Annotated in this window: 52 protein-coding genes and 2 rRNA genes (1 of these 54 cut by a window edge); 18 read left to right on the top strand and 36 right to left on the bottom strand. The window is 73.9% G+C overall.

Features of this window, described 5'->3' with window-relative positions; translation table 11 throughout:
- The 4 genes from BMW27_RS07775 to BMW27_RS07760 form a co-directional block, all read right to left on the bottom strand.
- A protein-coding gene (locus BMW27_RS07775) for a vitamin B12-dependent ribonucleotide reductase (RefSeq protein WP_091441926.1) crosses the window boundary here: on the bottom strand, positions 1-1,347 show its 5' end (the start). 1,509 nt of this gene lie to the left of the window's left edge; only the first 1,347 of its 2,856 coding nucleotides appear in the window; its start codon is at positions 1,345-1,347; its stop codon lies off the left edge, out of view.
- Positions 1,348-1,426: 79 nt separating this feature from the next.
- Positions 1,427-1,966: a transcriptional regulator NrdR gene (gene nrdR, locus BMW27_RS07770; RefSeq protein WP_091441923.1), complete on the bottom strand. Its 540-nt coding sequence runs from the start codon at positions 1,964-1,966 to the stop codon at positions 1,427-1,429.
- A gap of 433 nt (positions 1,967-2,399) precedes the next feature.
- Positions 2,400-3,044 (bottom strand): hypothetical protein, encoded by a 645-nt coding sequence (locus BMW27_RS07765; RefSeq protein ID WP_139206851.1) that lies wholly within the window; start codon positions 3,042-3,044, stop codon positions 2,400-2,402.
- Between the two features lie 130 nt (positions 3,045-3,174).
- A complete protein-coding gene (locus BMW27_RS07760; protein ID WP_139206850.1) occupies positions 3,175-3,816 on the bottom strand; it encodes a LysM peptidoglycan-binding domain-containing protein in 642 nt (213 codons plus the stop codon).
- Positions 3,817-4,221: 405 nt separating this feature from the next.
- Between BMW27_RS07760 and lexA the strand changes: the two genes are divergently transcribed.
- A complete protein-coding gene (gene lexA, locus BMW27_RS07755; protein ID WP_245743369.1) occupies positions 4,222-4,902 on the top strand; it encodes a transcriptional repressor LexA in 681 nt (226 codons plus the stop codon).
- A gap of 76 nt (positions 4,903-4,978) precedes the next feature.
- Here the strand turns inward: lexA and BMW27_RS07750 are convergent, their stop codons facing one another.
- From BMW27_RS07750 to hflX, 3 genes are read right to left on the bottom strand one after another with little or no spacing between them, the layout of a single operon-like run.
- Positions 4,979-6,034: a hypothetical protein gene (locus BMW27_RS07750; RefSeq protein ID WP_217638078.1), complete on the bottom strand. Its 1,056-nt coding sequence runs from the start codon at positions 6,032-6,034 to the stop codon at positions 4,979-4,981.
- On the bottom strand, positions 6,006-6,740 hold the full coding sequence (locus BMW27_RS07745; RefSeq protein ID WP_245743368.1) for a phosphatase PAP2 family protein: 735 nt from the start codon (positions 6,738-6,740) through the stop codon (positions 6,006-6,008). The genes BMW27_RS07750 and BMW27_RS07745 overlap by 29 nt, the downstream gene beginning before the upstream one ends.
- Positions 6,741-6,797: 57 nt before the next feature.
- Positions 6,798-8,288, bottom strand: coding sequence for a GTPase HflX (gene hflX / locus BMW27_RS07740; RefSeq protein WP_091443024.1), 1,491 nt, complete (start codon positions 8,286-8,288; stop codon positions 6,798-6,800).
- Positions 8,289-8,438: 150 nt separating this feature from the next.
- Here hflX and BMW27_RS23280 point away from each other — a divergent pair, with 150 nt between their 5' ends.
- A complete protein-coding gene (locus tag BMW27_RS23280; RefSeq protein WP_091441912.1) occupies positions 8,439-8,648 on the top strand; it encodes a hypothetical protein in 210 nt (69 codons plus the stop codon).
- A 90-nt stretch (positions 8,649-8,738) separates the two neighbouring features.
- Here the strand turns inward: BMW27_RS23280 and dapF are convergent, their stop codons facing one another.
- Genes dapF through BMW27_RS07720 form a run of 3 tightly spaced genes read right to left on the bottom strand, consistent with a single transcriptional unit; the run spans position 8,739 to position 11,238 of the window.
- A complete protein-coding gene (gene dapF / locus BMW27_RS07730; protein WP_245743367.1) occupies positions 8,739-9,608 on the bottom strand; it encodes a diaminopimelate epimerase in 870 nt (289 codons plus the stop codon).
- Positions 9,605-10,528 carry a tRNA (adenosine(37)-N6)-dimethylallyltransferase MiaA gene (gene miaA / locus BMW27_RS07725; RefSeq protein WP_091441909.1) on the bottom strand — a complete coding sequence of 308 codons (924 nt, stop codon included), beginning with the start codon at positions 10,526-10,528 and terminating at the stop codon, positions 9,605-9,607. The genes dapF and miaA overlap by 4 nt, the downstream gene beginning before the upstream one ends.
- Positions 10,525-11,238 carry a class III extradiol ring-cleavage dioxygenase family protein gene (locus tag BMW27_RS07720; protein ID WP_091441906.1) on the bottom strand — a complete coding sequence of 238 codons (714 nt, stop codon included), beginning with the start codon at positions 11,236-11,238 and terminating at the stop codon, positions 10,525-10,527. Before BMW27_RS07720 ends, miaA begins: the two co-directional genes overlap by 4 nt.
- Before the next feature lie 40 nt (positions 11,239-11,278).
- Here BMW27_RS07720 and BMW27_RS07715 point away from each other — a divergent pair, with 40 nt between their 5' ends.
- A complete protein-coding gene (locus tag BMW27_RS07715) occupies positions 11,279-12,862 on the top strand; it encodes a DUF349 domain-containing protein (RefSeq protein WP_091441903.1) in 1,584 nt (527 codons plus the stop codon).
- Positions 12,863-12,931: 69 nt separating this feature from the next.
- On the opposite strand, the gene miaB is transcribed toward BMW27_RS07715, so the two are convergent.
- Complete coding sequence (gene miaB / locus BMW27_RS07710; RefSeq protein WP_091441900.1) at positions 12,932-14,383, bottom strand: tRNA (N6-isopentenyl adenosine(37)-C2)-methylthiotransferase MiaB; 1,452 nt, start codon at positions 14,381-14,383, stop codon at positions 12,932-12,934.
- Positions 14,384-14,503: 120 nt separating this feature from the next.
- On the opposite strand from miaB, the gene BMW27_RS07705 reads away from it, so the two are divergent.
- The 6 genes from BMW27_RS07705 to ctaD all read left to right on the top strand — a co-directional run bounded on the left by BMW27_RS07705 (position 14,504) and on the right by ctaD (position 20,181).
- On the top strand, positions 14,504-15,259 hold the full coding sequence (locus tag BMW27_RS07705; RefSeq protein WP_425431650.1) for an amino acid ABC transporter ATP-binding protein: 756 nt from the start codon (positions 14,504-14,506) through the stop codon (positions 15,257-15,259).
- Between the two features lie 21 nt (positions 15,260-15,280).
- Positions 15,281-16,171, top strand: coding sequence for a glutamate ABC transporter substrate-binding protein (locus BMW27_RS07700; RefSeq protein WP_091441895.1), 891 nt, complete (start codon positions 15,281-15,283; stop codon positions 16,169-16,171).
- Between the two features lie 80 nt (positions 16,172-16,251).
- A complete protein-coding gene (locus BMW27_RS07695) occupies positions 16,252-16,899 on the top strand; it encodes an amino acid ABC transporter permease (protein ID WP_091441892.1) in 648 nt (215 codons plus the stop codon).
- The gene (locus BMW27_RS07690; protein ID WP_091441890.1) at positions 16,896-17,801 is read left to right on the top strand and encodes an amino acid ABC transporter permease; all 906 of its coding nucleotides are present in this window, start codon (positions 16,896-16,898) and stop codon (positions 17,799-17,801) included. Before BMW27_RS07695 ends, BMW27_RS07690 begins: the two co-directional genes overlap by 4 nt.
- Positions 17,802-17,876: 75 nt before the next feature.
- Positions 17,877-18,320: a hypothetical protein gene (locus BMW27_RS07685; RefSeq protein WP_091441887.1), complete on the top strand. Its 444-nt coding sequence runs from the start codon at positions 17,877-17,879 to the stop codon at positions 18,318-18,320.
- 100 nt (positions 18,321-18,420) lie between these two features.
- The gene (ctaD, locus tag BMW27_RS07680) at positions 18,421-20,181 is read left to right on the top strand and encodes an aa3-type cytochrome oxidase subunit I (RefSeq protein WP_091441884.1); all 1,761 of its coding nucleotides are present in this window, start codon (positions 18,421-18,423) and stop codon (positions 20,179-20,181) included.
- A gap of 224 nt (positions 20,182-20,405) precedes the next feature.
- Here ctaD and BMW27_RS07675 read toward each other — a convergent pair whose 3' ends face one another.
- From BMW27_RS07675 to BMW27_RS07655, 5 genes are all read right to left on the bottom strand, one after another.
- Positions 20,406-21,074, bottom strand: coding sequence for a regulatory protein RecX (locus BMW27_RS07675; protein WP_091441881.1), 669 nt, complete (start codon positions 21,072-21,074; stop codon positions 20,406-20,408).
- 2 nt (positions 21,075-21,076) lie between these two features.
- Positions 21,077-22,111: a recombinase RecA gene (gene recA, locus BMW27_RS07670; RefSeq protein WP_091441877.1), complete on the bottom strand. Its 1,035-nt coding sequence runs from the start codon at positions 22,109-22,111 to the stop codon at positions 21,077-21,079.
- Between the two features lie 185 nt (positions 22,112-22,296).
- Positions 22,297-22,491 carry a DUF3046 domain-containing protein gene (locus BMW27_RS07665; protein WP_217638076.1) on the bottom strand — a complete coding sequence of 65 codons (195 nt, stop codon included), beginning with the start codon at positions 22,489-22,491 and terminating at the stop codon, positions 22,297-22,299.
- Between the two features lie 156 nt (positions 22,492-22,647).
- Positions 22,648-23,916, bottom strand: coding sequence for an MFS transporter (locus BMW27_RS07660; RefSeq protein WP_091441870.1), 1,269 nt, complete (start codon positions 23,914-23,916; stop codon positions 22,648-22,650).
- 12 nt (positions 23,917-23,928) lie between these two features.
- A complete protein-coding gene (locus tag BMW27_RS07655; RefSeq protein ID WP_091443017.1) occupies positions 23,929-25,074 on the bottom strand; it encodes an acyl-CoA dehydrogenase family protein in 1,146 nt (381 codons plus the stop codon).
- An 88-nt stretch (positions 25,075-25,162) separates the two neighbouring features.
- Between BMW27_RS07655 and BMW27_RS07650 the strand changes: the two genes are divergently transcribed.
- Positions 25,163-29,770, top strand: a complete 4,608-nt coding sequence (locus tag BMW27_RS07650; RefSeq protein ID WP_091441866.1) for an ATP-dependent helicase — start codon at positions 25,163-25,165, stop codon at positions 29,768-29,770.
- Positions 29,771-29,921: 151 nt separating this feature from the next.
- Here BMW27_RS07650 and BMW27_RS07645 read toward each other — a convergent pair whose 3' ends face one another.
- Entirely contained in the window at positions 29,922-30,518 is a 597-nt protein-coding gene (locus tag BMW27_RS07645) for an antibiotic biosynthesis monooxygenase (RefSeq protein WP_091441862.1), read from the bottom strand.
- 146 nt (positions 30,519-30,664) lie between these two features.
- Between BMW27_RS07645 and BMW27_RS07640 the strand changes: the two genes are divergently transcribed.
- On the top strand, positions 30,665-31,519 hold the full coding sequence (locus tag BMW27_RS07640; RefSeq protein ID WP_091441859.1) for a DNA-formamidopyrimidine glycosylase family protein: 855 nt from the start codon (positions 30,665-30,667) through the stop codon (positions 31,517-31,519).
- Positions 31,520-31,715: 196 nt separating this feature from the next.
- Here BMW27_RS07640 and BMW27_RS07635 read toward each other — a convergent pair whose 3' ends face one another.
- Positions 31,716-32,549 (bottom strand): PspA/IM30 family protein, encoded by an 834-nt coding sequence (locus BMW27_RS07635; RefSeq protein WP_091441858.1) that lies wholly within the window; start codon positions 32,547-32,549, stop codon positions 31,716-31,718.
- A gap of 148 nt (positions 32,550-32,697) precedes the next feature.
- On the opposite strand from BMW27_RS07635, the gene BMW27_RS07630 reads away from it, so the two are divergent.
- Both BMW27_RS07630 and BMW27_RS07625 read left to right on the top strand, forming a co-directional pair.
- Positions 32,698-33,714, top strand: a complete 1,017-nt coding sequence (locus BMW27_RS07630; RefSeq protein ID WP_091441855.1) for a carbohydrate kinase family protein — start codon at positions 32,698-32,700, stop codon at positions 33,712-33,714.
- Positions 33,711-34,181 (top strand): GNAT family N-acetyltransferase, encoded by a 471-nt coding sequence (locus BMW27_RS07625; protein ID WP_175486417.1) that lies wholly within the window; start codon positions 33,711-33,713, stop codon positions 34,179-34,181. Before BMW27_RS07630 ends, BMW27_RS07625 begins: the two co-directional genes overlap by 4 nt.
- Here BMW27_RS07625 and BMW27_RS07620 read toward each other — a convergent pair.
- The 11 genes from BMW27_RS07620 to BMW27_RS07570 form a co-directional block, all read right to left on the bottom strand.
- Complete coding sequence (locus tag BMW27_RS07620) at positions 34,178-35,833, bottom strand: glycoside hydrolase family 13 protein (RefSeq protein ID WP_091441848.1); 1,656 nt, start codon at positions 35,831-35,833, stop codon at positions 34,178-34,180. The genes BMW27_RS07625 and BMW27_RS07620 overlap by 4 nt on opposite strands.
- Positions 35,834-35,914: 81 nt before the next feature.
- Positions 35,915-37,192 carry an ABC transporter ATP-binding protein gene (locus BMW27_RS07615; RefSeq protein WP_091441846.1) on the bottom strand — a complete coding sequence of 426 codons (1,278 nt, stop codon included), beginning with the start codon at positions 37,190-37,192 and terminating at the stop codon, positions 35,915-35,917.
- A 38-nt stretch (positions 37,193-37,230) separates the two neighbouring features.
- Entirely contained in the window at positions 37,231-38,064 is an 834-nt protein-coding gene (locus BMW27_RS07610) for a carbohydrate ABC transporter permease (RefSeq protein WP_091441843.1), read from the bottom strand.
- Entirely contained in the window at positions 38,064-39,026 is a 963-nt protein-coding gene (locus tag BMW27_RS07605; RefSeq protein ID WP_091441839.1) for a carbohydrate ABC transporter permease, read from the bottom strand. The genes BMW27_RS07610 and BMW27_RS07605 overlap by 1 nt, the downstream gene beginning before the upstream one ends.
- The gene (locus tag BMW27_RS07600; protein ID WP_091441836.1) at positions 39,023-40,369 is read right to left on the bottom strand and encodes an extracellular solute-binding protein; all 1,347 of its coding nucleotides are present in this window, start codon (positions 40,367-40,369) and stop codon (positions 39,023-39,025) included. Before BMW27_RS07600 ends, BMW27_RS07605 begins: the two co-directional genes overlap by 4 nt.
- Before the next feature lie 169 nt (positions 40,370-40,538).
- Complete coding sequence (locus BMW27_RS07595) at positions 40,539-41,774, bottom strand: DUF4032 domain-containing protein (protein ID WP_091441833.1); 1,236 nt, start codon at positions 41,772-41,774, stop codon at positions 40,539-40,541.
- A 121-nt stretch (positions 41,775-41,895) separates the two neighbouring features.
- Positions 41,896-42,486, bottom strand: coding sequence for a TetR/AcrR family transcriptional regulator (locus tag BMW27_RS07590; RefSeq protein ID WP_091441829.1), 591 nt, complete (start codon positions 42,484-42,486; stop codon positions 41,896-41,898).
- An 85-nt stretch (positions 42,487-42,571) separates the two neighbouring features.
- Positions 42,572-42,976 carry a helix-turn-helix domain-containing protein gene (locus BMW27_RS07585; RefSeq protein ID WP_091441826.1) on the bottom strand — a complete coding sequence of 135 codons (405 nt, stop codon included), beginning with the start codon at positions 42,974-42,976 and terminating at the stop codon, positions 42,572-42,574.
- A gap of 310 nt (positions 42,977-43,286) precedes the next feature.
- A complete protein-coding gene (pgsA, locus tag BMW27_RS07580) occupies positions 43,287-43,949 on the bottom strand; it encodes a CDP-diacylglycerol--glycerol-3-phosphate 3-phosphatidyltransferase (RefSeq protein WP_091441823.1) in 663 nt (220 codons plus the stop codon).
- Positions 43,946-45,373 (bottom strand): 30S ribosomal protein S12 methylthiotransferase RimO, encoded by a 1,428-nt coding sequence (rimO, locus tag BMW27_RS07575; protein ID WP_091441819.1) that lies wholly within the window; start codon positions 45,371-45,373, stop codon positions 43,946-43,948. Before rimO ends, pgsA begins: the two co-directional genes overlap by 4 nt.
- Positions 45,374-45,435: 62 nt before the next feature.
- Positions 45,436-47,967 (bottom strand): DNA translocase FtsK, encoded by a 2,532-nt coding sequence (locus tag BMW27_RS07570; RefSeq protein ID WP_091441816.1) that lies wholly within the window; start codon positions 47,965-47,967, stop codon positions 45,436-45,438.
- 211 nt (positions 47,968-48,178) lie between these two features.
- On the opposite strand from BMW27_RS07570, the gene BMW27_RS07565 reads away from it, so the two are divergent.
- On the top strand, positions 48,179-48,715 hold the full coding sequence (locus tag BMW27_RS07565) for a sigma-70 family RNA polymerase sigma factor (protein WP_091441814.1): 537 nt from the start codon (positions 48,179-48,181) through the stop codon (positions 48,713-48,715).
- Positions 48,712-49,377, top strand: coding sequence for an anti-sigma factor family protein (locus BMW27_RS07560; protein WP_091441811.1), 666 nt, complete (start codon positions 48,712-48,714; stop codon positions 49,375-49,377). The genes BMW27_RS07565 and BMW27_RS07560 overlap by 4 nt, the downstream gene beginning before the upstream one ends.
- Before the next feature lie 103 nt (positions 49,378-49,480).
- On the opposite strand, the gene BMW27_RS07555 is transcribed toward BMW27_RS07560, so the two are convergent.
- Genes BMW27_RS07555 through BMW27_RS07540 form a run of 4 tightly spaced genes read right to left on the bottom strand, consistent with a single transcriptional unit; the run spans position 49,481 to position 53,452 of the window.
- Entirely contained in the window at positions 49,481-51,181 is a 1,701-nt protein-coding gene (locus tag BMW27_RS07555) for a ribonuclease J (RefSeq protein ID WP_091441808.1), read from the bottom strand.
- Between the two features lie 10 nt (positions 51,182-51,191).
- A complete protein-coding gene (dapA, locus tag BMW27_RS07550; RefSeq protein ID WP_091441805.1) occupies positions 51,192-52,088 on the bottom strand; it encodes a 4-hydroxy-tetrahydrodipicolinate synthase in 897 nt (298 codons plus the stop codon).
- Positions 52,089-52,097: 9 nt separating this feature from the next.
- Positions 52,098-52,628, bottom strand: a complete 531-nt coding sequence (locus BMW27_RS07545) for a dihydrofolate reductase (RefSeq protein ID WP_091441803.1) — start codon at positions 52,626-52,628, stop codon at positions 52,098-52,100.
- A gap of 5 nt (positions 52,629-52,633) precedes the next feature.
- Positions 52,634-53,452, bottom strand: coding sequence for a thymidylate synthase (locus tag BMW27_RS07540; RefSeq protein ID WP_175486416.1), 819 nt, complete (start codon positions 53,450-53,452; stop codon positions 52,634-52,636).
- Positions 53,453-53,541: 89 nt separating this feature from the next.
- Between BMW27_RS07540 and BMW27_RS07535 the strand changes: the two genes are divergently transcribed.
- Positions 53,542-53,949 (top strand): DUF1232 domain-containing protein, encoded by a 408-nt coding sequence (locus tag BMW27_RS07535; RefSeq protein ID WP_245743366.1) that lies wholly within the window; start codon positions 53,542-53,544, stop codon positions 53,947-53,949.
- Between the two features lie 6 nt (positions 53,950-53,955).
- Here the strand turns inward: BMW27_RS07535 and BMW27_RS07530 are convergent, their stop codons facing one another.
- Positions 53,956-55,167, bottom strand: a complete 1,212-nt coding sequence (locus tag BMW27_RS07530; RefSeq protein WP_091441799.1) for a winged helix-turn-helix domain-containing protein — start codon at positions 55,165-55,167, stop codon at positions 53,956-53,958.
- Positions 55,168-55,236: 69 nt separating this feature from the next.
- Here BMW27_RS07530 and BMW27_RS07525 point away from each other — a divergent pair, with 69 nt between their 5' ends.
- Complete coding sequence (locus BMW27_RS07525) at positions 55,237-55,824, top strand: GNAT family N-acetyltransferase (protein ID WP_091441797.1); 588 nt, start codon at positions 55,237-55,239, stop codon at positions 55,822-55,824.
- Positions 55,821-56,486, top strand: coding sequence for a DUF2461 domain-containing protein (locus tag BMW27_RS07520; RefSeq protein WP_091441795.1), 666 nt, complete (start codon positions 55,821-55,823; stop codon positions 56,484-56,486). The genes BMW27_RS07525 and BMW27_RS07520 overlap by 4 nt, the downstream gene beginning before the upstream one ends.
- A 106-nt stretch (positions 56,487-56,592) precedes the next feature.
- Here BMW27_RS07520 and rrf read toward each other — a convergent pair.
- Together rrf and BMW27_RS07510 are read right to left on the bottom strand one after the other, a co-directional pair.
- A 5S ribosomal RNA gene (rrf, locus tag BMW27_RS07515) occupies positions 56,593-56,709 on the bottom strand.
- 125 nt (positions 56,710-56,834) lie between these two features.
- Positions 56,835-56,932: ribosomal RNA gene (locus BMW27_RS07510) — 23S ribosomal RNA — on the bottom strand; the annotation flags it as partial.

Raw genomic sequence — 56,932 nt, 5'->3', positions numbered from 1 at the left:
GGCCATGAGCAGCGCGCCGAGGTTCGCGTAGCCGATGCCCAGCTGCCGGTAGGCGCGGGTGGTCTCACCGATCGGGTCGGTCGGGAAGTCGGCGAAGCAGATCGAGATGTCCATCGCGGTGATGACCAGCTCGACGGCCTTGACGAAGTTCCGGCTGTCGAACGTGCCGTCGTCCTGGAGGAACTTCATGAGGTTCAGCGACGCCAGGTTGCACGAGCTGTTGTCCAGGCTCATGTACTCCGAGCAGGGGTTGGACGCGTTGATCCGCCCGGTCTCGGGGTTGGTGTGCCAGTCGTTGATCGTGTCGTCGTACTGGATGCCCGGGTCGGCGCACTCCCAGGCGGCCTGGGTGACCTTGCGGAACAGGTCCTTGGCGTCGACGGTCTCGATCACCGTGCCGTCGAGGCGGCCGCGCAGGCCGAACTCGGTGCCGTCCTCCACCGCGCGCATGAACTCGTCGGAGACCCGGACGGAGTTGTTGGCGTTCTGGTACTGGACGCTGGTGATGTCCCTGCCGCCGAGGTCCATGTCGTACCCGGCGTCGCGCAGCGCGCGGATCTTGTCCTCCTCGCGCGCCTTGGTCTCGATGAACTCCTCGATGTCGGGGTGGTCGATGTCGAGGACGACCATCTTGGCCGCGCGACGGGTGGCCCCACCGGACTTGATGGTGCCGGCGGAGGCGTCGGCGCCGCGCATGAAGCTGACCGGGCCGGAAGCGGTGCCGCCGGACGAGAGCAGCTCCTTGGAGGAGCGGATGCGGGAGAGGTTCAGGCCGGCGCCGGAGCCGCCCTTGAAGATCAGCCCCTCCTCCCGGTACCAGTTGAGGATCGAGTCCATCGTGTCGTCGACCGCGAGGATGAAGCAGGCGCTGACCTGCTGGGGTGCGCTGGTGCCGACGTTGAACCACACGGGGCTGTTGAAGCTGAAGTACTGGTGCAGCAGCATCCAGGTCAGCTCGTGCTCGAAGACCTCGGCGTCGCCCTCGGAGGCGAAGTAGCCGTGCTCGCGGCCGGCGGCACCGTAGGTGAGCACCACCCGGTCGATGAGCTGGCGCAGGCTGGTCTCGCGCTGCGGGGTGCCGACGGCACCGCGGAAGTACTTCGTGGTGACGATGTTGGTGGCGTTGATGCTCCACTCGGCGGGGAACTCCACGCCGCGCTGCTCGAAGTTGATCGAGCCGTCCCGCCAGTTCGTCATGACGACGTCCCGACGCTCCCAGGTCACCTCGTCGTACGGGTGCACCCCGGCGGTGGTGAAGACGCGCTTGACCTTCAGGCCCTTCCCCCTGGTCGGCGCCTTGGCGGCGCGACGCGTACGGCCCGACAAGCGATCCTCGGTCTCGGTCACGGAGCTCTCCCTGTGTTGTGGGCTTGCGGCGGCTGGGGAAGAGAGCCGCCCTCTTCTTATCCGGTGGTGCTGACAGTTCTCAGGTGGCGGCGGACGCGGCCTGACCGCGCCCCCCACCCCGCCGGCGGACCGGCGGGTCCTGCATGCCGGGCAGGGGCGGGGTGCCGGCAGCGACGTGCCGGGCCCGCAGCTCGGTGATCTCCTTCTCGAAGTCCTCGAGCGAGGTGAACGCGCGGTAGACGCTGGCGAAGCGCAGGTACGCGACCTCGTCCAGCTCCCGCAGCGGTCGCAGGATGGCCAGCCCCACCTCGTTGCTGGGGACCTCCGCTGCACCGGTGGCCCGGATGGCGTCCTCCACCTGCTGGGCCAGCTTCTGCAGCTGGTCCTCGTCGACCGGCCGCCCCTGGCACGCCCGGCGGACGCCGGCCACCACCTTGCTGCGGTTGAACGGCTCGCTCACGCCGCTGCGCTTGACGACGGCGAGGACGGCCTCCTCCACCGTGGTGAAGCGACGCCCGCACCCGGGGCACGACCGGCGGCGACGGGTGGTCGCCCCCTCGTCGGCCTCGCGCGAGTCGATGACGCGGCTGTCGGGGTTGTGGCAGAAGGGGCAGCGCACGGCCTCTCGCCTCCCCTCCGGGCACGCCCGCCGCGAGATCCGCCCGGGCGTCGCGTGGATCGCCGGAGCGGCCGGTGCGACGGAGCCGGGAGGCCGGCTGTGGACCTCCCTGGGGACATCCGGTGGACGTCGTGGGGAGGACCTGAGGATCGGCCTGTGGACGGCTTACAGCGGTGCAACTACTAGATGTAGGGGAACCCTAGGCCGGGCTCTACTAGATCTGCAAGCTGAAGCTGTGGCGCGTCGTCCGTCGAGGTGACTCCGTGACCACCGGCGCGCAGTCGTCACACCAGCCCCGCGACACGCCGCGGAAGGCGCCGCAGCGGTCGCGCGGCGCGGTGCAGGGGTGTATCGCGGAGCGCGACGAGGACGGCGGCCCACGTGCAGGGCCCGGCCCCGAGCCGGCGAGCGGTGGAGGGCAGCGGGTCCTTCCTCAGGCGCGGAGGGCCGCGTCGGGGCGCGCCAGGCGGGGACGGGGCGCGCGGTCACCGAGCCGCATGGGCCGGGTGAGGCAGTCGGCCTCCGTCGCGCGCGGCATGAGCACCGTCGCGTCGGTGGGCTCCGCGTGCGGCGCCTCCGCGGGCGCGTCGGCCGCGCGGTGGCGGCCGGCCACGGCCGAGGCCCGGTGGCGGCCGACCGGCTGGCCGCCGCCGTCGACGGCGGGCAGCTCGGCGGTCACGTCGCCGCCGTGACGACGGCGCCGGCGCACCGGAGCCGGCGCGGGGAGGACCCCGGCCACCCGCTGCTCACGGGCCGCGGCCTCGCTCAGGGACAGCAGCGGGGCGGCTGCGGCCCCCGGGAGCAGCTCCTCCGCCGGACCCGCGAAGGGGTCGGCACCGGCGTCCGGGACCAACGCCGGAGCCGGGTAGACCTCCGGCAGCCGGACCCCGGCGAGGTCGGTCCAGGTCTCGCGGTCCGCGCCGTCGACGGTCACCCGCACCCAGACCTCGCAGGCACCTCCGCCGTCGTGCCGCCAGCCCAGCAGCGACCCCGGCCACCAGGCGCCCTCGAGGTGCACCTCGACGCTCTGCGACTGCTGCGTGAAGACGGCGGCCCGGCTGCCTGGCATCGCTGACACGACTCCGACCGTAGAACCGCGGCTGGCCACAGAGCGTCAACGACTCGGCACGACGGGTTGACGAACATCGGCGCCGCGACTTGTCGCTCCTCGACCTGGGGCGATGCCGCACGAGCCCGGCACGGACCCGTCAGGGCAGCTCGAGCACCTGCCCCGGCACGACGACGGAGCCCTCGAGGTCGTTGAGCTCCTCGATGGCGTCGACCACGACGCGCACGTCCTGGCCGTCCCCGGCGACCTCCCCCGCGATCGACCAGACCGTGTCGCCCGGCTGGACCTCTACGCTGCTCTCGCCGGCCAGGTGCAGCCCTCCGTCGGCCCCGTCGGCCAGCGGGGCGATCGACGCCCCGAGGGCGACGGCGCCACCCAGCGCGAGCGCGGCGACGAACCGGCGCCCGCGGCGGGTCAGCCGCACGGAGGCCGGCGCCGGTGCGCACCCGCCGCGGACGGCGCCTGCGGCCGGTGCGGACCGCAGCGGCCGACCACCCGGGCGCGCCGGGTCACGACGGGTGCGGGGTGCCTCGGTGACCGGACCGGCACCGCGCGGCTCGCGCCCGACAGGGCAGTCGGGGACCGGCCGCAGGTGCCCGGCCACCCGGGGACCGGAGCCCGGCAGGACGGACCGCGTCGCCTGGCCTGCCGCACCGGGCAACCCGGCCGTCGCCGGCCCGGACGCCGGGGCACCGCCGCCGGTCCCCGACCCGAGCAACGGCCGCCACGGGACCCGCACCGCCGCGTCGAACTCCAGCACGGCCTGCCGCACGCTCGCCATGACCACTCCTCCTCGCCACCGGGCCGGATCGAACAAGTGTTCGATCGGATGACGGTGCGATGTCTACCGCATCCAGCCGACGGGGTCGACCCGACACCTCCCGGCCGTTTCGAACACACGTTTGAAGTCCCGGCGCCGAGGCGCTACCGTCCGGAGCAGCACCCGTCCGCCGTCGCCTCGGGGCGCCGGCGGGACCGGGCCGGGCGCGTTCCGTCGAGGGCCACGCCCGGCCGCGGCGCCTCCGGCGGGCGCAGGACACGAGGGCCGTGGCGACACGGCCGGCGAGGGGGAGACGTGGCGGGCACGAGCGGGACGTCGGGCAGCGGGGTCCGGGGCGGCGGCAGCTCGTCGCGGCGCACGTCCGGGAGCCGGGCCGGCGCGCCGGAGCCGGCCGAGGCGGCGTCCGTGCGCACCTTCCCCGACCGCGGCGAGGCCGGCGACGGGCTCACCCAGCGGCAGCGGCGGGTCCTCGAGGTGATCCGTGACTCCATCGAGCGGCGCGGCTACCCGCCCTCGGTGCGTGAGATCGGCGAGGCCGTCGGGCTGTCGTCGGCCTCCTCGGTGGCCCACCAGCTCAGCGTGCTGCAGAAGAAGGGCTGGCTGCGCCGCGACCCGAACCGGCCCCGCGCGCTCGACGTGCGCCTGCCCGGTGACAGCGCCGGCGCCTCGGCGCCCACGGGGGTCGCCCCGGTCGGCGCCGAGGAGACCCCCGCGCCCACCTACGTGCCGCTCGTCGGCCGGATCGCCGCGGGTGGTCCGGTGCTGGCCGAGCAGGCCGTGGAGGACGTCTTCCCGCTCCCACGCGAACTGGTCGGCGAGGGGACGCTGTTCATGCTCAAGGTCACGGGTGACTCGATGGTCGAGGCAGCCATCTGCGACGGCGACTGGGTCGTCGTGCGGCAGCAGCCGACCGCGGAGAACGGCGAGATCGTCGCCGCCATGATCGACGGTGAGGCGACGGTGAAGACCTACAAGCGGCGCGACGGGCACGTGTGGCTGCTGCCGCACAACCCGGCGTATGAGCCCATCCCCGGTGACGACGCGACCGTGCTGGGCCGCGTCGTCACGGTGCTGCGCCGGGTCTGACGAAGGCCCCGTACTCCCCACCCCTCGCACGCTCGGGGCGGCTCGGGGACGGGGCCGACGGGCCGCCGGCGCGGCGTCAGTCGCGCCGGCGGACGAGCTTGCCGCCGAGCCAGACCACCACCCCGGCCACGGCGGCGGCGGCCACCGCGGCCGCGACCGGGGGCGGCCCGTCGTCGGCGGAGAGCAGGCCGGGGAGCGAGCCGTCCGCCGGCGCCGCCCCCGTGGCAGGGGCCGGCGCGGCCGGCAGCGGGACCACGGTGACGTCGCTGGGCAGCCCCTCCCCCGCGACGACGAGCCCGGAGGAGTCGCCGGTGAAGCTCACCGCCTCACCCTGGGCCGCCTCGGGCAGGGCCACCCGGCGGGGCTCGCCCGCCAGCGCCGCCGCGACGTCCGACCCGGTCAGCGGCCAGACGTAGGCGTCGGTGTAGGTGCGCAGGGCCACCCACCGCTCGTCGGGCGACACGGCGCCCCCGGTGACCATGAGCTGCCCGGCGCGGCCGACGGGTCCACCCGGCGTCCCGGTGAGCACGAGGTCGACGCTCCCCACCTCCGTGAGCCCGACCGTGCCGTCCTCGACCAGCGGCGACACCGGCCGGTAGACCGCGCTGGCCCCCAGCACCTCCTTGGTCACCAGGTGGGGCGTTCCGTCAGGGGCGAGCAGCAGCGCCTCGACGTCCCGCGGGCCGTCGGGGTAGGCCAGCCGGAAGACCGAGCTGCTGCCGTCGGCGTGCAGGGCCAGCAGTGCCACCGTCGGCCGGGTCCCGGTGTTGTCGCCGGTGTCGGCCAGCCAGACCGTCCCGTCGACGGCCAGCGCCAGGTCCTCCGGGTCGTAGGGGTCGACCGGCGCGGAGTGGACCGTGACCACCGCGCAGGTGCTGTCGAGCACGAACACGTCGAGCGAGTCGCCGCCGTCGTTGTGCACCAGCATCCGGTTCCCGACCTCGACCAGCCCGGAGACCTCGGGCAGCCGCGGGTCGGTGAGCTGGCAGCGCGTCTGCGGCGCGGCGGAGTCGGCCGCCTGGGCGGACGCCGGCGCGGCGGCGCCGAGGACGAGCGTCAGCGCGAGACCCGTCCCCGCCGCCAGACGTCGCCCCCCGACGCCGCTACGCGGACGACCGGCCTGCTCGGGCACCCAGCCAGCGTGACACCACGACGTCGTCCAGGACGTGAACCACGCCCAGCAGCAGGATGCCGACGGCCGCCCCGACGACCGCGTCGGTGACCCAGTGGAAGTCCAGGGAGACCATGGCGATGCCGGTCGCCACCGGGCCGGTGACGCTCAGCACCCAGGTCGTGCGCTGCAGCCAGGACGCCAGCCGGTACTGCACGACCTGCCAGCGGGCGACCCCCCACATGAGGACGGCGTTGGCGACGTGCCCGGAGGGGTAGGAGGCGCCGTCGCGGTGGAAGAAGGACCCGGGGTAGGCCGGGGCGGTGCGCCCGGTCCCGTACTTGAACGAGTAGACGACGACGGTCAGCAGCACCAGCGCGAGGAGCACCCGCAGCAGCGGAACGACCGTGCGGAACCGCCACCCGAGGTAGCCGACCAGACCGGCGAGCACGACCAGGATGAAGCCGCGCCCGCCGAGCTGGGTCACCGCCCACACCGGCCAGTAAGCGCCCGAGCCATCGAGCTCCCAGGCACTGACCACCTCGGAGACCCGCAGGTCCATCCGCTCGAGCACGCCCCGGGAGAGCAGGTCGACGGTCACCGCGACCGTGACGACCCCCGCCAGCAGCAGCAGCCACCGCGGCGGGCGGCCCACGGAGACCTCCGGGCCGGCGGCGGCGTCCGCGGGAGTCGCCCCGGGACGCCGCCGTACCGCGCCGCTGGTCACGCGGTCACGGTACCGGGCCGTGACCTGGGCGTGACCTCGCTCGATCGAGCGAGCACGTCAGGCGACCGGCGCCGCGAACCCCCCGAGCGCGGCAGCCAGCGCGCCGTCCACCCGCGCGCTGAGCCGGGTGCCGCCGGCCTCGTGGGTCTCCTTCAGCACCTCGCCGTCCCGGTGGACCCGGGCGACCAGGTCGCCGCGGTCGTAGGGCACCAGCACGTCGACCTCGACGTCGGGGTGCGGGAGCCGGGCTGCGACGATCTCGCGGAGCTGCTCGATCCCGGCGCCCGTGCGCGCCGACACCCAGACCGCGCCCGGAAGGGCCCGGCGCAGGGTGAGGACGTCCTCCTCGCTCATCGCGTCGACCTTGTTGACCACGATGAGCTCCGGCACCGCCGCCGCGTCGATCTCCCGGAGGACGACGTGCACGGCGTCGATCTGGCCCAGCGGGTCGGGGTCGGAGCCGTCGACGACGTGCAGCAGCATGTCAGCGGCGGCCACCTCCTCCAGCGTGGAGCGGAAGGCGTCGACGAGCTGGTGCGGCAGGTGCCGCACGAAGCCGACGGTGTCGGTGAGCGTGTACTCGCGGCCGTCCGGCGACTGCGCTCGGCGCACGGTCGGGTCCAGCGTCGCGAACAGCGCGTTCTCGACCAGCACGCCGGCGCCGGTGAGCCGGTTGAGCAGACTGGACTTGCCGGCGTTGGTGTACCCGGCGATCGCCACGCTCGGGACGGCGTTGCGCCCGCGGGCCGAGCGCTGGGTGGCCCGGGCCGTGGCCATGCCGGCGATCTCGCGGCGCAGCTTGCTGACCCGCGCCCGGATCCGCCGTCGATCGGTCTCGATCTTGGTCTCACCAGGACCGCGGGTGCCGATGCCGCCACCGCCGGCGACGCGACCACCGGCCTGCCGGGACAGCGACTCACCCCAGCCGCGCAGCCGCGGCAGCATGTACTGCATCTGCGCCAGCTCGACCTGCGCCTTGCCCTCCCGGCTCGACGCGTGCTGGGCGAAGATGTCGAGGATCAACGCGGTCCGGTCGACCACCTTGACCTTGAGGATCTTCTCCAGCGCGTTGAGCTGGCCGGGCGTCAGCTCACCGTCGCAGATCACGGTGTCGGCGCCGGCGGCCGCGACGATGTCGCGGATCTCGACGGCCTTGCCCGACCCGACGTAGGTGCCGGCGTCGGGCTTGTCGCGCCGCTGGCTGACCGCCTCCAGCACCTGAGAGCCCGCGGTCTCGGCCAGCGCGGCCAGCTCGGCGAGCGAGCGGTCGGCGTCGGCCTGCGTGCCCTCGGTCCAGACACCCACCAGCACGACGCGCTCCAGGCGCAGCTGGCGGTACTCGACCTCGGTGACGTCGGCGAGCTCGGTGGACAGGCCGGCGACGCGGCGCAGCGCACCGCGGGCCTCGAGCGCGTACGAGCCGGTCGTCTCGTCCGGCTCGTTCCACCCCTCGTCGGAGCTGGGCGCCTCCTCCACGGGTGCGGGCGCGGACCGGAGGGCGCGCTCCTCGGCGTCGTCGAGCACGGCGCGGTTCTGTGCTGTCGTCATCGTCTCCAGCGTGGCAGACCCCAGCACCTGGGGCATCCGAGTTGTCATCGGCCGGTACAACACCGCGAACGCCGCGGACCATCCCGAACGCGTGGCCGGGTCGTCACCGGGTAGGTCCGGACGACGACCGACCACACGAGGAGGCTCGAGATGAGCGAGACGGGCAGCAGCGCGGCGGGGGCGAACGAGGAGCTCGACGACCCCGGCCGGGACCCCGTGGGCCTCGACCCGCCGCGCAACCCACTCGGCGGCGGCCCCGACCAGGACAGCGGCCGCGGCCGCCCCTCCGGAAGCCCGGGCACCGCCGGCGAGTCACTCATGCCCGAGGCGCCCGAGGACACCGAGACGCCGAAGACCTGAACGAGGGCCCCCTGCTCCCCACCACTCGCAGGCTCGTGGCGGGCCCCTGCAGGGGGCCGGGGCGGCGGGCCCCTGGGAGCCGTCGGCGGGTCAGCTACCGAGCCACTCGGGGGTGAGCTCGCCGGTCGCCACCACGACCGCGGGGCCGGAGAGCACCGTCGTCCGCTCGTCGACCGTCACGCCCAGCCGGCCGCCGGGGACGTCGACGGTGACGGTGCCGGTCGCCGCGCCGGCGGCCTCCAGGGCCGCCCAGGCCGCCGCGCAGGCACCGGTGCCGCACGAGCGGGTCTCCCCCACGCCGCGCTCGGACACCCGCAGCCGCACGTGCCTGCCCGGGTCCAGGACGTTGACGAACTCCACGTTCACGCCGTCCGGGAACAGCCGGGCGTCGACCGCCGGCGCGGTGCCGAGGTCGAGGGTGTCGACGTCGACGTCGGTGAGCACGGCCAGGTGCGGGTTGCCCATGGAGACCGCGCGGCCGGGGAACGAGGCGCCGTCGAGGTGGGCGGTGCCGGCGCCGAACGGCCGGGCCGGGCCCATGTCCACCCAGTAGCCGCCGTCGGCCGCCGCGCCCACCCGCCGGGGACCGCCGCGGGTGCCGACCCAGATCCCGTCGGCGCAGGCGGCCCGCTCGACGAGCCCCTCGGTGACCAGCACGTGCAGGAACAGGCGGATCCCGTTGCCGCACATCTCGGCCGTGGAGCCGTCGGCGTTGCGGTGGTCCATGAACCACTCGCACCACCCCAGTGCCTCGCCGAGGACGGCGGGAGCGTCGGGCACGTGCACGCTGCGCACGACGCGCAGCACGCCGTCCCCGCCCAGGCCGGCACGTCGCTCGCACAGCCGCCGGACCATCTCCGCGTCCAGCCGGCTCTCCGGCCAACCGGTGCCGTCGGGGTCGGGCAGGACGACGAAGTCGTTCTCCGTGCCGTGGCCGATCAGCACCCGGTGCGCGCTCACCGTTCCAGCGTACGAGCGGTGATCACCCCGAGGGCGGCCTCCACCAGGTCCGGCCGGGCGGCGTCGAGCCAGGTGGTCGCCGGGTCGCGGCGGAACCACGAGCGCTGCCGTCGGACGAACCGACGGGTGGTGCCCACCGTGCGCTCCCGGGCCTCGGCGGGCGTCAGCGTGCCGTCGAGCTGGGCCAGCACCTGGGCGTAGCCCAGCGCCCGGGAGGCCGTGGGCCCCTCGCGCAGGCCGTCGGCGGCCAGCGCCTCCACCTCGGCGACGAAGCCCGCGGCCCACATCCGGTCGACCCGGACGGCGACCCGCTCGTCGAGCTCGGCCGGTGCGCGGTCCAGACCGACGGTCACCGCCGGGTAGTGCGGCCGCGGCTCAGGCAGCGTCGCCCGGAACGGGCCGCCGGTGATCTCGACGACCTCCAGGGCCCGCACGATGCGCCGCCCGTTCGAGGGGAGGACGGCGGCCCCGGCGGCGGGGTCGAGCGTGGCCAGCCGTGCGTGCAGTACCGCCGGGCCGACCTCGGCGAGCTCGGCCTCCAGCCGGGCGCGCACCGCGGGGTCGGTGCCGGGGAAGTCCAGCTCGTCGAGGACCGCGCGCACGTAGAGCCCGGAGCCGCCGACCAGCAGCGGCACCACCCCGGCCGCGCGCAGCCGGTCGACCTCGGCGCGGGCCAGCCGCCGGTACTCGGCCACCGACGCCGCCTCGCGCACGTGCCAGAGGTCGAGCAGGTGGTGCCGCACGCCGTCCCGCTCGGCGACGTCGGGCTTGGCGGTGCCGATGTCCATGCCGCGGTACAGCTGCATCGAGTCGGCGTTCACCACCTCGCCGCCCAGCCGGCGTGCCAGGGCGACCCCGAGGGCGGTCTTGCCGGTGGCGGTGGGGCCGACCAGCGCGACCACCGGCGGCGGACCGCTCACCGCACGCTCCAGTCGGCCACCAGGTAACCGACGCCGAAGGGCGCCTCGTGCGCGTGCAGCCGGCCGGTGACCTCCCGGCCGGTCAGCGCGGCCCCGACCGCCCGCCAGGTGGGCACGCCGGCGGCGAGCAGCCGGGCGCCCTCCGCGGGGTCGAGCGCGGCCAGGGCGCCGGGGTCGCCTGCGGCGAGCGCGGTGGCGACGGCGTCGTCGAAGGGCTCGGCGGCCTCGTCGAGGTGGCCGGGCGCCTTGAGCGAGCGCCGCGCCGAGCCGTCCCCCATGGCGAGGACGGCGACCGGGCCGGGGAGCCCGTCCAGCGCGCCGGCGAGGTCGTCGGGGCCGACACCAAGGCGGACGCCGGCGTACCCGGCCCCGTCGAGCAGCCACGCGCCGAGCGTGTGGGCCAGCGGCATGCGGCGCCCACCGGACCGGGCCCGTCCTGCGAAGGGCACCTCCAGGTCGACGCCGAGACCGCGGAGGTCTCCGCCGTCACCGTCCCCGAAGCGCCCGCAGGCCGCCTCTCCGCCGACCACCACGACCACCTCCGGCCCGGTGGCCAGCACCGCGTCGACCGCGGTCGCGCACGCGGCGCGCAGGGTCGCGGTGTCCGCCGCCGCCCGCCCGGCCACGGCCGGCACCAGCAGCGGTGGGCAGGGGCAGAAGGCGACGGCCGACGGGGTCGCGCGGGACCGAGCGGCCGGGGCTGAGCTCACGGCAGCAGTCTCCCGGATGCGTCGTGGGACACTCCGACACGTGTCGAGCACGGAGAACGCCGGAAACCCCTCGCAGCAGCTGCCCCAGCCCGAGACGGCCGGATCCGAGGCGGTCGCCCCCGAGGCGGGGACGGCGGCGGCGCCCAGCCCCGGCGACGCCGCCCTCGCCGACCCGGCCACGGGGGCCGCCACCGAGCAGGCCCCGTCGCAGGCCGCGCCGGAGCCGCCCGCGTCCGAGGCCTCCGCTCCGGGGACGCCCGCACCCGAGGCCCCCGGTCCCGAGACCGCCACTGCCGAGAGCGCCACGCTTGATGGCGCCACGCCTGAGACCGCAACGCCTGAGACCGCCGCTCCGGCGACGCCCGCACCGCAGCACCCCGTCCCGCACCCGCCCGCCGAGGCGGCCCCGGCGTCCGACCCCGCCCAGTGGGGCCGGGTGGACGAGGACGGGACGGTCTACGTGCGCACCGCCGAGGGCGAGCGCGCGGTCGGCTCGTGGCAGGCGGGCGACCCGGCCTCGGGGCTGGCCCACTACGCCCGCCGCTACGACGACCTGGCCACCGAGGTCGCCCTGCTCGAGGCGCGGCTGCGGGCGCACACCGGCAACCCCAGCGAGATCAAGGCCAAGGCGCAGGCGCTCGCCGAGTCCATCCCCACCGCCACCGCCGTCGGCGACCTCGACGGGCTGGCTGCGCGCGCCCGGGCGATGGTGGAGACCGCGGACTCGGCGGCCGCCGAGTCCCGGGCGGAGAAGGCCGCCGCACGGGCCGCGCAGGTCGCCCGCAAGGAGGCGCTGGCCGCCGAGGCCGAGCAGATCGCCGCCGAGTCCACCTCGTGGAAGGCCGCCGGCGACCGGCTCAAGGCCATCGTCGAGGAGTGGAAGACCATCCGCGGCATCGACCGCAAGACCGACGAGGCGCTGTGGAGCCGCTTCGCCGCCGCCCGGGACGCCTTCGGCCGCCGCCGGGGCGCGCACTTCGCCGCCCTCGACGCCCAGCGCGGCGAGGCCCGCGCAGCCAAGCAGGAGCTCATCACCGAGGCCCAGCGGCTCTCCACGTCGACCGAGTGGGGCCCCACGAGCGCCGCCATGCGCTCGCTGATGGACCGGTGGAAGGCCGTGCCGCGCACCGGTCGCGACGGCGACGACGACCTGTGGAAGCAGTTCCGCGCCGCGCAGGACGTCTTCTTCAGCGCCCGCGCCGAGTCCGACAAGGCCCGCAACGCCGAGCAGCTTGCGAACCAGCAGGCCAAGGAGGAGATCCTCGCCGAGGCGGAGAAGCTCGACCCGTCCAGCGACCTGCGCGGAGCCCAGAACGTGCTGCGCAAGCTGCAGGAGCGCTACGACGCCATCGGCCACGTCCCGCGCGGCGCCATGCGTCAGCTGGAGGACCGGATGCAGGCCGTCGAGCAGCGCATCCGCGGCGCCGTCGACACCTCCCGCCCGCGGGTGGCCCCGGAGAACCCGATGGTCACCTCGATGCGCCAGGCGGTGACCAAGGCCGAGGAGCAGCTCGCCAAGGCCGAGGCCGCCGGCGACGGCCGCCGGATCGAGGAGGCCCGGGCGAACCTGGCCACCCGCCGGGAGTGGCTGGCCGAGGCCGAGAAGAGCGCCAACCGCCGCTGAAGGAGGACCCCGTCCTGCCCACCCTTCACGAGCTCAGGGCGGGACCCGGGACGGGGCCACCCACGACCGTCACGTCGGGGCGCCGATGCGCGGCATCCCGAGCAGGACGCCGGGGGTGGTCGGGCGGGCGCCCGTCCCGGCGGCGTCGCCGGCCCGGGTGCGCCGGTGCGACAGCAGCGGTCCGTCGGCGACCAGGTGGTGCGGCGCCGCCTGGGTCACCACGGTCTCGACCACGTCACCGGGCCGGACGCCGTCCGCCGCCGTGAAGTGCACCAGCCGCCCGTCGCGGGCGCGGCCCGAGAGCCGGCCGCGCTGGGCGTCCTTGCTGCCCTCCCCCGCCGCGACCAGCAGCTCGACGGTCCGCCCGACCTGGGCCCGGTTCTCCGCCCAGCTGATCTCGTCCTGCAGCGCGGTCAGCCGCAGGTAGCGCTCCTGCACGACCTCCTTGGGCAGCTGGCCCCCCATCTCCGCGGCCGGCGTCCCGGGCCGCTTGGAGTACTGGAAGGTGAAGGCGCTGGAGAAGCGGGCCTGCCGGACCACGTCGAGGGTCTGCTCGAAGTCGGCCTCGGTCTCGCCGGGGAAGCCCACGATGACGTCGGTGGTGATCGCGGCGTCCGGCATCGCGGCCCGCACCCGCTCGATGATCCCCAGGTACCGGTCCTGCCGGTAGCCGCGGCGCATCCGGCGGAGGACGTCGTCCGAGCCGGACTGCAGCGGCATGTGCAACTGGTGGCAGACCGCGGGGGTCTCGGCCATCGCGGTGATGACGTCGTCGGTGAACTCCCGCGGGTGCGGGCTGGTGAACCGCACCCGCTCCAGCCCGTCGATCCGGCCGGTCGCACGCAGCAGGTCGGCGAAGGCGCCCCGGTCGCGGAACTCGACGCCGTAGGCGTTCACGTTCTGGCCGAGGAGGGTCACCTCGAGGACGCCCTGGTCGACCAGCGCCTGCACCTCGGCCAGGATCTCGCCGGGCCGGCGGTCCCGCTCCTTGCCGCGGAGCGCCGGGACGATGCAGAACGTGCAGGTGTTGTTGCAGCCGACGCTGATGGACACCCAGCCGGAGTAGGCGGAGTCCCGCTTGGCCGGCAGCGTCGACGGGAAGACCTCGAGGGCCTCGGCGATCTCCACCTGCGCCTCGGCGTTGTGCCGCGCGCGCTCCAGCAGCGCCGGCAGCGAGCCGACGTTGTGCGTGCCGAAGACGACGTCCACCCAGGGGGCCCGCCGGACGATCTCGCCCCGGTCCTTCTGCGCCAGGCAGCCGCCGACGGCGATCTGCATGCCCGGACGGCCGTCCTTGACCGGGCGGAGGTGGCCGAGGTTGCCGTAGAGGCGGTTGTCGGCGTTCTCCCGCACCGCGCAGGTGTTGAGGACGACGACGTCGGCGTCCTCCCCCTCGGGGGCGGCGGTGTAGCCGGCGGCCTCCAGCAGCCCCGAGAGGCGCTCGGAGTCGTGCACGTTCATCTGGCAGCCGTAGGTGCGGACCCGGTAGGTCCGCCCGGCAGCCTGCAGGTCGGTCGTCATGACGGAACGAGGGTACGGCGACCCGATCGGGCGTCCCCCGCCTCACCCGGCCGGGCTTCGTTACGCCTTCGTGATCGCGGGAGACGGATGACGTCGTCCGCCGCATCTAGGGTTCCCCGGGTGACCAGCCGTACCGCCGGAGAGCCTCTCGTCCGCCTGTCCGGGGTCGACAAGTGGTTCGGTGAGCTGCACGTCCTGCAGGACATCGACCTGTCGATCGACCGCGGCGAGGTGGTCGTCGTCATCGGCCCGTCCGGGTCGGGCAAGTCGACGCTGTGCCGCACGATCAACCGGCTGGAGCCCATCGACTCCGGCGAGATCACCATCGACGGCCAGCGCCTGCCCGAGGAGGGCAAGGAGCTCGCCCGGCTGCGGGCCGACGTCGGCATGGTCTTCCAGAGCTTCAACCTCTTCGCCCACAAGACGATCCTCGAGAACGTCACCCTCGGCCCGATCAAGGTGCGCAAGCAGAGCAAGGCCGAGGCCGAGCGGCGCGCCCGCGAGCTGCTGGACCGGGTCGGGGTCGGCGTGCAGGCGAACAAGTACCCGGCGCAGCTCTCGGGCGGCCAGCAGCAGCGGGTCGCCATCGCGCGGGCCCTGGCGATGGACCCGAAGGTGATGCTCTTCGACGAGCCGACCTCCGCGCTCGACCCCGAGATGATCAACGAGGTCCTCGACGTGATGATCTCGCTGGCCCGCGACGGCATGACGATGGTCGTCGTCACCCACGAGATGGGCTTCGCCCGCCGGGCGGCCAACCGGGTCGTGTTCATGGACGGCGGCCGGATCGTCGAGTCCGCCGTCCCCGAGACCTTCTTCACCAACCCGCAGTCGGACCGGGCCAAGGACTTCCTCGCGAAGATCCTCACCCACTGAGCCCGGTAGAGAGGAACGCACATGCGCATCACCCGCTACGCCGCCACCCTGGGGGCCCTGGGCCTCGTGCTCGCCGGCTGCTCCAGCGAGGCCGGTCAGCAGGCCGAGGAGGCCACCGAGAACGCCCCCGAGGTCGCCCAGGACGTCGAGTTCCCGGCCGGGAGCACGATGGCCGAGCTCGCCGAGGCCGGGACGATCACCGTCGGCACCAAGTTCGACCAGCCCGGCTTCGGTCTGGCCAACCCGCAGGGCGTGCCCGAGGGCTTCGACGTCGAGGTCGCCAAGATCGTCGCCGGCGAGCTGGGCATCGCCCCCGAGGAGATCGAGTGGAAGGAGACGGTGTCGGCCAACCGGGAGTCCTTCATCCAGAACGGCGACGTCGACGTCGTCGTGGCCACCTACACGATCAACGACGCCCGCAAGCAGCTCATCGACTTCGCCGGGCCCTACTACGAGGCCGGCCAGGACATCATGGTCGCCACGGGCAACCCGTTGGCCATCGAGGGCCCCGACGACCTCGCCGGCAAGCGGGTCTGCTCGGTGGAGGGCTCCACGCCGGCGCAGAACATCCGGGACAACTACCCCGAGGCCCAGCTGACGCTGTTCGACGTGTACTCCAAGTGCGCCGACGCGCTGCGCAACGGCCAGGTCGACGCGGTGACCACCGACAACGTCATCCTCACCGGCCTCGTGCAGGGCGGTCAGGGCGCCTTCGAGCTGGTGGGCAACCCCTTCACCCAGGAGCCGTACGGCATCGGGCTGACGAAGGGCGACGACGAGTTCCGCGGCTTCATCAACGACACCCTCGAGCAGGCCTTCGAGGACGGCAGCTGGGCCGCGGCCTGGGACCGGACCGCAGGCGCGATCACCGGCGAGCCGGCTCCCGAGCCCCCGACGATCGACCGGTACTGATCGAGCGGATCCCCTGACGCCGCCGGGTGGGACCTCCCGCCCGGCGGCGCCTCGCCGTCCCGACCCGGAGAGGAGGCGCCGTGGACTTCGTGCGCGAGAACGCCGACCTGTTCCTCGATGCGTTCCTGACCACCCTCGGTCTGTCGCTGCTGGCCGGCCTGCTGGCGCTGGTGCTCGGCACCCTCCTCGCCGCGATGCGCGTCAGCCCCATCCCCCCGCTGCGCGGCCTGGCCACCTTCTACGTCGAGACCTTCCGCAACACGCCGCTCACGGTGGTCTTCTTCTTCATCATCTTCGGGCTGCCGCAGATCGACTTCGTCATCGGCTTCTTCCCCGGGGCCGTCCTGTCGGTCGGCCTCTACACCGCCGCCTTCGTCTGCGAGGCGGTGCGCTCGGGGGTCAACGCGGTGTCGGGCGGCCAGGCCGAGGCCGCGCGGGCGCTCGGGCTGACCTTCGGGCAGTCCCTCCGCGAGGTCGTCCTCCCCCAGGCGTTCCGGACCGTGGTCCCACCCCTGGGCAACGTGCTGATCGCGATGGTGAAGAACACCTCCATCGCCGCAGGCTTCTCGGTGAGCGACCTGAGCTCGCTGCTGCCCCGGTTGGTCAACGCCGACGCCGGTGACCTGACGCTCGTGCTCGTCGGCGTGGTCGTGGGCTACATGGTCATCACCCTCCCGTCCGCCCTGGCGGTCAACCGGATCGAGCGCCGGGTGGCGATCCTGCGATGACGACACCCGTCCTCTTCGACGTGCCCGGCCCGAAGGCCCGCCGACGCATCCGCATCGGCACGGCGGTCGGCGTCCTCGTCGTCGTGGTGATCGCCGCCCTCGTCCTCGTCCGCCTGGCCGGCAACGGCCAGCTGGAGCCACAGCGGTGGGCCGTCCTGTTCGACCCGGCCAGCCAGGTGCCCCAGGCACTCGGCCAGGCCCTGCTGCGCACGCTCCAGGTCGCGATCGTCGGCATGGTGCTGGCCACCGTGCTGGGTCTCCTGCTCGCGGTCGGCCGGCTCTCGGAGCACCGCTGGGTCCGCGTGGTCGTCACGACACTGATCGAGTTCTTCCGCGCGGTGCCGCTGCTGGTCCTGATCTTCGCGCTCTACTTCCTGCTCCCGAAGTTCGGGATCCGGCTCAGCGCGTTCTGGGCCCTGGTGGGTGGCCTGGTCCTCTACAACGCCGCGGTGCTCGCCGAGATCTTCCGCGCCGGGATCCTGTCGGTGGACCGCGGCCAGCGCGAGGCCGCCTACGGCCTCGGTATGCGCAAGACGCAGGTCATGACGCTGGTGCTGCTCCCGCAGGCGGTCCGGCGCATGCTGCCGGTGCTCATCGCCCAGCTCGTCGTGCTGCTCAAGGACACCTCGCTGGGCTTCATCATCAGCTTCCCCGAGCTCCTGCGCGGGGCGCGTGGCCTGGTGGAGTTCTTCACGCTGCAGTTCGGCAACCAGTACACGTTCCAGCTCTACGTCGCCGCAGCGGTCATCTACATCGCGATCAACCTGGTGCTGTCGTGGCTGGCGCGGTACGTGGAGCGGCGCACCCGTGGCAACGCGAAGACGGCGGCCACGACGCCGACCGAGCTGCCCGCCGACGTGCAGATGGGCGGCGGCGGCGGCGTCGTCCCGACAGTCCGGTGACACCGGCCCCCGGGTGGGGCTGCCGGGTCCCGCCCGGTGGTCCCATCCGCAGGCCGGACTGCCGAGAACTGCGACGTGGACACCGCACTCCGCCCCGCCGTGCCTCCGCTCCCGGCGCCGGCGCGCCGTCCGGCGGCACCCCTGGACGCCGCCCAGGACTTCGTGACCCAGCTGCGCGCCTCCGCGTCGTCCCTGGCCGCCGCCGCGGGCGCAGACACCGCCGTCGTGCGGGAGGTCGTGCCGCCGGCCCGTCACCGGCGCTCGCGGTGCCGGGTGGTGCTGCGCTTCGCCGGGGGTGAGGAGGCCGACGTGACCTTCCTCGGGCCGGTGAGCTCCGCGGCCGCCGCGCCCGAGCGGGTCTTCGACCTGCAGATGCGAGCGTGGCTGTCCTGCGAGCTGGGCCGCGAGGGCAGCTGGCTGGTGACCGACGACGAGGCACCGGACGGCGTCGCCGTCGACGTGACCGCCTGGTCGGCGGCCCAACGGTCGGCGGAGGAACCGGTTCCGCGCGCCGGATGAGCGGCTCGGGGGTGTTCCCGCTTCCCTGACCTGCGTTGTGGGGTCACCATGGGTTCCAGCTCCGAGCCGGAGGAGCGCGGTCGCCCCTGGGAGTCGCCGCATGACCGCTCTGGCCCCGCACCCCATCATCACGCGATCGAGCACCGCTCCTGCACCGGAGAAGGGCTCGCGGCTGTCGAACTTCCTGCGGACCACCGACCACAAGACCATCGGTCTGATGTACCTGGTCACGTCGTTCGTGTGGTTCATCATCGGCGGCCTGATGGCGATGCTCATGCGTGGGGAGCTGGCCCGGCCGGCCCTGCAGTTCCTCTCGCCGGAGCAGTACAACCAGCTGGTCACCATGCACGGCACGATCATGCTGCTGTTCTTCGCGACGCCGCTGTTCTTCGCGTTCGGCAACCTGATCATGCCGCTGCAGATCGGCGCGCCCGACGTCGCGTTCCCGCGGCTGAACTCGTTCTCGTACTGGCTGTTCCTCTTCGGCAGCACCCTCGCGGTGTCGGGCTTCCTCACCCCGGGCGGTGCCGCCGACTTCGGCTGGTACGCCTACACCCCGCTGTCCGACGTCGCGCACAGTCCCGGCGCCGGCCCGGACCTGTGGATCGCCGGCCTGGCGGTGTCCGGCCTGGGCACGATCCTCGGTGCGGTCAACTTCGCGACCACCATGGTCTGCCTGCGGGCGCCGGGCATGACGCTGTTCCGGATGCCGATCTTCTGCTGGAACACCCTGGTGACCAGCCTGCTGGTGCTCTTCGCGTTCCCGATCCTCACCGCGGCGCTGTTCGCCCTCCTGGCGGACCGGCAGATCGGCGCGTTGGTGTACTCGGAGGAGAACGGGGGGTCGATGCTGTGGCAGCACCTGTTCTGGTTCTTCGGGCACCCCGAGGTCTACATCATCGCGCTGCCGTTCTTCGGCATCGTCACCGAGATCATCCCGGTGTTCAGCCGCAAGCCGCTGTTCGGCTACAAGGGCATGGTCTTCGCGACCATCGCCATCGGCGCCCTGTCGGTGACGGTGTGGGCGCACCACATGTACGCCACCGGCGCGGTGCTGCTGCCGTTCTTCGCGTTCCTGACCTACCTGATCGCCGTGCCGACCGGGATCAAGTTCTTCAACTGGATCGGCAGCATGTGGCGGGGTCAGCTGACCTTCGAGACGCCGATGCTGTTCGCGATCGGCTTCATGGTCACCTTCCTGCTCGGTGGTCTGACCGGCGTGCTGCTGGCCTCGCCGCCGCTGGACTGGCACGTCAACGACAGCTACTTCGTCGTGGCGCACTTCCACTACGTGGTCTTCGGGACCGTGGTGTTCGCCGCCTACGCCGGCGTCTACTTCTGGTTCCCCAAGATGTGCGGCCGGATGCTCGACGAGCGTCTCGGCAAGCTCCAGTTCTGGATGACCTTCATCGGGTTCCACGGCACGTTCCTGGTGCAGCACTGGCTCGGCGGTGAGGGCATGCCGCGTCGCTACGCCAACTACCTGGCCAGCGACGGCTTCACCATGCTGAACACGGTGTCGACGATCTTCTCGTTCATCCTCGGCGCCTCCATCATCCCCTTCCTCTTCAACGTGATCCGGTCTTGGCGCCACGGGCCACTGGCGGTGCGGGACGACCCCTGGGGTCACGGCAACTCGCTGGAGTGGGCGACGTCGTCCCCGCCGCCGCGGCACAACTTCACCGAGATCCCGAAGATCCGCTCCGAGCGGCCGGCCTTCGAGGCGCACTACCCGCACCTGATCGAGCGGCTGGAGCAGGAGAAGCACGTCGGCAAGCGGCACGAGCCCTACGCCGGCGTCAGCGAGGTCGGCCTCAGCGGAGGTCAGCGGCAGGGCAGCAGGGACCCCGACCCGACCTGAGACAGGTCTCCTGCCAGCACTCGTAGAACGAACCCGTCCTCGCACCCTTCACAGGCTCGGGACGGAACTCGGGACGGGGCCGGCCGGGCCCTGGAGGGGCCGCCCCTTCACCGTCGTGCTGGCAACCCCGGCCCTTCGGGAGCTGAGGACACGCCAGGCGAGGGCCGGCCCCGGAGGGCCGTCCGCGACGCCTCGTCGGCCCCGGCGGGGAAGGGGCCGGCCGGTCACGGCAGCCAGGCGTCCAGGCCCTGCCCGTGGTGCGGCCCCGGCTCCGACTCCTCCGCATGTCCGGACCGCTCCTCGTCGAGTGCCTCACGGACCACCCAGGCGGCCAGCCCGGAGCCGTAGCCCTTGCGGGCCAGCATGCCCACCAGCCGGCGCTCGGCGGTGACGCGGTCGACCCGCCGCAGCCCGGGCAGCCGACGCTGCACCAGGCGACGGGCCGCATCCCACTCGTCCTGGTCGTCGACGAGGGCGACCGCCTCCTCGGCGACCTCGCCGTCGACGCCCTTGGCGCGCAACTCGGCCTTGAGCGCACGCCGCGCCAAGCCTCGCCCGGTCTGGCGCGAGGTCACCCAGGCCCGGGCGAAGGCGGCGTCGTCGATGAGTCCGACCTCGCCGAACCGGTCCAGGACCAGTTCGGCGACGTCATCGGGGATGCCGCGCTTGGCGAGCAGGTCGGCCAGCTGCTGACGGGTCTTGGGAGCGCCGGTCAACGCCCGCAGGCAGATCGACCGGGCGACCTGCTCGGGGTCGCCCGGGTCGTCTTCGGGTTGCGGGTCGCCCGCCGGCAGGGCGGCGTCCGGACCGTCCGGGTCAGGGGACGAACCGGAGCGCCGCCCGCGTCGCTGGGCGCGAGCCGAGCGCTCCCGCGCCTCGGGCCAGCCGCCCACCGTCAGAAGTCGGGCTGGTCGGCCACGGCCGGCTCATCGACCTTCGCGCCGATGCCCAGCTTCTCCTTGACCTTCTTCTCGATCTCGTCGGCGAGGTCGGGGTTGTCGCGCAGGAAGGTGCGGACGTTCTCCTTGCCCTGGCCGAGCTGGTCGCCCTCGTACGTGTACCAGGCGCCGGACTTGCGGATAAAGCCCTGCTCGACGCCGGCGTCGATCAGACCGCCCTCACGGCTGAACCCGGTACCCCACAGCAGGTCGAGCTCGGCCTGCTTGAACGGCGCGGCCACCTTGTTCTTGACGACCTTCACGCGGACCCGGCTGCCGACCGCCTCGGTGCCCTGCTTGAGGGTCTCGATGCGGCGGACGTCGAGCCGGACCGACGAGTAGAACTTCAGCGCGCGGCCACCGGTGGTGACCTCGGGCGAGCCGTAGACGACGCCGACCTTCTCGCGCAGCTGGTTGATGAAGATCGCGGTGGTGCCGGAGTTGTTCAGCGCACCGGTGATCTTCCGGAGCGCCTGGCTCATCAGCCGGGCCTGCAGACCGACGTGGCTGTCACCCATCTCGCCCTCGATCTCGGCGCGGGGCACGAGCGCGGCGACCGAGTCGATGACGATGACGTCGAGCGCGCCGGAGCGGATGAGCATGTCGGCGATCTCCAGCGCCTGCTCACCGGTGTCGGGCTGGCTGACCAGCAGCGCGTCGGTGTCGACGCCGATGGCCCGGGCGTACTCGGGGTCGAGCGCGTGCTCGGCGTCGATGAACGCCGCGATACCGCCGGCGGCCTGCGCGTTGGCCACCGCGTGCAGGGCGACCGTGGTCTTCCCGGAGGCCTCGGGGCCGTACACCTCGATGACGCGGCCGCGCGGCAGGCCACCGATGCCGAGGGCGATGTCGAGGGCGATCGAGCCGGTCGGGATGACCTTGATCGCCTGTGCGGCGTTGTCGCCCAGCCGCATGACCGAGCCCTTGCCGAACTGCTTGTCGATCTGGGCGAGGGCCATGTCGAGGGCCTTGTCGCGGTCGAGCGTTGCCATGGTGCTCACCTTCGGGAAGTCGCGATGCCGTGTGTTCGAGCGGGTCGGTGTCGACGCTAGAGCGGAGGTCTGACACTTCCGGGGGATCCGGTCGACCTGTGGAGGAACGCCCGGCCTGTGGACTGCGGCACCAATCTAGTCCGAACGTCTGTTCGACTGCCAGCGTGACACGCCGGTCCTGCGACTCAGCGCTCCCTGCGCGGCACGTCGAACTCCTCGCAGATCGCCAGCCACACGCGCCGCACCGGCAGGCCGGCGTCGATGGCCTCGACGGCGCTGCGCCCGCCCAGCGAGCTGAACACGTGGTCGCGGGCCACGCTCTCCGCGCGCATGGGGCCGAACTGCTCGCGGAGCCGGGACCAGAAATCCTGCAGTCGCACGACCCCGACGCTAGCGCGCACGCGGCCGGGTCTGCTGCGCTCCCCGGGCTCCTACGCTGGACGGGTGATCGGCACCGGCTCGGCCACCCTGGACCTCCTCCTCGAGGTCGGCATCGCCCTGGCGCTCCTGGCCTCGCTGGTCCTGCTCTGGCGCAACTACCGGGGCCGCTGAGCCACTCCTGCTCCGCCGGTCCGTGCCCACACCACGAGCAGCGGGACCACGAGCGCGGCCGAGACCGTCGCCACCAGCCCGTAGCCGCCCGCGGCGAGCAGCGGGCCCCCGGCGACACCGGCGACCGCCGCACCCAGCCCCATGAGCAGGTCGGTGCCGCCCTGCGCGGCCGGCCGCTGCTCGTCGGTGACCGACTCGGTGACGAGCGTGGACCCGGCGATGAGCCCGCAGGACCAGCCGAGCCCGAGCAGGAGCAGCCCGGCGCCGAGCTGCAGAGCCGCTCCGGGTGCCGCCGTCCCGGCCAGCGCCGCCGCGGCCAGCAGCAGGGCCGCGCCCACGGCGACCGCGGTCCGGCGGCCGGCCCGGTCGGCCAGCAGTCCGACCAGCGGGGAGAACAGGTACATGCCGGCGACGTGCACGCTGATGACCAGACCGATGACGCGCAGCGTCGTCCCGCCGGCGTGGCTCATGTGCACCGGCGCCATGACCATCACGCCGACCATCACCGCGTGGGAGACCACCACCGCGGTGATCCCGAGCCGGCCGCGGGGGTCGGCCCACACGGCGCGGACGGCGTGCGTGGTGGCCCGTCGTGGCCGTCCGACGTCCGCCCCTGCACCCCGCAGCCGGCGGGCCAGCAGCAGCGGGTCGGGTCGCAGCATGGCGAGCAGGCCAAGGGCGACGAGTGCGAAGACGGCGACGGAGATGGCGAAGGGCCCGGTGAGCGGCGGCAGTCCCAGGGCCTCGCCGAGCGCCTCACCGGGGCCGGCGAGGTTGGGGCCGAGCACCGAGCCGACCGTGGTCGCCCACACCACCAGGGACAGCGCCCGCCCGCGCTGCTCGGGTACGGCGAGGTCGGCCGCGGCGTAGCGCGCCTGCAGCCCGCACGTGGTGGCGGCGCCGAAGGCGAACAGGCCGACGAGGAGCAGCGGCAGCGACGAGACGACCGCGGCGACGACGGTCAGCAGGGCACCCAGGACGGCGACCCCGTACCCGGCGGCCAGCCCGGCCCGCCGGCCGGCGCGGTCGCTGACGCGGGCCAGCGGCACGGCGAGGACCGCGGCCCCGAGCACGCCGGCCGTCTGGCCGAGACCGGCCGCGGTCTCGGTGCCGGCCACGTCGCGTGCGAGGAGGCCACCGACGGTGATGCCGACCGTGATGCCCAGCCCGCTCAGGGCGACTCCCCCGCTGAGCACGCCGAGAGTCCGGCGCTGGACGAGCGCCGGATCGGCGGACCGGGTCTGGGCAGTCACGTCAGACCCCTGCTAGAGGCCCATGGCACGGCCGACGATCTCGCGCATGATCTCGTTGGTGCCGCCGTAGATCGGCTGGATGCGGGCGTCGCGCCAGGCCTTGGACACCGGGTACTCGTCCATGTAGCCGTAGCCGCCGTGCAGCTGCAGGCAGCGGTCGGCCACCTTGTTCTGCAGCTCGGTGGTCCAGTACTTGGCCATCGCCGCGTCGACCGGGGTGAGCTCGCCGCGGTCGAGCTGTCGCACGCACTCGTCGACGAAGGTGCGGGCGATGGTGACCTCGGTCTGCAGCTCGGCCAGGACGAACCGGCTGTTCTGGAAGCTGCCCACCGGCCGGCCGAAGGCGGTGCGCCCGGTGACGTACTCGACGGTCTGCGCCAGCACGGTCTCGGCCGCGGCCACCGCGCCGACCGCGATGGACAGCCGCTCCTGCGGCAGGTTCTCCATCAGGTGGGCGAAGCCGTGGTTCTCGGTGCCCAGCAGGTTCTCGGCCGGCACCGGCACGCCGTCGAAGTACAGCTCCGCGGTGTCCTGCGCCTTGAGGCCGATCTTGGGCAGGTTCCGCCCCCGGGTGAAACCGGGCATGCCCCGCTCCACCACCAGGAGGCTCAGTCCCCGCGACCCCGGGGCGTCGGGGTCGGTCCGCGCCACGACGATGACCAGGTCGGCGTTGATGCCGTTGGTGATGAAGGTCTTGGAGCCGGAGAGCAGCCACCCGTCACCGTCCCGGCGGGCCGTCGTCCGGATGCCCTGCAGGTCGCTGCCGGCCGCCGGCTCGGTCATGGCGATGGCGGTGATGAGCTCACCGCTGCAGAACCCCGGCAGCCAGCGCTGGTGCTGCTCCTCGGTGCCCAGGTCGCGCAGGTAGGGCCCGGCGACGTCGTTGTGCAGGCCGAAGCCCAGACCGGTGGCGCCGATCCGCATGAGCTCCTCGTCGAGCACCGCCTGGTAGCGGAAGTCGCGCACGCCCCCGCCGCCGTACCGCTCGTCCATGTCGGTGCCCAGCAGTCCCTGCGCGCCGGCCGAGGTCCAGACGTCGCGGGGCACGATGCCGTCGCGCTCCCACTGGTCGTGGAAGGGGGCGACGTTCTTCTCGGCCCAGGCGCGGACCGTCTCCCGGAAGTCCTCGTGCTCGGCCTCGTACAGGGATCGGCGCATGGCGGTCAGTGTGCCGCACACCACGTCGGGGGCCCTGGCCGCTGTTCGCAGGTCAGCGGAGTGTCGTCCCCCTGTGGACACTGGAGCCGTGCCCGCCCTCGACCGGTTCTCCGAGCCCACCCGGGCCTGGTTCACCGGCGCCTTCGCCGAGCCCACCGCCGCCCAGGAGGGCGCCTGGCGGGCCATCAGCAGCGGCGGCCACGCGCTCGTCGTCGCGCCCACCGGCTCGGGCAAGACCCTCGCCGCCTTCCTGTGGTCGCTCGACCGGCTGGCCGGCACCCCGCCGCCGGCCGACGAGCAGGCCCGCTGCCGGGTCCTGTACGTGTCCCCGCTGAAGGCGCTCGCCGTCGACGTCGAGCGCAACCTGCGCGCCCCGTTGGCCGGCATCGGGCAGGCGGCGGCCCGGCTGGGCCTGCCCCGCCCGGAGATCCAGGTCGGCACCCGCTCCGGGGACACTCCCGCCGAGGAGCGGCGGGCCTTCGCGCGGCGGCCCACCGACATCCTGATCACCACGCCGGAGTCGCTGTTCCTGCTGCTCACCAGCGCCGCCCGGGAGGCGCTGCGCGGCGTCGAGACGGTGATCGTCGACGAGGTTCACGCGGTGGCCGACACCAAGCGCGGCGCGCACCTGGCCGTCACCCTCGACCGGCTCGACGAGCTGCTGGAGCGCCCCGCGCAGCGGATCGGCCTGTCCGCCACGGTCCGCCCCGTCGAGGAGGTGGCCGCCTTCCTCGCCGGCGGCCGCCCGGTCGAGGTGGTCGCGCCCGGGTCGGCGAAGGAGTGGGACCTCTCGGTCGTCGTCCCGGTCGAGGACATGAGCACCCTGGGCCAGCCCACCGGTGAGCTCGAGGGCTCCGCCGCCGGCGACCAGCCGCGGACGTCGATCTGGCCGGCGGTCGAGGAGCGGGTGCTCGACCTCGTGGAGGCCCACCGCAGCACGATCGTCTTCGCCAACTCCCGGCGGCTGGCCGAGCGGCTGACCAGCCGGCTCAACGAGCTGGCCTACGAGCGGGCGACCGGGGAGCCGGTCCCGCCGGGCACCAACGCCGCCGCCTTGATGGCGCAGGCCGGCTCCGGCGGCGGGGTGCCCGAAGGCGTGCAGCCGGTCGCCGCCGCGCACCACGGCTCGGTGTCCCGCGAGCAGCGGGCGATCGTGGAGGAGGCGTTGAAGTCCGGACGGCTGCCGGCCGTGGTGGCCACCTCCAGCCTCGAGCTCGGCATCGACATGGGCGCGGTCGACCTCGTGGTCCAGGTGGAGGCCCCACCCACGGTCGCCTCCGGCCTGCAGCGCGTGGGTCGCGCCGGCCACCAGGTCGGCGCGGTCAGCCGCGGCGTGCTCTTCCCGAAGTACCGCGGCGACCTGGTCCAGTGCGCGCTGGTCGCCGAACGGATGAAGGCCGGCGCGATCGAGTCGATCCGCTACCTGCGCAACCCGCTCGACGTGCTGGCCCAGCAGGTGGTCGCCGTCGTCTCCGAGCGGCCGCGGACCGTCGACGAGGTCGCCGCGCTGGTCCGCCGGTCGGCGCCGTTCGCCTCGCTGCCGGACTCCGCGCTGCACGCGGTGCTCGACATGCTGGCCGGTCGGTACCCCTCCGACGCCTTCGCCGAGCTGCGGCCGCGGCTGACCTGGGACCGGGTCACCGACACCCTGACCGCTCGCGGCGGCGCCCAGCGGCTGGCGGTCACCAGCGGCGGCACCATCCCCGACCGCGGCCTGTTCGGCGTCTTCCTCGTCGGCGGCGAGGACAGCCGCGGCGGCCGGCGGGTCGGCGAGCTCGACGAGGAGATGGTCTACGAGTCGCGGGTGGGCGACGTGTTCCTCCTCGGCTCCTCCTCCTGGCGGATCGAGGAGATCACCCACGACCGAGTCCTGGTGAGCCCCGCCCCCGGCCAGCCCGGCAAGATGCCGTTCTGGCACGGCGACGCGCCCGGCCGCCCGCTGGAGCTGGGTCGCGCGCTGGGCGCCTTCCTCCGCGAGGTCGGCACCGCGACGCCCGAGGCCGGGCTCGAGCGCGCCCGCGCCGCTGGCCTCGACGAGTGGGGCGCGGCCAACCTGCTGGCCTACCTGGCCGAGCAGAAGCAGGCCACCGGGCACCTGCCCGACGACCGCACGCTGCTGGTGGAACGCTTCCGCGACGAGCTCGGTGACTGGCGGCTGGTCGTCCACTCGCCCTTCGGCGCCCAGGTCAACGCCCCGTGGGCGCTCGTGCTCGCCGCCCGGCTGCGGGAGCGCTACGGCGTGGACGTCGCCTCGATGCACTCCGACGACGGCATCGTGCTGCGGCTGCCCGACACCACCGGCGAGCCGCCGGAGGCCGACCTCGCCGTCCTGGACCCGGACGACGTCGAACGCGAGGTGACCGCCGAGGTCGGCAGCTCGGCGCTGTTCGCCAGCCGGTTCCGCGAGTGCGCGGCCCGGGCGCTGCTGCTCCCCCGCCGCGACCCGCGCCGGCGCACCCCGCTGTGGCAGCAACGGCAGCGCGCCGCACAGCTGCTCTCGGTGGCCAGCGAGTTCTCCAGCTTCCCGATCACGCTCGAGGCCGCCCGCGAGGTGCTGCAGGACGTCTACGACGTGCCCGGCCTGGTCGAGCTGATGCGCGACGTCCGCTCCCGCCGGGTGCGGGTGGTCGACGTGCAGACCCAGGCGGCCTCACCGTTCGCCCAGTCGCTGCTGTTCGGCTACGTCGGCCAGTTCCTCTACGAGGGCGACGCCCCGCTGGCCGAGCGGCGGGCACAGGCGCTGGCCCTCGACACCGGCCTGCTCGCCGAGCTCCTCGGCCGCTCCGAGCTGCGGGAGCTGCTCGACGCCGAGGCGCTGACCGAGGTGGAGAACGAGCTGCAGCGACTGCCGGCCCAACGCCATCCCCGCGACCCCGACGGCGCCGCGGACCTGCTGCGCATCGTCGGTGACCTCACCCCCACGGAGGCCACCGCCCGCGGCGTGGGCCAGGAGTGGCTCGACGAGCTGGTGGCCGCCCGCCGCGCGCTGGTGGTGCGCATCGCCGGCGAGGAGCGGTACGTGGCGATCGAGGACGCCGGCCGGCTGCGCGACGCCCTCGGCACCGCCCTGCCCGTCGGGGTGCCCGAGGTGTTCACCGAGCCGGTGCCCGACCCGCTCGGGGACCTGGTGGGCCGCTACGCCCGCACGCACGGTCCCTTCCAGCCCGGTGAGGTGGCGCAGCGGCTGGGGCTGGGCGTCGCGGTGGTGACGGCGACCGTGCAGCGGCTGGTCGGCACCGGCCGCCTGGTCACCGGCGAGTTCCGTCCCGGCGGCACCGGCCAGGAGTGGTGCGACGCCGACGTGCTCCGGTCGGTCCGCCGGCGCAGCCTGGCCCGGCTGCGCCAGGAGGTGGAGCCCGTGCCCGTCGGCACGCTGGCGCGCTTCACCCCGTCCTGGCAGTCGGTGGGCAGCCGGATGCGCGGCCCGGACGGCGTCCTCGCGGTCGTCGAGCAGCTGGCGGGGGCCCTCGTGCCGGCCAGCGCACTGGAGTCGCTGGTGCTGCCGGCCCGGGTCCGCGACTACTCCCCCGCGATGCTGGACGAGCTGACCAGCGCCGGCGAGGTGCTGTGGGCCGGGGCGGGTGGGCTGCCCGGCGGGGACGGCTGGGTCAGCCTCGTCCCGGCCGACCTCGCTCCGCTCCTGCTCCCCGAGCCGCTCGAGCTGCCCGAGGCGGGGTCCACCGTGCTGGACCAGCTGGCCGGCGGTCAGGCGCTGTTCTTCCGGGGGTTGTCGGACCTGGCCGGCTCCACCGACGACGCTGCCTTCGCCGACCTCGTGTGGGACCTCGTCTGGTCCGGCGTGCTCACCAACGACACCCTCGCGCCGCTGCGCACCCGGCTGTCCGGCGGCGGCACGCACAAGCGCCAGCCCACGCCGCCGCGGGCCCGGCTGGACCGCAGCCGCTACGGCCGCACCCGGCTCGGCCGGCCGGCCATGCCGACCCGCAGCGGCCCACCTACGGTGGCCGGCCGGTGGTCCCGGCTGCCCGACCGGGAGCCCAACGCCACCAAGCGGACGACGGCCCGCGCCGAGGCGCTGCTCGAGCGGCACGGCGTGCTCACCCGCGGCGCGGTGGTGGCCGAGCAGGTCTCGGGGGGCTTCTCCGCGGTGTACCCGGTGCTGCGGGCCTTCGAGGAGAACGGTCGGGCCCGTCGCGGCTACTTCGTGGAGACCCTCGGCGCCGCCCAGTTCGGCACGCCGGGGTCGGTCGACCGGCTGCGCAGCTTCGCTTCCCCCGACCGGGTGCCCGGCGGCGCGGTGGTGCTGGCCGCCACCGACCCGGCCAACGTCTACGGTGCGGCGCTCCCCTGGCCCGAGCGCCCGGACAGCGCCTCCGCCGAGCCGGGCAGCGACGCCGGCGCGGCGGTCGACGTCGGTGAGGGCACCGGCGGCGGACGGCGCTCCACCGGGCACCGGGCGGGGCGGAAGGCCGGCGCGCTGGTGGTGCTGGTCGACGGCGAGCTGGTGCTCTACGTCGAGCGCGGCGGCAAGACGCTGCTGTCCTGGACCGAGGACGAGACCGCGCTCAAGGAGGCCGCGACCGCGCTGTCCGGGGCGGTCGCGGCAGGAGCGCTGGGCCGGATGGTGGTGCAGAAGGCCGACGGCGCCTCGGTGCACGAGTCGACCCCGCTGTCGGCCGCACTGCAGGCGGCCGGCTTCGCCGCCACCCCCCGCGGCCTGCGCCTGCGCGCCTGAACCCGGCGCGCCTCTCCAGTGCCGTGCAGGGCTCGTCACCAGAACCTGCCCGGACCTGCCACGGATGGCGAGGACGGGTCCCTCGACAGGAGCGGGGAGGGGCGGCCTCCCTGCAGGGCCCCGCCGGGAGCGGGGGCAGGGAGGTCCTTCCTCAGTCGCGGGAAGGGTGCAGCCAGCGCGCGAAGAGGCGGGTCAGCACCGGCATGACGACGTAGCCCAGCAGCACCACCACGATGACCGCCGACAGCAGCAGCCGCAGGGGCAGCGGCCAGCTCGTCACGTGCGGCGACACCAGCAGCTGGAAGACGAGCGTGATGCCGAAGACAGCGGCCACCGTGAGGGCGGTCATCCGCCAGCGGGGCCCCGGCCGGGAGGGGGTCAGCGCCGTGAAGAAGCTGTCCAGACCGGCCACGTGTGCGTAGTCGACCCGGTCGGACAGGTGCTCGACGCGCTGCAGCGCGGCCTGCCGCTCGGTCGAGCGCTCCCAGCGCGCCAGCGACTCGCCGTCGGCGAAGCGGTAGACCAGGTGGTAGCGGGTCGAGCCCGGGCCCGGACGCAGCAAGCTGGTGCCCAGGTTGCCCGGGAACTCCGCGGCCAGGCCCAGCACCTCGCCGGCCCACCGCTCGAAGGCCTCGCGCTGGTCGGCCCGCACGTCGCGGGCGACGGTGACCGTGACCGGCTCGGCGGCCGCGACCACCTCCTGGGGCGCGGTGACCGGGGAGCTCGTCGATCGCTCGCGTCGCTGCACGGGAGGCTCAGCGCCGCGGCGGACGCGCGACTTCCCGCCGCCGGAGGTGACCTGCGCCGCGTCCGAGCAGCAGCAGGACCCCGTCCTGCCCACCCCCGACGAGCTCAGGGCGGTGCCCTGGACGGGGCCGGGGGACACTGGAGCGCGTGCCCGAGGGAGACACCGTCTGGCTGGCGGCGAAGCGGATGGACACCGCGCTCGGCGGCGCCACCCTGCGCCGCGGTGAGCTGCGCGTGCCGCAGCTGGCCGCCACCGACCTCGCCGGTCGAACCGTCTCCGCGGTGGTGCCGCGCGGCAAGCACATGCTCACCCGGTTCACCGACGGCTGGACGCTGCGCACGCACTACCGGATGGACGGCAGCTGGCACATCTACCGGCACGGCACCCGGTGGCGCGGCGGTCCGGCCTTCTCCATCCGCGCCATCCTGGCCACCGACGAGTGGGAGTGCGTCGGCTACCGGCTGCACGACGTGGCCATGGTCCGCACCGAGCACGAGGACCAGCTGTTCGGCCACCTCGGCCCCGACGTCCTCGGCCCGGACTGGGACCTCGAGGAGGCGCTCCGCCGACTGCGGGCGCACCCCGACGAGCAGATCGGCGTGGCCATCCTCGACCAGCGCAACCTGTGCGGTCCCGGCAACCTCTACAAGGTCGAGGGCCTGTTCGTCTGCGGCGTGCACCCGTGGATGCGGGTCGCCGACGTCAAGGACCTGCCAGGGCTGGTCGAGCGGACCCGGTCGCTGATGCTGGCCAACCGCGAACGCCCGGAGCAGAGCACCACCGGCGACCTGCGCCGCGGCCGCGACCACTGGGTCTACGGCCGCAAGGACCGCCCCTGCTACCGCTGCGGCACGCCGATCCTGCGCGGCGACCAGGGCCCGGACCTGCAGGAGCGGATCACCTACTGGTGCCCGCGCTGCCAGGCCGCCTGCTCCCCCGTCGACCCGGCGGCCCGCACCGGCGAGCCCGACCACCCGCCGCCGCTCCCCAGCGCCTCCTGAGACGCCGCGGCCCGGTCACCACGGTGACCGGGCCGCGAGCGGTCACCCCCGCTCCGGGTCCCACCCCGAGCTCGCGCAGGGTGGGGAGGACGCGGCTCCCTGCAGGGCCCCGCCGCGAGCCTGGGAACGCGTCGGAACGGCCCCGCGTCCCCCCACCAGGAGCCCGCCAGCGGTGGGGGGACGCGGGGTCCTCCTCCTACTGCTGGTCGGGGCGGTCGGCCGACTGTGCCGCCGGCTGGGCGGTGGACGTCGGCACCGACGGCGTCCCCTCCTCCAGGGCCGGGACCGCGTCCTGGCCGGTGATCGCCGGCTGCCCCATCGAGGCGCGGATCTGATCCAGCCGCGAGGCGCCGGCGACGTCGAGGGTCGCCTTCTGCACCTCGAGCATCCGGCCCTCGACCGACGTCTGCGCCAGCTCGGCCTGGCCCAGGGCGTTCGCGTAGCGGGCTTCGATCTTGTCCCGCACCTCGCCCAGGCTCGGGGTGTTGCCCGGCGCGGAGAGCTCGTTGACCTGCTTGAGCGAGGCCGCCACGTGCTCCTGCATCTTGGCCTGCTCGAGCTGGCTCATCAGCTTGGTGCGCTCGGCCAGGGTCGTCTGCAGCCGCATCCGGCTCTGCTCGACCGCGCCGCGCGCCTGCTCGGCGGCCTGCAGCGCCTCGTCGTGGCTGCGCTTGAGGTCCTCCATCGCCTGCTCGGCGGCGACCAGCTGGGTGGCGAAGGCCTGCGCGGCGTTCTCGTACTCCGCCGCCTTGGCCGCGTCCCCGCCGGCGCGGGTCTGGTCGGCCAGCACCAGCGCCTGACGCGCAGAGGCCTGCAGCTTCTCCACCTCGCCGAGCTGCCGGTTGAGCCGCATCTCCAGCTGACGCTGGTTGCCCAGCACGGCGGCCGCCTGGTTGGCCAGCGCCTGGTGCCGCTGCTGCTCGGCCTCGATGGCCTGCTGGATCTGGATCTTCGGGTCGGCCTTCTCGTCGATCTTCGCGTTGGCCGAGGCCGTGAGGTACTTCCACAACTTCACGAACGGGTTCGGCATCTGTCCTCCTGCGCAGGTAGCGGTCGTCCGCCAGGGCCTACCCGTCCGGCGTGCCGCAGCGATCGTCGTCCCCGTCATCGTCCCAGGTGCGCCCGCGGGTGAGCCAGCGCCCGGGTACGGAGGCGTTCCGGTCGCTAGGGTCGCGGGCGTGACCAGCGATCGCTCGGTGCTGAGCGTCCTCGGGGAACTCGTCGTCGACATGCTGCCCGACGTCGCGGCCGGCGCCGGGCCGCACGGCACAGCACCGCACTACGTCGCCCGGCCCGGCGGCAACGCCCTCAACGTCGCGGTGGCCGCGGGCCGTCTCGGCGTCCCGGTGCGGCTGCTCGCCCGGCTGGGCACCGGCCCGCTGGCCGTGGGGCTGCGGCGGCACGTGGAGCTGGCCGGCGTGGACCTCGCCGGGCTCGTGCCGGCCACCGAGCCGGTCAGCCTCGCGGTGGTGGGCCTGGGCCCCGACGGCTCCCCGGACTACGGGTTCCACGTGCAGGGCGCCGCCGACTGGCAGTGGAGCGACGAGGAGCTCGCCGCCGTCCTGCCGTCCGGGACGGCGATCCTGCACGTCGGTTCGATCTCCAGCTGGACCCCGCCCGGCTGCGAGGCGATCGCCCGGCTGGTCGAGCAGGTGGCCGCCGACGGCCGTGCCCTGGTCAGCGTCGACCCCAACATCCGCCCGATGCTGGCCGACGGCCCGGTCGGGACGGCGCTGGGCAACTCCGCCGCATCGGTGCGCACCCGCCTCGACCGGCTGCTGTTCCGGGCCGACATCGTCAAGGTCAGCGCCGAGGACCTCGCCTGGCTCGAGCCCGACAGCGCCGGCGACCTCGACGGGACGGCCCTGCGCTGGGCCGACCGCGGCGCCGCCCTGGTGCTGCTCACCGACGGCGGGGCCCCGTTGCGCATCGCCCGGCCCGGCCGTGACCTGCTGCGCCGCGAGCCCCCGCGGGTGACCGTGGCCGACACGGTCGGCGCCGGTGACTCGCTGGCGGCGGGGCTGTTCGCCGGGCTGCTGGACGCGGGGATCACCACCCGGGCCGCGCTGGAGGAGCTGCCCGACGAGCAGCTGCTGCCGATCATCGACGACGCCGCCCTGGTCGCGGCGCTGAACTGCACCCGCGAGGGCGCCGACCCGCCGACCCGCGAGGAACTGGAAGCGGCCCGCCGTTGAGCGCTCCCGACGACGTCACCCTCGTCGGGCTCGCCGCGCTGTCGGCTCCCGTCGTCCGCGCCCGGCTGCTCGCCGCGCACGACCGGTTCTGGGCGGTCGACACCCGGCCGCTGCACCACCCGGTCTGGTTCGACCAGTTCGGCGGCTTCGGCGCGCTGGCCCGCGGCGCCGACGGGGAGGACGTCGGCTACCTGCTCGGCGTGGTCACCGTCGACCGGCTGGCCTACCTGCACCTGCTCGCCGTGCGCTACGACCGGCGCCGCACCGGGCTGGGCCGCCGGCTGGTCGCGTGGTTCGACGACCTGGCGCGCAACACCGGGGCGCGTGTCGTCCAGACGGTCACCCGACCGGAGGACACCGCCGCGGTCGCCTTCCACACCGCACTCGGCGCCAGTGCCCACCGGGCCCAGGACCGTGCCGGACCGGGCGAGGACCGCCTCGTCCTCACCCGGTCGCTCACCCGCTAGCCCGTCCGCAGCCAGGCGGCCGTGTCCGGCGGCAGCTCACCGCCGATCGGCTCGCTGGTCAGCACCGGCTCGCCCTGGCCGGCCAGGGGCACGGGTCGCCCCGAGAGGTTGACCACGCAGCGGAACCGGCTGCCGCGGTCGAAGGCGAGCACGCCGTCCCCGAGGTCACACCAGGTCAGCGACTCGTCGTCGGCGAGGCCCGGCAGGCTGCGGCGCAGCCGCAGGGCGCTGCGGTACAACGACAGGGTGGACGCCGGGTCGTCCCGCTGGGCGGCCACCGTCGACGTCCGCCACGCCTCGGGCTGGGGCAGCCACGGGCGGACGCCGTCGGCGGTGAAGCCGAACGGCGGCCGGTCACCGGACCACGGCAGCGGCACCCGGCAGCCGTCCCGGCCGCGGGCGGTGCGGCCCGAACGCTCCCAGGTCGGGTCCTGCAGCACGTCCTCGGGCAGGTCCTCGACCTCGGGCAGGCCGAGCTCCTCCCCCTGGTACAGGTAGGCGCCGCCGGGCAGCGCGAGCGTGAGCAGTGCGGCAGCCCGCGCCCGCCGGAGCCCGAGATCGAGGTCAGCCGGACCCGACGTGTCGAAGCCCATGGTCGCCGCGCCGCTGGACGCCCGGCCGAAGCGGGTGACGTGCCGGGTCTCGTCGTGGCTGGACAGCACCCACGTCGGCGGTGCCCCGACCGGTGCCAGCGCGGCGAGCGTCCCGTCGATCGCCCCGCGGAGGCTGCCGGCGTCCCACGAGGCGCGGAGGTAGTCGAAGTTGAAGCTGGTGTGCAGCTCGTCGGGCCGGACGTAGCGGGCCAGTCGCTCGGGACCGGCGACCACCGCCTCGGAGACGAACACCCGGTCGCCGTCGTAGCCATCGCTGATCGCCCGCCAGCGCCGGAAGACCTCGTGCACCTCGTCGCGGTCCCAGTGCGGGTTGTCCACCCACCGGGCCGACTCGAACAGCGCACCGGGTGCGTGGCCGGCGTCCGGCAGCCCGGGGACCTTGGCCAGAGCCGGTGCGGCGTCCACCCGGATGCCGTCCACGCCGCGGTCGAGCCAGAACCGCACGATGCCGTCGAACTCCTCCTGCACGACCGGGTCGTCCCAGTCCAGGTCCGGCTGCTCGGGCGCGAAGAGGTGCAGGTACCACTGCCCCGGCCGCCCGTCCGGCTCGCGGACACGGGTCCAGGCCGGGCCGCCGAAGGCACTGATCCAGTCGTTGGGCGGCCGGTCCCCACCGTCCCGGCCCTCCCGGAAGAAGTACCGCGCCCGCTCGGGCGCTCCCCGGCCGCCGGCCACGGCGGCGCGGAACCACGGGTGCTCGGCGGAGGTGTGGTTGGCGACCAGGTCGACGATCAACCGCAGGCCCGTGTCGTGGGCCTCGGTGAGCAGCGCGTCGACGTCGGCCAGGGTGCCCAGGCGCGGGTCGATGTCGCGGTGGTCGCTGATGTCGTAGCCGCCGTCGGCCATCGGCGAGGGGTACCAGGGCGTGACCCACAGGGCGTCGACGCCGAGGTCCACGAGGTACGGCAGCCGGCTGCGCAGCCCGTTCACGTCCCCGACGCCGTCCCCGTCGGAGTCGGCGAAGCTGCGCAGGTAGACCTCGTAGACGACCGCTGTCCGCCACCACGGACGGCTGCCCTCGAGGTCAGCGGGGTGCATCGTGCTCCTGACGTGCCCGGGGCGGGAGGCGTCGGGCAGGACGAGGCACCGGCGGCCGGGCCGGCCGCCGGTGCCGTCGGCTCAGGCCGCCCCGGCCCGGGTGGCCCCGCCTCCGACCGTCGTCCCCTGGGCCTGCGCCTCCTGGACCTGCTCGACCCGGTCCTCGGTCGCCATCTGGGTCAGCCGGGCGCCGGCCTCGGCGTCCCGGGTGAGGTTCTCGCCGGTCTGCGGGTCGAAGACGTGCACCTTGCGCGCGTCCAGCCAGAAGTCCGCCTCGCGTCCCTCCCGGATCCGGCTGGTGGCGTCGATGGAGACGATCGCCTGGGTGCGCAGCTCCTCGGCGTCCAGCTCCCGGGACAGCTCGCGCAGCTGGTTGCGGATCGCCTCGGGCGCCTCGTACGGGATGTAGGCGTACTGCGAGTCACCCAGCCACTCGGTCACGTCGACCCGCGCCCGGAACACCGATCCCAGCGGCCGCTTGGCCTCGTCGACCAGCGACGCGTCCTCGAAGTACTCCGGCCGGATGCCGACCAGCAGCAGGTCGCGGCCGCGGACGGCGGCGGCCCGGCGCTCGTCGAGCGTGATCGGCCCGAACGGCGTCTGCAGCCGGTCGCCGTCCAGGCTCGCCGGCAGGAAGTTCATCGGCGGGGAGCCGATGAAGCCGGCGACGAAGAGGTTGACCGGCTGCTCGTACAGCTCGCGCGGCGAGGCGACCTGCTGGATCTTGCCCTTGCGGAGCACGCAGACCCGGTCGCCGAGGGTCATGGCCTCGGTCTGGTCGTGGGTGACGTAGACCGTGGTGATGCCCAGCCGGCGCTGCAGCCGGGAGATCTCGGTGCGCATCTGGCCGCGCAGCTTGGCGTCGAGGTTGGACAGCGGCTCGTCGAAGAGGAACGCCTCGGCCTGGCGCACGATGGCCCGGCCCATGGCCACCCGCTGCCGCTGCCCACCGGAGAGGTTGGCCGGCTTGCGCTCCAGGTGGTCCTTCAGCTCGAGCACGTCGGAGGCCTCGGTGACCCGCCGGCGCACCTCGTCGTCGGGCATCTTCGCCAGCCGCAGCGGGAAGGCGATGTTCTCGTACACCGTCATGTGCGGGTACAGCGCGTAGTTCTGGAACACCATCGACAGGTTGCGGTCGCGCGGTGCGAGGTCGTTGACCCGCTTGCCGCCGATCAGCATGTCCCCGCTGGTGATGTCCTCGAGCCCGACGATCATCCGCAGCAGAGTCGACTTCCCGCAGCCGGACGGACCGACCAGGATCATGAACTCCCCGTCGGCGATGTCCAGGCTGACGTCGTTGACCGCCGGATAGCCGTCGCCGTACTGCTTGACGATGTTGCGCATCTCGATCGAAGCCATGAGATCTCGTCCCCTCGCTGGGTGGGTGGGTACGGGGGTCAGCCCTTGACCGCGCCGTTGGTGAGACCGGCGACGATGCGCCGCTGGAAGAGCAGCACCAGGACGACGACCGGGATCGTGACCACGACCGCCGCCGCGGCGATCGCACCGGTCGGGTCCTCGAACTGCGAGGCACCGGAGAACAGGCCGAGCGCGGCAGGCACCGGCCGCGACGCCTCGGTCGAGGTCAGCGAGATGCCGTACGCGAAGTCGTTCCAGGCGATGAAGAAGGCGATGATCGCGGTGGTGAAGACGCCCGGGGCGGCCAGCGGCACGATCACCTTGCGGAACGCCTGCCAGGTGGTCGCTCCGTCGACCTGCGCGGCCTGCTCCATCTCCCAGGGGATCTCCCGGAAGAACGCCGACATCGTCCAGATGGAGATCGGCAGCGTCAGGGACAGGTACGGGATGATCAGCCCGGGCCAGGTGTCGTAGAGGCCGACCTGCCGCCACAGGTTGAACAGCGGCGTCACGATCGAGATGACCGGGAAGATCGCCACGCCGAGTGCCGTCGAGAGGATCAGCCGCTTGCCGGGGAAGTCCAGCCGGGCGATGGCGTACGCGGCGAACATCGACAGGACGCACGAGATGAACGTCGCGATCAGGCAGATGCCGAACGAGTTCCGCAGCGCCGGCAGGAAGAGCCCGCTGGCCGACCCGGTGAGGATCGTCGCGTAGTTCTCCCAGGTCACCGACGTCGGCAGGAACGACTGGTTGGCGATGTCCGCCGACGCCTTGAACGACAGCGACACGATCCACGCGATCGGGAACAGCGCGTAGAGGACGATCAGGATCCCCCCGACGATCCACCAGGTCTTCTCCCGCTGGGACATCAGCCTTCCCCCCTCGCCTGGGCCAGGTCGATCCGGAAGCCCTTGATGAAGATGAACGCGATCAGCACGACGCTCAGGAACAGCAGGACGGAGACCGCGGAGCCGAGGCCGATCTCCACTCGCGCGATCGTCTGCCGGTAGGCCAGGAAGGAGACCGACTCCGTGCCGTTGGCGCCGGCCGTCATGATGTAGATCGAGTCGAAGATGCGGAACGCGTCGAGCGTGCGGAAGAGCAGGGCGACCATGATCGCCGCCTTCATGTTCGGGATGGTCACCCGCCACATCCGCTGCCACCAGGTGGCGCCGTCGACCTTGGCCGCCTCCTGCAGCACGTCGGGGACCTGCGCGAGGCCGGCGAGGATCAGCAGCGAGATGAAGGGCGTGGTCTTCCAGATCTCCGCCAGGCAGATCACGAGGAGCGAGGTCCACTGGCCGCCGAACCAGTCGGTGTCCGCCGTGATCCCGGGGAGCCAGGCGAACCAGCTGTTCACGAAGCCGGTCTCGATCCGGAAGGCGAACGCCCACGCGAAGGCCGAGACGACCGTGATGACCGCGTACGGGATGAGGATCGCCGCCCGGACGACGGGGCGGATGGAACTGAGCGCCTTGGCCATCACCAGCGCCAGCGCGAAGCCCAGGACCAGCTCGACGACGACGGTCACCACGGTGATGAACAGCGTGACGAGCAGCGCCTGCCACCAGAGACCGTCGGACAGGATCACCGCGTAGTTGCCCAGCCCCCGGAAGGACCGGTTCTCCGGGTCGGTCAGGCGGTAGTTGAACAGCGAGTACCAGAGCGCCTGCAGGATCGGGTAGGCGGTGACCAGCAGCATGACCACGAACGCCGGGCCGGCCAGCAGCCAGCCGAGCTTCCGTTCGGCGCGGGAGCGGTCGCTGATGGTCCCGCGCGGAGCCGCGACCGGTTGGGTCTTCTCGGTGGGTGGCAGCGTGGTGGTGCTCATAGCAGCTGGTCTCCTGACAGGACGGCCTCGATCAGGGCCTGGGCCCGCTCACCGGTCTCGGGCGTCACCGACGACGGGGGGTGGTACTCGCGCTGGATGGCTCCGGAGACCTCGCTGTAGTACGGCGTCTGCGGACGGTTGGCCGCTGCCTCCAGGGACTCCAGGATCGTCGGAGCCATCGGGAAGACCTCCAGCACCTCGGGGTCGTCGTAGACGGCGGCCGAGGAGGCGGGGTTGCCGTTGGTGGTCATGTAGTAGGTCTGGTTCTCGTCGCTGGTGATGCACTCCGTCGCCTGGTAAGCGAGCTCGACGTTCTGGCTCACGGCGCTGACGCCCAGGTCGATCCCGCCGAACGGGGGTGCGCTCGGCTGGCCGGCGTCGACGGCCGGGTACAGCGCCCAGCCGTAGTCCTCCGGCACGGACGCGTCCAGGGTGCCCGCCTCGACGGCGGAGAGCGCCCGCGAGTAGACGAACGGCCAGTTGACCATGAAGCCGGCGTCCGCGCCCTCGAACTCGGTGGCGCTGGTGTCCTCACTGGACGTCGAGAAGGCGGCACCGACGACGCCGGAGTTCGCCACGGTGTTCATCACCTCGGCGGCCCGGGCGGCCGCCGGGCTGGTCAGCCCCAGCTGGATGTCCTCCGGGTTCTCGGAGTTCTCCTCGATGATGGAGCCGCCGGCGGACTCGACGAGCGCGTTGAGCCACACCACCAGCGACTCGGCGCGCCGGCCCTGGGCGCTGAGGAGCTTCCCCTGCTCCTGGGCGGCCGTGACGAGCTGGTCCCAGGTCACCGGCTGGGTCATGTCGAGCCCGGCCGCCTCCGCCACGGACTGGCGGTACCAGAGCAGCTGCGTGTTGGCCCAGAACGGGATGGCGACCAGTTCACCGTCCCACGTCGCGGAGTCGATGGAGCTCTGCACGACGCCCTCAGTGACCCGCTCGGCGAGGTCGTCGGGGACGGGGGCGAGGAAGCCGGCCTGCGCGAACTCGGGGATGTACGGGGGGTCCAGGCTCATCAGGTCGATCGAGGCGTCGCTGGCCGCCAGCCGCCGGACGAGCTGCTCACGCTGGGCGGAGGACTCCCGGGGCAGCTGCGAGGTCTGGATCGTGTACGCGCCGTTCGAGGCGTCGCTGCACCGTTGCGCGATCTCCGCCTGTCCGCCGGAGTCCGGGTTGATGTACCAGTTGAGGACCGGTGCGGAGCCCCCACCCCCGCCACCGCCACAGGCGGCGAGCGTCGAGGCGAGGACCGCGGCCGCCGCCGCTCCGCCCAGCTGACGTCTGCGCCCCCGCGTCGCGGCTCTGCCGGACGATCTGTCCTTGCTGTTCCTCGACACCGTCATCCGCCTCCGTGGGGCGCAGTTCGCTTGAGATCACCGCGGTTTTCGTACCGTGGCCCAGGCCACAGTGGGTGTCAACTCGAACGAAATCACCTCGTTACACCGCCTCCGCGGCCGCCTCGCGGGGTCCCACCGCGGGTCTGCGAGCGGTGGGGGCGATGGGGGTCCCTCCTCAATCGCGGCTGCCGACGATGGCCGAGGGCGTGGTCAGCTCCTTGGGCGTGCGGGGCAGCACGGTGTCGAAGTAGGAGCGCGCGGCCCTCGTCGTCCCGACGTCGTGGCCGGCCTTCTCGGACAGGAACCAGCGGTGCTCGAGGATCTCGTGGAAGACCTCCGCCGGTGCGAGCCGACCGGCGAGGTCGGGCGGGATGGCCTCGACGACGGGCTGGTAGGACTCGGCCAGCCAGCGGTAGCCCGCGACGGTCTCCGGGGCCGGGGCGCCGGTCTGCTGCTCCAGCGTGGCGCGGTAGGCGCGCAGGTCGTTGAGCAGCCGGCGGGCCTGGCGCTCCTGCACCTCCAGGCCGGTCAGCCGGAACAGCTCCCGGCGGTTCTGCCCGGGCTCGGAGACGCGGGTCTCCACCCGCAGCCGCGCGCCGCCCTCGGGATCGGTGACGAGCTCGATCTCGCCCACGTCGAACCCCAGGTCGTTGAGCCGCTGCAGCCGCTCGGCCACCCGCTGGCGCTGCTCGGCCAGCGCGAAGACCTCCTCGCGGTTCACCTCCTCCCACAGCGCCTCGTAGCGCACGGGCAGGCTGTCGGCGACCTCGATGGGGTCCACGTGCGACGGCAGGAGGCTGCCGGCCTGCAGGTCCAGCAGCTCGGCGCCCACCCGCTCCCGTGCCAGGTCGACGTCGTAGCGCCGCTGCCCCGGGCTGAGCTGGGGGTGCCTCTCGGAGGTCTCGGCATCCACGAGATGGGCGGTGAAGGCGCCGGCGTCGAGCCGGAACAGGGTGTTCGACAGCGAGCAGTCGCCCCAGAACACGCCGGCCAGGTGCAGCCGGACGAGCAGCACCACCATGGTGTCGAGCAGCTGCTCCTCGGAGTGCTCGCCGTGGGGCCGGGAGAACAGGTACCGGTAGGACATCGAGTACTCGAGGTAGCGGGTCACCAGGACGGCGTCCTGGTCGTCGGGACGGTCGACGCAGATGCCCAGCACCGAGACCGACGGGAGCCCCTCCTCCTCGAACCGGCCGAGCAGCGCGTACTCGTGGCGGGCCAGCCGCTCCGGGATCTCCTTGAGGGCGTAGACGTGCCCGCCCTGCGCGGTGAACCGGACGACGTGCCGCGAGATGCCGCGCTGCGGGACCTCGAGCAGGAGCTCGGGGTCCCACTCCTCGAGGGGTAGGTGGAAGGGCAGGCTCAGCAGGCCCGCGCCGTCGGTGGCCGGTGGCCGGAAGAGGTACCGCACGACGAGCTCCGATGGTCGCAGCTGCAGCCGACGCCCTGGCGGGGCGGTGCCGGACCGTCACCATCCCACGCCGCACCGCTGGACTGCGCGGCCCGGCGGAACTCGTCTGCCGCGACGCCCGTCAGGACGGCCGGACGAGGTGGGCGAGCCGGTCGGCCGTCGCGCGGCGCACGGCCGGTTCCCCCGGCTGCAGCACCAGACCGAGCAGCCAGCGTGCCGCGAGTTCGGCCACGTCGGCGTCGGCTCCCAGCGCCGTGGCCAGCCGGTCGACCAGCTCCGCCCAGCGCTCGGGCGAGGTGGCCAGCAGACCGGTCAGCACGGCCGGCTCGCCGTCGGCGACGCGGCGCAGCACCGGGTGGCCGGCGACCTCGTCGGCCAGCGCGGTCAGGGCCGCACCGGGAGCGAGGCCGGCGACCAGCGCGGCCAGCCGGTCGAGTTCGGCGGCCAGCAGCGCGCGGGCCACCTCGTCCTTGGTCCGGAAGTGGTTGTAGAGGGTCGCCTTGGCCACCCCGGCCGCGGCCGCCACCGACTGCATGGTGCTGCCGCGCAGGCCACGGTCGGCGAACGCCCGCACGGCACCGTCGAGCAGGCCTGCGCGGGTGCGCTCCATCGCGTTGCCGCCGCGGGTGTGCGAGCCCGGCACGTGCGCGGGAGCGCGGGGGACCCGGCGCGGTGGAGCGGGGTCGTGCGGGAGCGGTGCGGCCGACGCCATGGCCCCTGTCTCGCACCGGGGCCGCTCCCGGTCAAGTGGCCGACGCCGTCCCGCGCCTCCTCCGGGTGGGAGGACGGGTCCTCCCTCAGGCCGCCAGCGACACCGCGCCGGACGCGCGGCCGGCGGCGCGGCCCGGCGCACCGACCAGGGCCAGCGCGGGCTCGGCGACCGGCTGCTCGCCGGAGGTGGCGACCGCCGCCTCCTCGGTGGGGACGCCGGCGGCGTCGGCCGCGGGGACGAGCGGGCGCACGCGGCCGTCCTCGCCGCGCAGTCGCAGGCTGACCTCGGCCAGCAGGTCGGCGAGCTCGACGTCGAGGGCGTCGCAGATCGAGGCGAGCAGCTCGGAGGAGGCCTCCTTCTGCCCCCGCTCGACCTCGGAGAGGTAGCCCAGGCTGACCCGGGCGGCACCGGAGACGTCGCGCAGCGTCCGACGCTGGCGCAGCCGGTGGCCGCGCAGGGTCGTCCCGAGCTGGGTGCGCAGCAGCGTCATCGCCGTCTCCTGTCCTGCCTGTGCGGAAGCGGCGGCACCCGGGGAGGGGGCCGTGCGTTCACGGTACGCGGAGGCACCGACGGTCACCTGGCCGTGCCGGGCGCGTCCGCTCTGGGCGTAACACCGGAGGCCGGGCGGCCCTTCCCCGGTCCGGTCCGGAGCCTCCAGGGGTGAGCGGGACGGCGGCCCTGCAGCGGCCGTCGGCCCCGTTCAGAGGCTCACCGCGGGCCTGCGAGCGGTGCGGAGGACGGGCGGCCCCCTGCAGGGACCCGCCGCGAGCGTGCGAGTGGTGGGGGCAGGGGGTCCTTGCTCAGGCGGCGGCGTCGGTCCGCGGCCCGCCGGCCGGTCCCGCCGAACGGCGAGCGGCCGCGGCGCGCATGGCGCGGGCGCTGGTGCGGCGCAGCGCCAGCGCGCGGTGGACGTAGTCCAGGCCGGTCACCACGGTGAGCACCACGGCGGCGGCCATCACCCACCACCGCAGCGTGCCGAACAGGCCGTCGAACGGGAGGGTGTAGAGCCCGATGGCCAGCGCCTGGAGGACGGTCTTGGCCTTGCCGCCGCGGCTGGCCGCGATCACCCCGTGGCGGATCACCCAGAAGCGCAGCAGGGTCACGCCGACCTCGCGGACGAGGATGGTCAGCGTCACCCACCAGGGCAGCAGCGCGAGGACCGACAGGCCGATGAGGGCGGTGCCGGTCAGCGCCTTGTCGGCGATCGGGTCGGCGAGCTTGCCGAACTCGGTCACCTGACCGGTGCGCCGGGCGATCATCCCGTCGTAGCGGTCGGTGATGATCGCGAGCGCGAAGACGAGGGTGGCCCAGTAACGCCGGTCGTCGTCCATCCCGCCGTCGGCGAGGAGCAGAGCGGCGAACACCGGCACCACGGCCAGCCGGAGCAGGGTGAGCGCGTTGGGCAGGTTGACTACCCGCGCCGACTGGGGCGGCGTGGCGGCCGGGTCCACCGGAGAGTTCATGCGTGCACCGCGGGCACGAGTGCCGTGGCCACCAGGTCGACCCCCTCGGTGTCGACGACCTCTGCGGCGACCAGCATGCCCGCGACCGCGCCGTCCGGCACCCCGGAGACCGTCGTGGTCCCGTCGGCCTCGGGGTCCTGGTGGGCGGCGTGCCCCGCCCACACCCCGCTCCCCTCCCCGGTGGAGAGGTCCTCGGTGAGCAGCACCTCGACCCGCTCACCGAGGCGGTCCTCGGCGCGCTGCGCGGTGAGCTCCTCGACCAGGTCGGTGATCCGCCGGACGCGGGCGTCGATCTCGGCCTGGTCGAGCTTGCCCGGCAGCCCCATCGCCTCGGTCCCCTCCTCGTCGGAGTAGCCGAATACCCCGACGGCGTCCAGCCGCCCCTCGACGAGGAAGCGCTCGAGCTCGGCGACGTCGTCCTCGGTCTCCCCGGGGAAGCCGAGGATGACGTTGGTGCGGAAGCCGGCGGCCGGCGCCAGCGCGCGGGCCCGCTCGATCAGCGCGAGGAAGTCGTCGGTGCCGCCGAAGCGGCGCATCCGGCGCAACAGCGTCGGCGAGGCGTGCTGGAAGGACAGGTCGAAGTAGGGGGCGACCCCGCCGGTGGCGGCGATGACCTCGAGCAGGCCCGGCCGCAGCTCGGCCGGCTGCAGGTAGGCCACCCGCACCCGGACGATGCCCTCGACCGCGGCCAGCTGCGGCAGCAGCCGCTCCAGCTGGCGCAGGTCGCCCAGGTCCTTGCCGTAGGACGTGGAGTTCTCGCTGACCAGGACCAGCTCGGTGACGCCCTGCGCGGCCAGCCACTGCGCCTCGCCGAGCACCTCCGCCGGCGGCCGGGAGACGAACGAGCCGCGGAAGGCCGGGATGGCGCAGAAGGCGCAGCGCCGGTCGCAGCCGGAGGCGAGCTTCAGCGCGGCTGACGGGCCCGAGGCCAGCCGGCGCCGCTGCAGCCAGCCGTGGCCGGGGATGACCGGGGCGTCGGGCGCGGTGACGACCGCGCTGCGGTCCACCGGGCTGATCGGCAGCAGCGTGCGCCGGTCGCGGGGGTCGTGCGGGACGAGCGGACGACCGGTGAGCACGTCGTCGAGCCGGTCGCCGATGGCCGTGTAGTCGTCGAAGCCGAGCACCGTGGCCTCGGGCAGCGCACCGGCGAGCTCGGAGCCGTACCGCTCGGCCATGCAGCCGACCGCGACCACCCGGGCGCCGGAGTCGGTGGCGGCCAGGATGGCGTCGACGGAGTCCTTCTTGGCCGACTCGATGAAGCCGCAGGTGTTCACGAGGACGGCGTCCGCGCCCTCGGCGTCCTCGACCAACCGGTAGCCGCCGGCGGCCAGCCGGCCGGCCAGCTCCTCCGAGTCGACCTCGTTGCGGGCGCACCCGAGGGTCACCACCGCCACGGTGCGGGCAGGGTCGGTCGGAGGTGTCACCGGTCCATCGTAGGGCGCGCTCCGTTCCCCACCAGGAACAGCGAGGGTGACCCGCCCCTCCCCTACCCCTCGGTGCCGCGGAGGGTGAACATCACCGACTCGAGCTCGTCGGGCTTGACCAGCACGTCGCGGGCCTTGGACCCCTCGGACGGGCCGACGATCCCGCGGCTCTCCATGAGGTCCATGAGCCGCCCGGCCTTGGCGAAACCGACCCGCAGCTTGCGCTGCAGCATCGACGTCGAGCCGAACTGGCTGGTGACGACGAGCTCGACGGCCTGGACGAGCAGCTCCAGGTCCCCGCCGATGTCCTCGTCGATCTCCTTCTTCTCGCCCTCGGCGGCGCTGAAGACCTCCTCGCGGTACTCCGGCTCGGCCTGGCGCTTGGTGAACTCGACGACCGCCTCGATCTCGGCGTCGGAGACGTAGGCGCCCTGCACGCGCATCGGCTTGCCCTGGCCAATGGGCATGAACAGCGCGTCGCCCATGCCGATGAGCTTCTCCGCGCCCGGCTGGTCGAGGATGACCCGGCTGTCGGTGAGGCTGGAGGTGGAGAACGCCAGCCGCGAGGGCACGTTGGCCTTGATCAGGCCGGTGACGACGTCGACCGACGGCCGCTGGGTGGCCAGCACCAGGTGGATGCCGGCCGCACGGGCCTTCTGGGTGATCCGGACGATCGACTCCTCGACGTCGCGCGGGGCGACCATCATGAGGTCGGCGAGCTCGTCGACGATGGCGAGGATGTAGGGGTAGGGCCGGTACACCCGCTCGCTGCCCGGCGGAGCCACGATCTCGCCGCGCTCGACCTTGCGGTTGAAGTCGTCGATGTGCCGGACGCCGGTGGACCGCATGTCCTGGTAGCGCTGCTCCATCTCCTCGACCAGCCAGGCCAGCGCGGTGGCCGCCTTCTTCGGGTCGGTGATGATCGGCGTGATCAGGTGCGGGATGCCGTCGTAGGGCGTGAGCTCGACCATCTTCGGGTCGACCAGGATCATCCGCAGCTGGTCGGGGGTCGCCCGCAGCAGCAGCGAGGTCAGCAGCGAGTTGACGCAGCTGGACTTACCGGCACCGGTGGCGCCGGCGACCAGCAGGTGCGGCATCTTGGCCAGGTTCGCGCAGACGAACCCGCCCTCGATGTCCTTGCCCAGCCCGACCAGCATCGGGTGCGGGTCCTGCTTGGCCACCTGGGAGCGGAGCACGTCACCGAGGCTGACCATCTCGCGGTCGGTGTTCGGCACCTCGACGCCGACGGCGGACTTGCCGGGGATCGGGGCGAGGATCCGGATATTGTCGTTGGCCACCGCGTAGGCCATGTTCTTGGTCAGCGCGGTGATCTTCTCGACCTTGACCGCCGGACCCAGCTCGATCTCGTACCGGGTGACCGTCGGGCCGCGGGTGAAGCTGGTGACGACGGCGTCGATGTTGAACTGCTCGAGCACGCCGGTGATGGCCTCGATCGCCGCCTCGTTGGCCTTCGAGCTCTTCTTCGGCGGGTCGCCGGGGCGCAGCACGCCGACCGAGGGGAGCGTGTACTGCCCCTCGACCGGCTCGATGCGCAGCTGCTCGGGCTCGGCGATGGGCTCGAGCTCCTCCACCGGCGTGGTCCGGTCCACCACCGCGGGGCGGCGGGTCGGGACCGGCGGGGGCGGCGGCTCGTGGCGCACCGCCTCGGGTGCGTCGTCCAGCGCCGCGTGGTCGATCGCCGGCACGGTCTCCACCGGGCCGGTGTCCATCAGGTCGTCCGCCAGCGCCCGGCGGCGGCCGCGGCGGGGCGCCGGCGGCTCGGCCGGCTCCTCCTCGTCGTCCCAGTCCTCGTCGTAGACGTCCTCGTCGTCGTGGGCCTGACCCAACAGGCGGTCGGCGAGCTCGCGGAACCGCTCGGGGATCCGGTGCACCGGCGTGGCGGTCAGCACCAGCAGGCCGAAGAAGGCCAGCAGGACCAGCAGGACGACGGCGACGACGGTGCCCACGCCCGCGACCAGCGGCATGGCCGCGGCCCAGCCGACCAGCCCGCCGGAGCCGGGCCGGTCCTGCGACGGGGCGGCGCCCTCGCCGACGACCTCGGCGATGCCCAGCACCGACACCACCAGGCACAGCCAGCCGATCGCCAGCCTGCCGCGCGCCTCGGGGCGCGGGCCGCGGCGCAGCAGCCGCAGCGCGGCCAGGAACAGCACGACCGGCAGCACCACGACCAGCGAGCCGACGATCCAGCGGACCCCGCCGGCGAAGGCGGCGCCGACCGGGCCGATGCCGTTGCTCCAGGCGGCCGCACCCAGGACGACGGCCAGGCCCAGCACGGCCAGGCCGACGCCGTCGCGGCGGTGCTCGGGCGCGAGCGGCTCGGCCTCCTCCGGGCGGGCGACCGAGCGGGCCAGCCCGCCGGCGCCCCGCGCCAGCAGCGACCAGCCACCGCTGACGACGCTCCACAGACCGGGACCGGCCCCCTTGGACGCGGGCTTGCGGGCGGCGGGCTTGCGGCCGCCGGCGGCGGGTCGCTTGGCGGGCGGGCGCTTCCGGGACGCGGTCGACCCGGAGCCCGAGCGTCCGCGCGCGGACGACCGGCCCGAGGGTCGGGTCGTCGTCGTGCGAGCAGGCATGCGTCGACGGTAACGGCCGCCGGGCCGCCCCGACGGCAGGCGCAGCGTGTCCGCATGCCAAGCCGCACGGGAACGGTTCGGCACGTCTCGGCTGCAGAGCCGCGCCGGGACGCCGATGGAGCGGGCCCGCGCCACGATGGGGAGCCGGCTCGGCCGGTCGGTGAACCGGGACGCCCCGGCAGCCGTACACCTCCCGACGGGAGGAGCACCGATGATGCGCGAGCACGGGCGGCTGGAGGGCCGCGAGCTCGACGTCCGGGCGGCCTACGCCGCGCACGGCGCGGAGCTGTACCGCTTCGCGCTGCGCCAGCTGGGTGACGGCGGCGCCGCGCAGGACGTCGTCCAGGAGGTGTTCCTGCGCGCCTGGCGTTCCGCGGACGCCTACGACCCGCGCCTGGCCAGCCTGCGGACCTGGCTGTTCGCCATCGCCCGCAACGTCGTCGTCGACGAGGCGCGGCGGTCCGCCGTCCGGCCGTGGCAGCGGACGCTGACCGACGGCGCGGGCGACGACGTCCCCGCAGGCGGCGGCGTCGACGAGGCGCTGGTGGACGAGTGGGTCGTCGAGGAGGCGCTGCGCCGGATCGGCGAGGACCACCGGACGGCGATCGTGCAGACCCATCTGCGCGGACGGCCGCACGCGGAGGTGGCCGCGGAGCTCGGCATCCCGGTCGGCACGCTGCGGAGCCGGGTGTTCTACGGCCTCAAGGCACTGCGGTTGGCGATGGAGGAGATGGGGGTGGAACCGTGACCGAGCGGGGAGAGCACCGGAGACTGCGCGAGCAGCTGGGCTGGTACGCCCTCGGGCACGGGACGCCGGAGGAGCGGGCCGGCGTCCGCGCCCACCTCGACGGGTGCGCCTCCTGCCGAGCGGAGCTCGCCGAGCTCTCGCCGCTCGCCGCACGGCTGGAGGGCGTGGACCCCGACCGGCTCGACGAGCAGCCGGCGCCCCCGGCCGGCCTCGGCGAGGCGGTGCTCGCGCGGATCGCAGCCGAGGAGCCGCTGCGGCGGCGGCGGACGTGGTCCCGCCGGGCGCTGGCCGTGGCCGCCGCAGCGGGTGTGGCCGCGGCGGGTTTCGGGATCGGCTGGCTGGCCCGTCCGGTGCCGAACCCGCTGCCGCTCGAGCCGGTCGCGGTGCAGGTCGCGGACAGCGGCATCCGGGCCACCGCCGACGTCGTCCCGCACACCTGGGGCGTGGAGGTGAAGCTGACCGGTGAGGGGTTCACCGCCGGCGCGGTCTACCGCGTCGTGGTCACCGACGAGGACGGCACCGCGGTCCCCGCCGGTGAGTTCCTCGGCGTGGGGCCCGCGGAGCTGCGCTGCAACCTCAACTCCTCGGTGCTGCGGGAGGACGCCACCGGTTTCCAGGTCGTGGCCGCCGACGGCACCGTGGTGGCGAGCTCGGAGCTGTGACGAGCAGCGGCGCCGGGGACCCCGTGGTCCCCCGGCGCCGCCCGCGGCCCCGCCTCCGGTCCCGCCGCGAGCCTGCGGGGGGTGGAGAGGACGGGGTCCTCCTTCAGACCTCGAGAACGGTCGGGATGATCATGGGACGGCGGCGGTAGGTGTCGGACACCCACTTGCCGATCGTCCGGCGGATCACCTGGGAGAGCCGGTGCGCGTCGGTGACCCCGTCAGCCAGCGTGCGCCGCAGGGCCTCCTCGACCAGCTGCAGAGCCGGGTCGAAGACGGAGGGGTCGTCGGCGAAGCCGCGGGCGGAGAGGTGCACCGGCCGCACGATGGTGCGCGTCGAGGGCTCGATGACGACGGTGAGCGCCACGAAGCCCTCGTCGCCGAGGATCCGCCGCTCCTGCAGCGACTCCTCCCCCACGTCGCCGACGTTGAGGCCGTCGACGTAGACGTCCCCGACCGGCACCGACCCGACGATCGTCGCCTTGCCGTCGACCAAGTCGACGACGACGCCGTTCTCGGCGAGCAACACCCGGTCGCCGGCCATCCCGGTCTCCTCGGCCAGCGCCGCGTGCGCCCGTAGGTGGCGCCACTCGCCGTGCACCGGCATGAGGTGTCGCGGCTTGGCCACGTTGAGCAGCGTGCGCAGCTCGCCGGCCGGGGCGTGCCCGGAGACGTGCACCCGCGCGGTCTCCTTGTGCACCACGGTGGCGCCGAGCCGCGCCAGCCCGTTGATCACCTTGTAGACCGCGGTCTCGTTGCCCGGCACCAGCGAGGAGGCCAGCACGATCGTGTCGCCGGCCTCGATGGTCACCTGGTGGTGCTCACCGCGGGCCATCCGCCCGAGTGCCGACAGCGGCTCCCCCTGCGACCCGGTGCTCACCAGCACGACCTGCTCCGGCGGCATGCTGGTCGCCTCGTCCAGGCCGACCATGAGGCCGGGCGCGACGCGCAGCAGTCCGAGGTCGCGGGCCACCCCCATGTTGCGGACCATCGAGCGGCCGACGAAGGCGACCTTGCGGCCGTGCACCTCGGCGGCGTCGAGCACCTGCTGGATGCGGTGCACGTGGCTGGCGAAGCTGGAGACGATCAGCCGCTGGGTGGCCCGCCGGAACACGTCCTCCAGGACCGGGCCGATCGACCGCTCGGGCGTGACGAACCCGGGGATCTCGGCGTTGGTGGAGTCGGCGAGCAGCAGGTCGATGCCCTCCAGGCCCAGCCGGGCGAAGGCGCCCAGGTCCGTGAGGACGCCGTCCAGCGGCAGCTGGTCCATCTTGAAGTCGCCGGTGTGCACGAGGACGCCGGCCGGCGTGTGCACGGCCACGGCCAGCGCGTCGGGGATCGAGTGGTTGACCGAGATGAACTCGCAGTGGAACGGGCCCGCGAGGTGGTCGTCGCCGGCGGCCACCTGGACCAGCACCGGGTCCAGCCGGTGCTCGCGCAGCTTGGCCTTGACCAGGGCGAGGGTGAACCGGGACCCCACCAGCGGGATGTCGCCGCGCATGCGCAGCAGGTAGGGGATCGCGCCGATGTGGTCCTCGTGCCCGTGGGTGAGGACGACGGCGACGACGTCGTCGAGCCGGTGCTCGATGATCCCGAAGTCGGGGAGGATCAGGTCGACGCCCGGCTGCTCGGCCTCCGGGAACAGCACGCCGCAGTCGATGACGAGCAGCTTGCCGTCGAACTCGAGGACGGCCATGTTGCGGCCGATCTCGCCCAGCCCGCCGAGCGCCATCACCCGCAGCCCACCGTCGGGTAGCGCGGGCGGTGCCTGCAGGTCCAGGTGCGGCTGGGTGGTCGAGGTGGTCACGAGGTCGCGCTCACAGGTGGATGCCTCCGTCGGCGAGGTCGGCGCGCAGCTGCGCCAGTTGTTCGGGGGTGGCGTCGACCAGCGGCGGGCGCACCGGCCCGGCGGGCAGGCCCAGCTCGCGCAGCGCCGCCTTGGTCAGGATGACGCCCTGGGTGCGGAAGACGCCGGTGTAGAGCGGGAGCATGCTCTCGTTGACCGCGCGGGCCTTCACCAGGTCGCCGGACTCGACGGCGGTGACCAGCTCGGCCAGCCGCGGGCCGGCGAGGTGCCCGACGACGCTCACGACGCCCACACCGCCGACCGCCAGCAGCGGCAGGTTGAGCATGTCCTCGCCGCTGTAGTACGCCAGGTCGGTGCGGGCGAGGGTGTGCATGACCGCGCCGAGGTCGCCCTTGGCGTCCTTGACCGCGACGATGCGCGGGTGCTCGGCCAGCCGGGCGAGGGTGTCCACCTCGATGGGGACGACCGAGCGCGGCGGGATGTCGTACAGCATCACCGGCAGGTCGGTGGCGTCGGCGACGGCGGTGAAGTGCCTCAGCAGGCCGGCCTGCGGGGGCTTGTTGTAGTACGGGGTCACGACGAGCAGGCCGTGCGCGCCCACCTGCTCGGCCCGGCGCGCGTTCTCGATGGTGTGCGCGGTGTCGTTGGTGCCGACGCCCGCGACGACGGTCGCGCGGTCACCCACCGCGTCGAGCACCGCCTCCAGCACGGCGCGCTGCTCACCCTCGCTCAGGGTGGGCGCCTCGCCGGTGGTGCCGAGCACGACCAGGCCGTCGTGCGCCTGCCGGTCGACCAGGTGGGCGGCCAGCTCCTGGGCCCCCGCGAGGTCGATCGAGCCGTCCTCGGCGAAGGGGGTCACCATCGCCGTGAGCACACGCCCGAAGGGCCGGGCGGGGTCACTGGTCATACCGGGAATCTACCGACCCGTCCCGGCCGACACGTCGGCGTCGGTCGCTGCGCGCGCGTACTCCGACACCGCGTACCGCAGGCCGGTGGTGGACGCCGACCAGCCCGCCGCCGGGGTGCGCGACACCCGCGCCCACTCCGCGCCCAGCTGCGGAGCCCAGGTGTCGCCGTCGACGTCGGTGTCGACGTCGGTGACGACCACCCGGTCGGCGTGCGGGAGGAACGCGGCGTAGACCCGGCCACCGCCGATGACCCAGAGGTCGCCGGCGTCCGCGCGCGCCAGCACGTCCCCGACCCCGCCCACCCGCTCGGCGCCGTCCGCGGCCCACGAGCGGTCGGTGGTGAGGACGACGTTGCGCCGTCCGGGCAACGGGCGGAACCGCTCGGGCAGCGACTCCCAGGTGCGCCGGCCCATGACGACCGTGCTGCCCGTGGTGAGCTCGCGGAACAGGCGGAGGTCCTCGGGCAGGTGCCAGGGCAGCCGGCCGTCGACCCCGATCACCCCGCCGCGGGCCTGCGCCCAGACCAGCCCGACGGCCACGCGGCTCAGACCGCCACCGCGGCGCGGATCGTGGGGTGGTGCCGGTAGTCGCGCAGCGTGAAGTGCTCGTAGGTGTAGTCGAACAGCGAGGGCGCCGGGGCCAGGTCGAGGGTCGGGAAGGGCAGCGCCTCGCGGGAGAGCTGCTCGCGGACCTGGTCGACGTGGTTGCTGTAGACGTGGCAGTCGCCCCCGACCCAGATGAAGTCACCGGGGGCCAGGCCCACCTGAGCGGCGACCATGCGGGTGAGCAGCGCGTAGCTGGCGATGTTGAACGGCACGCCGAGGAACATGTCGGCGCTGCGCTGGTAGAGCTGGCAGGACAGCCGCCCGTCGGCGACGTGGAACTGGAACAGCGCGTGGCAGGGCGCGAGCGCCATGTCCGGCAGCGCGGCGACGTTCCAGGCCGACACGACCATGCGCCGGGAGTCCGGATCGGTGCGCAGCGTCTCCAGGACGCCCGCGATCTGGTCGACGTGCTCACCGCCGGGCGTGGGCCAGGACCGCCACTGGACGCCGTAGACCGGACCGAGCTCGCCCTCCGGCGAGGCCCACTCGTCCCAGATGCTGACCCTGTTCTCCTGCAGCCACCGCACGTTGCTGTCACCGCGGAGGAACCACAGCAGCTCGTAGGCGATCGACCGGAAGTGCACCGACTTCGTGGTGACCAGCGGGAACCGCTCGGCGAGGTCGTAGCGCAGCCGCTCGCCGAACAGGCTCACCGTGCCGGTGCCCGTCCGGTCCTGCTTGGGGGTGCCCTGCTCGAGCACCCGGCGCAGCAGGTCCTCGTACTGGGTGTCGATCGGGCCGTCGGTCGCGCTTGCCACGGACCCGAGCCTACGGGCGGGTGCCGACAGGGGACCGCGACACCGGTCACCTGCCCACCGCTCCTGCCCCACGAGCCAGACTCGTCACCGTGGAGTGGTGGGGCGTGCTCGCAGCGGTCGTCGGCGGGCTGCTGCTGCTCTGGGGCGTCCTGCTGCTGCTCCTGTGGCGGACGCGGCCTCCGGACCTCACCGTGCGCGAGGCGCTGCGGCTGCTGCCGGACCTGGTGCGCCTGGTGCGCCGGCTGGCCGCCGACCGGTCCCTGCCCCGGGGCGTCCGGGTGCGGCTGTGGCTGCTGCTGGTCTACCTGCTCTCGCCGGTGGACCTGGTGCCCGACGTCGTCCCGGTCCTCGGCTACGCCGACGACGTCGTCGTGGTGGCCCTGGCGCTCCGATCGGTGGTTCGTGCAGCCGGGGCGCCTGCCGTGCAGCGCGCCTGGCCGGGCGGGCCCGCGGGCCTCGCCGTCGTGCAGCGCCTGGCCGGGCTCGGCGGGGACTGAGCCCGTTCAGCCCACGACGGCGGCGAGGTCGGCAGCCAGGTCGCCGCGCTCGCCCACGACGACGGCGCCCAGCTGCATCCAGCCGGCCATGAGCGCCAGCTCCGCGGCGAGAGCAGCGGTCACCTCGGCACGGTCCACGCCCTCCTCGGCGAACGCCGACTGGACCCGCAGGACCCCGGCGTGCCGGTCGGCCTTGAGGTCGACCCGCGCCACCAGCCGGTCGCCGAGCAGGAACGGCAGGACGTAGTAGCCGTGCACCCGCTGAGCCGCCGGCGTGTAGATCTCCAGCCGGTACCGGAAGCCGAAGATGCGCTCCACCCGCGGCCGCTCCCAGACCAGGGAGTCGAAGGGGCTCAGCAGCGCCCGTGCCCGCACCCGGCGGGGACGGCGTGCCGTGGGGTGCAGCCACGCCGGCGCACCCCAGCCGGTCACCTCGACGGGGACGAGCTCGCCCGCGTCGGCCAGTTCGGCGATCGCCGCCCGCGCGGCCGGCGGGCGCAGCCGGAAGTAGTCGCGCAGGTCGCGCTCGGTGGCCACGCCCAGGGCACGCGAGGCGGTGCGCACCAGCTCGCGGACGGCGTCGGCCGGCGCCGGGGTGGGAACGCGGAGCACGGCTGCGGGCAGCACCCGCTCGGTGAGGTCGTAGACGCGTTCGAAGCCCGCCGTCCGGCCCCGGGTGGTGACGACGCCGGTGTAGAAGAGCCACTCGAGGGCGACCTTGCCGGCGTGCCAGTTCCACATGCTCCCGGGCCGGTCCGGTCGCGGCTCGGCGAGGTCGCTGGCCTTGAGCGGACCGGTCTCCCGCACCCGCTCGAGGACCTCGCTGACGAATCCCGGACGCTCGCGCTGGATCCGGACCATCGAGCCCCAGGCGTGCTCCTCGGCCGCCGCCATCCGCCAGCGCAGGTGCGGGTGCAACCGGACGGGGAGCAGCGACGCCTCGTGCGCCCAGTACTCGAACAGCTTGCTGCGGCGGTCGGCGAGGTCGTCGAGCGTCTCGCGCGGATAGGGTCCGAGGCGGCTGAAGGCCGGCAGGTAGTGAGCGCGGGACAGCACGTTGACCGAGTCGATCTGCAGCACGGCCAGCCGGGACGTCATCCGGCGCAGCTGCCGCCCGTCGACGGCGCCCGTGGGCCGCGGGTCGGCGAGACCCTGCGCGGCCAGGGCGATGCGGCGGGCCAGCGCGGCCGGCAGCCGGTCGGCGACGGGTGCTCCCACGGCGGCCGATCCTGCCCGGGACCCCTGACGACTCCGGCAGGCACCCCGTCGCGGCCTACGCTGCCTGGCGTGCAGCCGACCTCGCCGTTCCCCCGCCGGGCCGCGGAGGTGTCGGTCCGCCCAGCGCGGCGCTCCGACGCCCCCGCGGTCGCCCGCGTGCAGGCCGTCACCTGGCGGACGGCGTACCGCACGGTGCTGCCCTCCGAGGTCCTCGACGGCTGGGACGAGGCCGCGGCAGCCGATGCCTGGCGGGCCGCGGTGACCGCACCGCCCACCCCGGGGCACCGCGTCCTCGTGGCGGTGGAGCGGGACGTGGTGGTCGGCTTCGCCGCCTCCGGCCCCGCGGAGCTCGCCGCGGACGAGCACCCGCACCCTGCGGGTCCCAGCAGCGAGATCGCCACCCTGCTGGTCGAGCCCCGCTGGGGGCGGCGCGGGCACGGCAGCCGGCTGCTCGCCGCGGTCACCGACCTGGCCCGGGACGACGGGACGGCGCGCCTGCAGGTGTGGTTGCCGGACCAGGATGCGGTGTCCGCGGGCTTCTTCGAGTCGGCGGGCTGGGCGCGCGACGGCTGGACTCGCACGCTGGACACCGGGGGGACGCCGCTCCGCGAGGTCCGCTGGCACACCCTGCTGCAGGAGGCGGACGGGAGACGATGACCTTCGAGGGGTTCCCCGACGAGGGGCTGGTCTTCTACGAGGGCCTGGAGGCCGACAACAGCAAGACCTACTGGACCCGCAGTCGTCCGACCTACGACGCCTTCGTGCGGGCGCCGATGCAGGCGCTCCTCGACGAGCTGGCAGGTGAGTTCGGCACCGCGCAGCTCTTCCGCCCCTACCGCGACGTGCGCTTCAGCAACGACAAGACGCCGTACAAGACCCACCAGGGTGCGGTCGTGAACCCCGACGGTCGGGGCGCCGGGGCCTGGTACGTGCAGGTGTCCGCCGACGGGCTGATGGTCGCCGGTGGGTGCTGGCGCCTGGAGTCCGACCAGGTGGCCCGCTACCGCCGCGCCGTGGCGGACGACGTGCAGGGCCCGCGGCTGCGCGCCGAGGTGGACCGGCTCGCGACGGCCGGCTGGACGATCGACGGCGAGCGGTTGGTCCGGGTACCGGCCGGCTTCGGCCGGGACGGCGACCGCGCCGACCTGCTCCGGCACAGGTCCCTGTACGCCACCCGCCGTTGGGAGCCCGCCGATTGGCTGCACGACCGCCGGGCGCTCGACGAGGTGCGCGACGCGTGGCGCGACCTGACCGCGCTCAACGCGTGGCTGGCGGACAACGTCGGGGCGACGACGCGGGAGCCGCGCGCCCGCCGCTGACCCGCACCGGGACGGGACCCGGCGGAGCGTCCCAGGGACAGCGGTTTCTGGTCGGGGGTGCACGAAGGGCCCTCACCGAGTGGTGAGGGCCCTTCGTGGAATGGTTGTCCGGCGGTGTCCTACTCTCCCACCCCGTTCCCGGGGCAGTACCATCGGCGCTGAGAGGCTTAGCTTCCGGGTTCGGAATGGGACCGGGCGTTTCCCTCTCGCCATGACCGCCGTAACACTGTGAACCTGACCGACCGGATCCCGGTTGGTGCGTTCAGAACCGCACAGTGGACGCTGTTTGCTACGCATGATTCTTCGACCGTCACCCCGCACACCTGGTGTGGGGGTCGTTGTGGTCGTGTGGTCAAGCCCTCGGCCTGTTAGTACCGGTCAGCTCCACACCTCGCGGTGCTTCCACCTCCGGCCTATCAACCCGCTGGTCTGGGCGGGGGCCTTAC

The sequence above is a fragment of the Geodermatophilus poikilotrophus genome (genome assembly GCF_900111455.1).
GTDB lineage: Bacteria > Actinomycetota > Actinomycetes > Mycobacteriales > Geodermatophilaceae > Geodermatophilus > Geodermatophilus poikilotrophus.
This window is presented reverse-complemented; position numbering and strand designations above follow the sequence as displayed.

What these genes read in the sequence shown, in the direction of transcription:
- BMW27_RS07585 (WP_091441826.1), bottom strand. Translation starts at nt 42,976, where the DNA reads ATGACGCTGCTGCGCACCCAGCTCGGGACGACCCTGCGCGGCCACCGG.
- miaB (WP_091441900.1), bottom strand. Translation starts at nt 14,383, where the DNA reads ATGACGACCGACCTGCAGGCTGCCGGGCGGACCTACCGGGTCCGCACC.
- BMW27_RS07635 (WP_091441858.1), bottom strand. Translation starts at nt 32,549, where the DNA reads ATGCCGAACCCGTTCGTGAAGTTGTGGAAGTACCTCACGGCCTCGGCC.
- BMW27_RS07760 (WP_139206850.1), bottom strand. Translation starts at nt 3,816, where the DNA reads ATGGCGAGCGTGCGGCAGGCCGTGCTGGAGTTCGACGCGGCGGTGCGG.
- BMW27_RS07620 (WP_091441848.1), bottom strand. Translation starts at nt 35,833, where the DNA reads ATGCACCCCGCTGACCTCGAGGGCAGCCGTCCGTGGTGGCGGACAGCG.
- BMW27_RS07565 (WP_091441814.1), top strand. Translation starts at nt 48,179, where the DNA reads ATGATGCGCGAGCACGGGCGGCTGGAGGGCCGCGAGCTCGACGTCCGG.
- BMW27_RS07615 (WP_091441846.1), bottom strand. Translation starts at nt 37,192, where the DNA reads ATGGCTTCGATCGAGATGCGCAACATCGTCAAGCAGTACGGCGACGGC.
- ctaD (WP_091441884.1), top strand. Translation starts at nt 18,421, where the DNA reads ATGACCGCTCTGGCCCCGCACCCCATCATCACGCGATCGAGCACCGCT.
- BMW27_RS07655 (WP_091443017.1), bottom strand. Translation starts at nt 25,074, where the DNA reads ATGCGCCGATCCCTGTACGAGGCCGAGCACGAGGACTTCCGGGAGACG.
- BMW27_RS23280 (WP_091441912.1), top strand. Translation starts at nt 8,439, where the DNA reads ATGAGCGAGACGGGCAGCAGCGCGGCGGGGGCGAACGAGGAGCTCGAC.
- pgsA (WP_091441823.1), bottom strand. Translation starts at nt 43,949, where the DNA reads ATGAACTCTCCGGTGGACCCGGCCGCCACGCCGCCCCAGTCGGCGCGG.
- hflX (WP_091443024.1), bottom strand. Translation starts at nt 8,288, where the DNA reads ATGACGACAGCACAGAACCGCGCCGTGCTCGACGACGCCGAGGAGCGC.
- dapA (WP_091441805.1), bottom strand. Translation starts at nt 52,088, where the DNA reads ATGACCAGTGACCCCGCCCGGCCCTTCGGGCGTGTGCTCACGGCGATG.
- BMW27_RS07605 (WP_091441839.1), bottom strand. Translation starts at nt 39,026, where the DNA reads ATGAGCACCACCACGCTGCCACCCACCGAGAAGACCCAACCGGTCGCG.
- BMW27_RS07610 (WP_091441843.1), bottom strand. Translation starts at nt 38,064, where the DNA reads ATGTCCCAGCGGGAGAAGACCTGGTGGATCGTCGGGGGGATCCTGATC.
- recA (WP_091441877.1), bottom strand. Translation starts at nt 22,111, where the DNA reads ATGGCAACGCTCGACCGCGACAAGGCCCTCGACATGGCCCTCGCCCAG.
- BMW27_RS07600 (WP_091441836.1), bottom strand. Translation starts at nt 40,369, where the DNA reads ATGACGGTGTCGAGGAACAGCAAGGACAGATCGTCCGGCAGAGCCGCG.
- BMW27_RS07700 (WP_091441895.1), top strand. Translation starts at nt 15,281, where the DNA reads ATGCGCATCACCCGCTACGCCGCCACCCTGGGGGCCCTGGGCCTCGTG.
- BMW27_RS07570 (WP_091441816.1), bottom strand. Translation starts at nt 47,967, where the DNA reads ATGCCTGCTCGCACGACGACGACCCGACCCTCGGGCCGGTCGTCCGCG.
- BMW27_RS07690 (WP_091441890.1), top strand. Translation starts at nt 16,896, where the DNA reads ATGACGACACCCGTCCTCTTCGACGTGCCCGGCCCGAAGGCCCGCCGA.
- BMW27_RS07590 (WP_091441829.1), bottom strand. Translation starts at nt 42,486, where the DNA reads ATGGCGTCGGCCGCACCGCTCCCGCACGACCCCGCTCCACCGCGCCGG.
- BMW27_RS07520 (WP_091441795.1), top strand. Translation starts at nt 55,821, where the DNA reads ATGACCTTCGAGGGGTTCCCCGACGAGGGGCTGGTCTTCTACGAGGGC.